A 56,367-nucleotide genomic window follows, 5' to 3' on the forward strand; every position below is an offset into this window, starting at 1 on the left:
GATTGTCTTTTATGACATCCCCTTCCAGGAGGCATTTGATCAATACTTTGTGCGTGCCCCTCAGGAGTTCCCGATGCAATTCGTCCAAGCCGATGCTTAACACCTGACAGCGTTCCCCGCCTACGATAGAATGCTGGATGGGAGGCTCATCAGGCGTTCCGTCATACACGACAACAATATTGACCTCAAAATCGTGAACTAGTGATCCTCGCTGCATTTTGTCCGAATTACGGTATGCTATCGCTCCTACAGCTTCCTCATCAACCGTATTTCCATAATAAAAAGAAAAGTTGGTTAATTCCACGTTTCCCTCCATACATTCCTTGGCGAATTTCAGCCATTTCAGTTATAATGTAATTCTACATGTCCATGTAAGTTCCTTCTTTTAGGAGATAAGATCTTATAAGATGACAAACGGAATTCAAGATTTCATTTCTTGTTTCGCCTTATTCCATAAACAACTATTTGAATGGACAGGAGTTTTCGAGCATGATCTTTAAGAATGCAAAAATCAACGCCTTCCGCACATGGGGATTGCTGCTGACAATGCTCGGCATGGGCCTTATGGTGCTTGGCACAGCCGGTATCGTATTCTTTGGACAAGCAGGCAAAATATTTGCCGGTATCGGATTGGTGTTTGGCCTGATTATGATGCTGGGAAGTCTCGGCATTTACTTTTGGGCAGGCATGCTGTCCACGAGCGCCGTCCAAATCCAGTGCCCGGAGTGCAATAAACTGACCAAAATGCTGGGCAAAACCGACCGCTGCATGTTCTGTCATACGATTTTGACGCTGGATCCAAGCCAAGCCAACATCACAGCAGAAGAGCTTGAAGCCCAGCAGATCAAATCCTAACAAGGATTTGCAGAACCTGCTTATTATGTAGGATTCGCAACGCTTAAGACGAATAAACACAAAGAACCCGGTTATCCTCGCGATAACCGGGTTCTTTGTGTTTAGGATGAGAATGATAAGTTCATGGATCCCTAATCGTGTATCGTCTTAAGAACATGCCAGGTTTCCGGGACGGCAAAGCTTCGATTCCAGGAAGCAATGCCGCCAAGCTCCAGCTTTTTGGCCATTTTGACCCGGGATTGCAATGAAGTGCCGTCTTCCATCCATATCTTCTTAATGGACTCTCCCTCCATGAATTGGACATAATTCTGTCCGGTCCCGGCATCCAGCGAGCCTTTCACCTTCTGCTCCTTCAGCAGGGCCTGCTGCTTCTCCATACCAATCGCTTTGGAGGACACCTTCGTCTCTCCCGCTTCGCTCGTTTCCGTCCAGACTCTTGTATATAACGGTACGCCCAACACCAGCTTGGATGGCGGTACTGCATCCTCTTCCAGGATTCGCCTTACCGACTGCTCAGCCCATGGCAGTGAGGAGACCGATCCCGCTTTCGGACTGGTGGCCCAGTGCTCGTCGTAGGCCATCACCATCATGTAATCAACGGTTTCGCCGAGTCGTTTCCGGTCGAGAAAGAGCGACCACATCTCGCTGTTCGATTTGGGCGTAACATCGATGGACACAACCAAACCTCTGGCTTTGGCCAGCGGCTTCATTTCCCGCACGAATTGTACGACATGATCTTTATCCTTGGTGTAGACATTTTCAAAGTCGATATTGATACCGTCGAGATTGTATTGCTTGGCATAAGCCAGCATCTGTTCAATGATATGGGATCTTCTATCGAACGTAGACAGCGCTTCAGTTGTCAGGTCAGGGTCAAAGCTGTTGTCCATAAGACCCCAAACTTCCTTGTTCCTGTTATGCGCCCAACTCACATAATGCTTAACCGCTTTGGACTTGACTGTTCCTTCTCCGTCCACGATGCTGAACCAGGTCGGACTGACCACGTTGACACCGGGCAGTTCGCCAATGCTATCCGTGCTTGGATTCTTGGTGTAAACGGCTTCCCATACCAGGTTGACCGACTTGTCCTTCCATTCCAGCTCAGCCCGCGAAGGGGTCTGCTTCAGAGCCGGAATTTCCTTCAGTTCCCCAAGCTCGATCTGCTCTTTAAGAACATATCCGGTATACCCGTTATCCGCCTGAACGAATAACCATCCCTCCTCTTCGCGCCATACCCGAATCCGCTCGCCGGCCGGCATGTCCAGTACAATCGGGGACTTCTTCTCCCCGCTCTCGCGCAGAGCCACGGTGTCCTCAGGTTTACCGGGAGCCGCCTTCGCAAGCTGAATCGCATCCCCGGCGCGCATCAAAATGATCGCGCCTGTTACCGAGTCTTCGTGAACGGCCACGCCATAATGCTGTTTGAGCGGCTTCAGCGGAACATAAGCAATGCCGTTAACCAGTTCAGGCGCATACGGCAGGGTCACCGTTTTGCCGTTCAGTTCCCCCTTCGTGCTATCCATCTTCATGCGAAAAACCGATTCGGAAGTCGTGATAATAATGGATTCCGTTTCCTGCTCGTAACGGATGTTGGCATCCACGCTCTCCTGAATCACCGTGATCGGCAGCAGCAGCTCTTCGCCAGACCCCAGAGCAGGATGCTCCTTCAATTCGCCCTGAACGAAAATCGGCTTGTCCATTCCGCGCCAGTCCAGTACGGTATAGGTCTGGTTCGGAAACAACGTGGTGACAACCCACCAAACCCCCGCCGCAATCAGCATCAGCCCCAGATAAAAAGAGCTTCTGTTTGTACGCCTCTTTTTTCCCCGATATCTTCTTCTTGCCAAACTGCTCCCCCATTTCACTTTCGCACCCAATGCCATCGCGAAAAAATAAGCCCTTAAAAATAAAAACGTGTGGAATGGTTCATTCCGCACGTTCATCATCTATAACAACCGGCGTCTATTGACAGGACTTGCAGAGCCCATACAGCTCCATTCTCAGTCCTTTTACTTCAAATCCGGTGCTTTTCTCAGCCTGCACTCCCACATCTTCGAGGGACGGATAGCTGAAATCTTCGATTTTGCCGCAACTTTGACAGATGACATGATGATGGTCGGAGACGTTGGCGTCAAAACGACTCGAATTGTCTCCGTACGTCAGCTCACGCACCATGCCGGCTTCAATAAACATTTTTAAATTGTTATATACTGTGGCTACGCTCATACTAGGAAAATTAGGTTCCAGAGCCCGATAAATTTCATCCGCTGTCGGATGGCCCATAGATTCCACCAGATACGTTAAAATCGCATGACGTTGCGGCGTGATACGGACACCGGTCGTTTTCAGTTGTTCCAGCGCATGCTGTACGGACGTTCCCATGGTTGCCCACCGCCTTCAAGGTTAACTGGTTTTTACAAAGCTTAGATCGCTCTTACGCTTTATTGTACGGCGTTTCTTGGATTGTTGTCAATCCGGCAGAGGCGTCCAGCCCCCGCTGTTCCGGCCTTCCTCCTGTTCCGGGTAGCTCCGGTAAATGTTCAGGTTACTGTTACCTTCAATCCGAATGGAATGCTCGCCGGTGCCGGATTCCCCGGAAATGGTTTTCTGCTCGATCTTAAGATTAGGCAGCGTGGTCAGAATTCTTCCATAACTAATCGTCCCTTCAAGCTTGTAATCGCCCTCGAGAGGAACGTGAAGATTCATCTCTCCAACCGCGCTATATACATTCCAATCGCCTCCGATCCGAGGGGAACGAATGGCTACTCCGCCATTAAGGGACTCGGCGCTTAATTGCGACTCCGCGCCGCTGATCAGAATATTGCCGTTCCTCGTCTGGACCCGGATATGATCCGTCGTTCGTTTGACCGTCATGTTTCCTACTTGCGTGGTCAAGTCGGTCTCGCCCGTGATGTCGACGGCCAGCATATTCCCGCGGTTGGTGGACATTTTAATATTACCGATAACACCGCGCGCGGTCATTTCGCCGTTCAGCGTTTTGCCTGTGACATTCCCGTTGACCCGATCCATCGTGATGGGCCCATTCCCGCTCTCCAGCAAAATATTCTCAATCGCCTCCACGCGGTTTAAGGTAATCGCTCCGTTCATCGTCCGTATCTCAAAATTGAACCGGCGATCATCCGGGACCGCGATATTCAAATTCATTCGGGGCTGCCGTTTACCCGATTCTCCATAGGCTTTTCCCTTGGACCGAATCGTGATCGTCTTGCCTTCCCCGACCTCGATCGTCGACTGCTCGGCGATCGCCTCCGCTACACCGGGCTGCTCTCGGTCGACCCACACTACCGCTTCGACCCGGATATCGTCGACATCCTGTCGCGTGATGGAGATATCTCCGTTCAAGTGATCGACGATGATCTTCTCGGTGTCGAGCTCCACCGGTATATCCAGTGCCGGCTTCTGGAACCGGTTATCTTCCGCTTCGCTGTAATCCACGCCCGCTGCCGTCAAATTCAGGCTCACCCGGTTCCAGAGATGAAGGAAATGCTCCTGCTGGGAAATCACGAATACGGACGCCGTAACGGCGACTGCCAGCAGAATTCCCCGAATATCCGGCCGAAACCGAAATTCCCTGCGCCGGCCCAGGGCGCGGGACAGCGTATACCTGACTATATATTCAACGCCGAGCAGGATAAACAGCAGCGGCCACCAACGCTGGAGCATGAATATATAATCCGTCCCTCTCCACTCGTCAAGCAGCAGCAAAGCGCCCGTACTGACAAGCAGCAAGGCGGCCGTATATCGCCCAACTCTGATTTTTTGTTTCATCCGTCTCCTCCCCTCGTCTGATTACGCGGCTTTCACCCATGTGCCGCTGTACGTGTACTATAGGGATTTTCTCTTGTCTTTATGATGCCTGAGAGCTTCCCGGATCCCGGCCCAAATCCCGATAACGATGAGCACGACGGCGGAGGCCTCCGCACCGTAGTCGCGAATCCCCTGCTGCAGCCAAGGCGGCTTCTGGTGAAACAAAATGAGCAGGGACCCGGTAACAACCAGCATCAAGCCAAAGGCGATTCCCCGTTCACCGCGGAACAGATGATTCGCCCCGTTCCCTCTTCCGTCACCTCCGGAAGCAGCGGCTGCCTCGCCGCGTCTTTTTCGGGAAATAATATATTCGGCTGCCTGCAGCACGTCATACACGTTATAGAAATAACCGACCGGAATCAGAAGCCCCAGCACGACAAGCAGCGGAACGTTGATCTGCATGCCGATGGAAGAGAAATATAGAAGCGCCGATATATCCAGCAGCAGCAGCATGATGAACGTGATTCCCTTACGGTACATGCCGAGGTACAGATGACCCAAACCTGGAATGAGAGCGGCTAATAAAAGCGCGTAGAGTTTCCGTCTTTTTCGCTGAAGTCCGGGATGCCGCTTCATCCGAATCGAGCGCCTTTTTTTCTTGCGGACTGCGGTTTGCGTTTCGGTGGTTGGATTCATAACCTTCTCGCCTCCTTCCAAACATCAAGGGACTGGCGTTGTTTACCGATGTTTTTCTTTGATAGTACCCCAATGCGAAGCCGAAGTAACTGGCAAAAAACTGGATAGGCCGTTCAGGAGAAGCTGATAAGCCTACAAAAAAACGGCCCTGCCGGTAATTCAGCAGATGCCGTTTGGTTATGATGATGGAAACCGGTTATTCAGCCGTTACCATCGTTACGTGGCCGATTCCCCGCAATTGCCGAGTGATCTCCATCGGTTCGAATTTACGGTCGGTCAAGACTTGCAGCGAAATTTCGAGTCCTAGGACCGCAGGCTGCAATTCCCCGTATGCCGCATTGCTCCGCTCGTTTACGACGAGCTTCTTGATCACGAATTCCTGCTCCTCCAGAACCGCCGATATGTCATCCAAAATATTCGGCGTATTCGCCGCATGCAGGGTGATCAAATGCAGTTTGCTGCCGCGGATGTACCGCTGCTCCAGCTTATTAAAGACCACCAGGTTCAGAAGGATCAGCACCGTGGATACAATCGACGCAAAATAAAACCCGGCCCCTACGGCAAGCCCCACGGCGCCCACAACCCAGATGGACGCGGCGGTCGTTAATCCGGTAATGGATTTGCCTGTAAACAAAATGGTGCCGGCGCCCAGGAATCCGATCCCGGTAATGACGGCCGTGGCCAAGCGCGCAGGGTCAATCCGAACATTAATCTCGGCAACGAAATCGGAAAAACCGTAAATGGATAACAGCATAATAAGCGCAGAGCCCAAACACACCAAGATATGGGTACGCAATCCTGCCGCATGGTTGGAACGCTCCCGTTCAAAACCGATTAAGCCGCCAAGCAGCATAGCCAGCAGCAATCGTAATAATATGGATACATTATCTATCACCCAAGGATTAGTCAAAAGAACGATACTCCCCTCACGTCACGTCTGTCGAATATGCGATATCATTCATTGTTTATGAAGATGGAACTCGGTCAATTCCACGCCCGGAGCAACCTCGAATGCATGATCCCTCACGAACCCGAATTTCTCGTACAAGGTCACCGCCGGCGTATTGCGCGTCCCTGTCGAGACCGTGAACATCGGCGCCTCCTTGTAGCCTTCCAATACATGGCGAATTAAACTCCCCGCGATACCCTTGCGAAAATGACCGGGATGGACCATCATCCGCGATATGGTAACCTGATCCTCTTCGGGCTCCACCGCTATGGCTCCGATGAGATCCCCTTCTTCATTTATATAACCAAAAAAGGTTTCCCCGCTCGCACGGATCGTCTCAAAGGTGTCCAGCAGCGGAGGAATTTCGGAGAATCCGATCAATTCGGCTTCCAAAGGGTACGCCATGTGCTGCAGGCTCCATATCTGCTGTACGGTATCCCGATCCTCCAAGGATAGTTCCTTAATCATCCGTTCATCCCCTAACCGAGTTATTGTAAGAAAAAAGTCATCGGCGTTCTCTCAAAGAAGACAGACCGCATTTAACGGTATCTTTTCTGGCGATATCAGGCAGCAGCCCCTCCGAAGTTCATACTTTCTGATATCTTAAAAAGGAACTTGTCCCTGATGCGGGACAAGCTCCCATTATCTAAAAACAATTCGGGAACATGACGGATACACGTTAATTATCCGTTCAGCACCTCAACCAGCAGTTTGTTGGCAAGGGCCGGGTTGGCCTTCCCTTTGCTCTCTTTCATCACTTGACCAACCAGGAAGCCGATCGCCTTCTGTTTGCCTGCCTTGTAATCCTCCACGGATTGCGGATTGTTCGCGACCACCTGCTCGACGATGCCTTTGATCGCACCTTCATCGCTGATTTGGACAAGTCCCTTTTCCTCAACGATTTGCGCAGGCAGCTTGCCGCTTTCCAGCATCTCCTTAAAGACGGTTTTCGCGATTTTGCTGCTGATGGTCCCCTTTTCGATCAAGCCGATCATCTCGCCCAAGCCTTGGCCCGTAATCTTCACTTCAGACAGCTCCAGATTGTTCGAGTTCAAATAACCCAGCAGATCGCCCATGATCCAGTTGGATACGGATTTGGCATCCTTCGTGTAGTTCAAGCTGTCCTCAAAAAAGTCGGCGAGCAGCTTGGATGACGTAATGACCGCAGCATCATAGTCCGGCAAGCCGTACTCGGAAGCATAGCGGGCCTTGCGAGCATCCGGAAGCTCGGGGATCGTCGCGCGAACCGCCTCTTTCCACTCTTCGCTGATATGCACCGATACCAGATCCGGGTCCGGGAAATAGCGGTAGTCGTGCGCCTGCTCCTTGCCTCGCATGGAGAAGGTCTTCGCCTGGGCTTCGTCCCAGCGCCGCGTTTCCTGTACGATCACGCCGCCTTCATCAAGGATTTCCGCTTGACGGAACTGCTCATATTCCAATCCGCGCTGCACGCCGCGGAAGGAGTTCATGTTCTTCAGCTCGGCTTTCGTTCCGAATTCCTTCTGTCCCCATGGACGAAGGCTGATGTTGGCGTCGCAGCGAAGCGAGCCCTCTTCCATCTTCACGTCGGATACGTCGCAATACTGCATAATCGCGCGCATTTTCTCCAAGTAAGCCTTGGCTTCCTCCGGCGTTGAGATCTCCGGTTCGGACACGATCTCAACGAGCGGCGTTCCGACCCGGTTAAAGTCGACCAGCGATGCATAACCTCCGTCGACATGCGTGAGCTTGCCGGCATCTTCCTCCAGGTGCAGGCGGGTAATGCCGATCCGCTTCGTCTTCCCGTCCACCTCAATATCGATCCAGCCGTTTTCGCCGATCGGCTGATCGTACTGGGAAATCTGGTATGCTTTCGGGGAATCCGGGTAGAAATAGTTCTTGCGGTCGAATTTGCTGACATCGCCGATGGTGCAGTTCAGCGCCATGGCAGCCTTTATGGCATATTCCACAGCCTGGCGGTTCAATACGGGCAGAACGCCGGGATGGCCAAGGCAGATGGGACATGTATGCGTGTTCGGCGGAGCTCCGAACGCAGTGGAGCAGCCGCAAAAAATTTTGGAATGGGTATGCAGCTCTACGTGAACTTCCAATCCGATAACCGTTTCATATTTAGATGTAGACATCGATTGTTTCCCTCCTTCTCTGCCGCCGGTTTACAGTTCAGGGCGCCGTTTATGATGATCTGTATTTTGCTCGTAGGCATGCGCGACGCGCAGCACGGTCGACTCATCAAAAGCTTTCCCGATAATTTGCATTCCTACGGGCAGTCCGTCCGCGAATCCGCAAGGGACGCTTACTGCCGGCACTCCCGCCAGGCTGACAGGAATCGTCAGGATATCGTTCAAATACATCGTCAGCGGATCATCGACTTGCGTCCCCAGCTTGAAAGCCGTAGTCGGAGCCGTAGGTCCGATGATGACATCATATTGCTCGAATACTTTATCGAAGTCCTGCTTGATGAGGGTGCGGGCTTTCTGCGCCTTCAAATAATAGGCATCGTAATAGCCCGAGCTGAGCGCGTAAGTCCCCAGCATGATGCGGCGTTTCACCTCATCCCCGAAGCCTTGGCTGCGGGATTCGTGATACAGGTCAATCAGGCTGCCTGCATTGTCGGAACGTACGCCGTAACGTACGCCGTCAAAGCGGGCCAGATTCGAGGAAGCCTCCGAAGAAGCAAGCAGATAATACGTAGCGACCGCATAATCGGTGTGCGGCAGGGAAACTTCGTCCCAGGTAGCGCCCAGCGATTCAAGCACCTTCAGCGCGTTCAGGACGGTTTCCTTCACTTCGGCGTCAACGCCCTCGCCCAGATATTCTTTAGGAACGGCGATGCGCAGACCGGCAACGTCTCCGGACAACGCGCTTAGATAGTCGGGCACGTCCACTTTGGCGGATGTCGAATCCATCGGGTCATAACCGGCGATGGCTTGCAGGACATAGGCAGAATCTTCTACGTTTTTCGTCAAAGGCCCGATCTGATCCAGCGATGAAGCGAAGGCGACAAGGCCAAACCGGGATACGAGTCCGTAGGTCGGCTTAAGTCCCACGACGCCGCAGTAAGAAGCCGGCTGCCGAATGGAGCCGCCGGTATCCGAGCCCAGCGCGAAGTAAGCTTCGCCGGCAGCTACGGCCGCAGCCGAGCCGCCGCTCGATCCGCCTGGTACACGGTCCAAGTCCCATGGGTTGCGTACGGGATAAAAGCTGGAGTTCTCATTGGAGCCTCCCATTGCAAATTCATCCATGTTCAGCTTGCCGATCGTTATGGTGTCCGCCGCGCGCAATTTACCGACAACCGTCGCATCGTAAACCGGCGTGAAATTAGACAGAAACTGACTTGCACATGTGGTGCGAAGCCCTTCCGTTACGATATTGTCCTTAATTCCGACAGGAAGTCCGAACAACAGTCCGCGCGTCTCCCCAGCAGCCAGCTTGTCGTCCAAAGCCTTGGCCGATGTACGCGCGCCTTCCTCGTCCAGCGTAATAAATGCCTTTACCCGATCCTCACGTTCGGAAATACGGGTAAACGCTTGGTCGACCAGATCGGTTACGGAAAGCTCCTTATTCTGCAGCTTATTATGTATCTCCGATAACTTGTAATCAAACAGACTCAAGTGTGTATCCTCCCTCCAGGCTATTCCAAAACAGCAGGTACTTTAATTTGATCGTCTTCTTCATCCGGTGCGTTGAGCAGCACTTTCTCGATCGGCAGGCTCTCGCGCACTTCGTCTTCCCGCATGACATTGCTGAGGTGCAGCACGTGCGTAGTCGGCTCAACGCCGTCTGTATCCAATTCGTTTAATTTCTCGGCATATTGTAAAATCGCATTCAGTTGGCCGGTAAACATCTGCTCTTCTTCAGGCGTCAAATTTAATCGGGCCAGCTTTGCTACATGCTGAACATCCTTATCGGTAATGCTCATGGCTTTGTGTCCTCCTTCATGCCCCTATCCAGTTAAAGGGGTAAAGTCTGTCTCGATAACTTTTCTCATTATATTGTAGAAGCATGGAAGATTCAATCCAATGGCTTGAAGCGTGGAGCTCTTAGGAACTGCTTGCCCGTCACTTCAAAAAAGAGTCGGCCTCAGCCGACTCTTCTAGATCCAAGCGCGAAGATTCACCTGTTTGATGAAGTCCGCCTGGGACATTGCTTCCTTGGTTTCCTCTTCCTCTTCAACACTTTCCAACTCGCCGTTCATCACTTGACGAAACAGCTTCTCATTATATGTCGACAGGGCGAAATCGATGAGCGCTTCCCGCTCGACCCGCTCGGCTTCCTGTTTCAACACGATTGATTCCAGCTCTACATCATCCGCCGGAACAAAAAAATTACGGTTGAGGCTCGGAATCCGAATGACGTAATCGAACGCATTGTCCGGATTTCGGTCATACGCGATGATATAACCGTATTGACCGATTGGAAGATTCTGCTCAAAGGCATCCGCAACGATTGTGATCTTTTCCCCTAAACGCAGCATCGTCTACCTCCTGAGTTGTCTATCCTTTTTCAAGCGATAAGAAAGTATAAACTTCTACAGCTAATCATCCTTATTTCCCAAGAAAACTTCCGCTATATGCGGTCTGTCTTCCGAAAAGTAAGTCGATTGCCATTTTCTTATCTTCATAGTCTACTAAAAAAAGATAGAGATGTCCATGTGATTCAGATAAAACCTGAATCTCCCATGGAAACTAGGATTGCGGGGACAATGGGCTCCGTCTGAGCAGCCTCGCGGCAACGATAATCGACACCACCATGAGCAGTATCGCCACGATGATCGGAGACCAGACGCTGCTCACTTCGCCGACAATCCGCTCCGCGGCCATGCTGCTTAATCGGCCCGGGTTCCATTGAAGGCGGGAGGGCAGCAAACCGGACAAGAGCGAAAGCGCGCCGGCCACCGCCAAGCTGATGAAAGCAGCAGCAGGGCCGCGGAGGACGGCGCCGAGCGGCAGGGCAAGCGTTACGATCCAAGCCAGCCATACGACATACAATCCCCCGCCGCTGGCCACCGCTCCCCATTCCAAGGGACCGATGAGCAGATGCGTATAATACGCTGCGCCGCCAAGCCCAAGCGCAAAGGATGCGGCTATCAAAGTCATCATGGCGGCCCATTTGGCAGCCATCATGGGAATCGTGGATACCGAGCGGGCAAGAACAAGCTCAGCCGTGCCGGTGGCCCTTTCCCCAGCTACCGTGTTCATCCCCGCAAGCACAAGCACCAGCAGGCCGATGACGCTGAACTGGCTTAAGGCTGACGCCATCACGCTCTCGGCGGACGGGACGGTAAATAACGCAGCCGCTTCCGGCGGCACTTCTCCGGCCATGGTCAGGATTTCCGGCAAATAATAGGTCGATACCGGCTGCATAATGCCAAGCAGCAGAAAAACGGCGGGGACCCAAATCCATTTATAGGTCCGGCCGGACTCAAGCATCTCTTTTTGATAATAGATCCAGAACGGCTTCATGAGCCCACCACCTTCATAAACATATCCTCGAGCGTAGACGTGCCGGCTTCAAAACGAAGCAGCTCGATTCCGCCGTCGGCAAGCTCTTGGATCAAAGCGGCGCGCGCCACCTCCATATCCGTCACCATCAGCTTGGCGCCGCGTTTGCCGAGCTCGATCTCTTGCACATAAGGACGGTTCGCGAGACTGTCGAGCCAAGCAACTTCCCGCTCCCCCGGTTCAACATCAATCGATAAGACCGGCTGGCGGTATTTCGTGCGTAGTTCGCTAAGCGCGCCCTTCTCCGCAATCTCCCCGTCTACCATCAGTATCATGTCATCGCAAATTTCTTCCGCATCATGAAGCACATGGGTCGAGAACAGAACGGTGACTTCCCCCCGCAGGCGGTCGAGCAGGTCCATAACCTCCCGGCGTCCGATCGGGTCCAGCGCCGATACCGGCTCGTCCAGCATGATCAGCTCCGGCTCGTGCACAAGCGCCTGTGCGATGCCAAGCCGCTGCTTCATTCCGCCGGAATAACCGGATATCCGGCGTTTGGCAGCCTGCTGCAGGCCCACCATCTCGATCACTTCCCGACTTCGCCGAAGGGCCTCTTTTCCGGATAATCCCGACAGCTTGGCGCTAAACGACAAATATTCCATACCTGACATCCAGCTATAAAACTTCGGATACTGCGGCAAGTAACCAATCCGGTGACGCCAACTGTCCGTATGGCCATCTCCCGATCCATATCGGATCTCGCCCCGGGTCGGAGGAATCAATCCTGCCAGCATTCGCAGCGTTGTCGTCTTCCCTGCGCCGTTCGGTCCCAGCAGTGCCGTACAGCCTCCGCGCTTCAATTCAAACGAGATGCCTTTTACCGGCATGATGCTTCCGATGCTTTTGGTCAGTTCATGAATGCTAAGAAGTTTCTCCGTCAAGCCTCTCGCCTCCCCGCAATAAAATAAGCAATGCTGCCAAGAATGTTACCCAGCAATATAATCAACAGCCACATCCATCTCGGCCCACGTATGTTTGCCGGCTCTGCCCGAAACAAAGATATAAGACCCGTGACCGCAAGAATCGCTTGCAGTGCAAGAATCGGCCAGATCAATCCCCAGTTAATATCCATAACAATCCCCCATGTTCCATATTTAATGAAGAAGCTTAAGACTCGCTGCCGTCTTTACGAATGACGAATATCCAGTAAAAGAGCAGCGGCAACGGCATCGTCGTAGACCCCCATATCCCCCAGAACCAAGCCATCTTGCCAAGCCCCCGCTTCCTTGCATCCAGGAAAAGCCATGTCCCTTGGATCAGCACCAGCACAACGGCAAGGACGATCACTACCAGCGGGCTCTCGTTCACTTCATTCATCGGATTCCCTTCTTTCCGGCAGATCTCAGACTCTTGGAAAATACAAGGACGGAAATCCCCGCGACCATGCCGAACCCGTGAATAAACAGCAGGATCATCGGCGCTGCCAAGGCAGCCATCAATCCCCCACCGACGATAAAGAGCGCAACCAGAAGAAAGAGAAGCAACTCGTATTTCATCCGCTTCCGTTTGCGTTCCAAGGTATGAACGGCCAACGCATGCAGTCCTTCCAGGGATGGGGATGGCGCATCTTCAAACAATTGATCCACCCGCTTCATTTCCTGGTTCAATTCTTCAATCCATTTTTTATCCTCATGTTCAGGTCCTCTGACCATCGTCACCCATCTCCTTTCGCAGCTGTTTAATGCCGTAGGCGGTCCGCGATTTCACCGTTCCTTCGGGAATGCCGAGCATCGTTCCGATTTCCTCGTAGCTGTAGCCGTAATAGTGCTTCAGCAGGATGGCAATCCGATGATCCTCGGATAATCGGGACAATCCATCCAGCATATCCGTCCAGTCTTCTCCCCGCCGCTCCATCTGCCAGCGCATCCGCCTTGCCGACTGAACCGCCTCCTGCTCCAGCCATTTCTTCTCCCGTTTCTTTCGCCGGGTATTATCGATGAACAAACGGGTAGCAATGGTAATCATCCAAGAGGAGAAGGACGAAGTCCCGTTGTAACGGTTCATATTCTCCATGCATCGAACGATGGTATCCTGCGCGGTATCTTCGGCAAGCATCGGGTCCATCGTCACTTTCAGCAAATATTTATAAAGGAAGGAGTAATGCTGCTTGAACAGCAGCGCCATGGCAGCAGCATCTCCTAACTGCGCTTGTCGTATCAAATCCTCTTCGCCAGGGATCATGATTGAAATCATCACCTTCTTTCGCCTTCGCCTGTAGTACGAATAACTGCAGCCAATCGTTCAAACGGTTATTATATTTATCGTGTACCAAATGATGTAATTTATATAGATGCCTCCGGATGCTTCAGAAATTTCTTATGGTATCCGTAAAAAAACAAAAAAAAGCAGCCGGTTGACCCGGCTGCAGTCTCCAATCGGAGGATCATTGTTTCTCACTTCATGATGAGGGTGTCATGTTAGCGGTCCACCTATTGATTCAATCTGATACCCTGCAGCCGATGATGCCATGGCTGCTGCGCGATCCCTTCATCCTTCACCAGCCTGTCCCAGACAACGGATGAAATATCCGTCTGGCCCCGCCGGCGGAACTCCGGTTGCCGATCAATCGCTTCGCTTCTTGTAACATTCCCGTTCAGCAGCGATAGATGATCTTTTCTCACTGGCGCTTCCCCCTAATCACGTCCATGCCAAAAAAACTCCCCATAAAATAAAAGAACGCAAACCGGGATGAATTCCACAGTCTGCGTGCTTCGCAATGGGTAACATTTAATTAACCCTATTGTATCAATCTTGTCTATATTTGTCCAGACAAAGTTTCCCGATTTATGTCGGATGTTATCCTACCTGCTCGCAGGGACATAAGGATTCCGCTGCTTTTCATAGCCAATGGTTGTCCGAGGCCCGTGGCCGGAGTACACAACGACCTCATCCGCAAACGTATACAGCGTGTTCTGAATGGAATCAACCAAATCGCGTTCACGGCCGCCCGGAAGATCCGTTCGCCCAACGCCTAGACGGAACAGCACATCACCGGAAAACAGATCATTTCCGCACTTGAAGCTCACGCTTCCCGGCGAATGGCCCGGTGTATGAAAGACCTTGAAGGTATGCCCGATCAGTTGCAGCTCCAGTCCATCGGCCAAATCGTACTCCGCCGGCTCGGTGGACAGCGGTCCGGTGACCTGAGGCCACATCAGCGAACCGTTAAGCTTTGGACTGGCCAGCCATTCGCTCTCCAAGGTGTGGAGATAAACAGGACAGTCCTTCAGCTTGCGGATCTCCTCGACGCCCCCCATGTGGTCAAAATGCGCATGGGTCAGCAGGATCGCTTCAATCTCCAAATCCGCTATTCGCTTCACGAGCGGCCCCGGGTTCATGCCAGGATCGATAATGATCGCTTTGCCTTCTACAGGCCCTGTCAGTAAATATGCATTCGTCTGAAGCGGTCCTAAATTAAAGGTCTCAATATGAAGTGTCATGATTAAAACCCTGACATCAGTTCACGCAATTCCTTAATGATGGCAGCGTGAAACTCATACCCTTCCCCGTAGGCTTGAATGATGCTTTGCCGCGTGACGGCAAGGTTGTCCTGATAGTCCGTTGCTTCACGATCCGGATTGTTCTGCTTGAACTCAATCATAAACTTCTGAACATGCGCCGGACGCGGTCCCCATGTGCCGAGGACATGTCCCCCGGTATCCGAAATGATCACAACCGGAATGGAACGGGCGCCCATGGTCAGGAACTGATCCATGACGTCCAGATTCTCTTCCATAATCAGCACTTCCGTCTCAATCCCCGCGGTCTCCATCGCACGGAATACGACAGGGATATTGCGCGCAACATCGCCGCACCAATCCGCTGCCAGAATGAGGACCCGTAGATCATCCCTGAAATTGAGGCTTTCAAAAAACGCTTTATCCTCTTCATTCTCCCATTTAAACTGCTCGTAGCCTGCCTTGAACGTATCCTGGTTCTTCTGCATGCCGTCCATGAATTGCTGCGGAGATATGCCCGTACCCAAATGATTTGCCATATTCATACTCATTCGTTATTTCGACCTCGCCTTCGCTGATTTTATCCATTTTATCAAAAAATAAAGAATCATGACGGCTAATGCGCCCAGCAGAATTTCCCGAACGTAAGGCCCTGCCTTCTCGTCGATATGCTCCCACTGGTCGCCCAGAAGCAATCCGAGGTATAAGAATAATGCCGTCCACGGAATAACCGCAAGTGTGGTCAACAGCGTAAACCTGCCCACATGCATTTTGGATATACCCGCCGGGATGGAAATCGCATGTCTTACCACCGGTACAAACCGAGCCGTAAATATAACGCCGGTACCATACTTGCCGAACCATTCCTCGGCATAGTCGATATGCTTCTTCTTAATCAGTATGTACTTCCCGTACTTCTCCAGAAAGGGTCTGCCCCCGTAACGGCCGATCCAATAAATGAATAATTGGGCGAGCACGCCGCCAACGGTACCAAAAATCATGGCACCGATAAAATGAACCTCACCCATGGAAACCAGATAACCGCCATAGGCGAGTACGATCTCGCTTGGGATGACCTCCACCATTAATCCGAGCATGATTCCGAAATAGCCCAGCTGCTGGATCCATTCAAACAGTCGGCCCACAGCCTCGTAAAAGAATTCCACGCTTGTCCCCCGCCTTCCTACTGCGTTGATTTCTAGTACTAGCCTATTCTAACACAGCCCGGGACATGCCTTCTACATGCCTTATAATGCGCCCAATTATGGGCGGTGCAGTGACTTTCGCCCGTTTCGGGACATATGGTGAAGCAAAGGAGTGAGTTAAAGCATGCATTCTCCCCATGCCAAACGACCGGGCAGCAAGCCCCCCTCCCCGCGCGGGATACGGCGGGCCTGCAGCAAAGAATTATACCGTACGACCAAGCGGCTCAAGCTGTACCTTCCTCCGGAAACCTTAAAGCAAGGAGAGGAATTGTATTATCGGAAGGTCATCGGAAACCTGATCTGGATTCACGAAAACTACAGCAACAAAAAACTGCTGTGCGACTGGTGGGAAAAAGACGTCTGCAGCGAGCTTGCCGAGCTCTGGCAGGTTCCGGAGCGCCAGCTGGCCTCCGCCTTTCGGGATGCCTTCGGGGGATGACATGGCCCCCCTCTTCCCCCTGTCACACCGTGAGAAATTACGACAAAAGGCTGCATTTGGATCGTCAACCGTAGATTGATAGGTCGGTCCATTCTACACCGTTCGTTCTAAGGCGAACCAGCAAAGCGTCGTCAACGCCATGCCGCCCTTCATGGTACCGCGTAATGTGGGGCAAGGTAAGTCGCCGCAATCGGTTGCGATTCGGCATGATTCGCCATAGGCTGTGCGGGGATAACGGATATCAGGGCTGCCTTGCGGCATGCTCCCGTTCTCCCCATGTCATCGTGTTATCGAAGCGGTTGGCCTGCCGAGCCGCAAGCACGGACAGATGAAAGCCACGGTCATTTCGAAAAGGATCAAGCTCATGAAGGGCAGTCGCAAGGAAGCGATAGCGCTTCAAGGTATCCCATCCGGCCCGGGCCGCCTCAACCGCTCCGGCGGAGTCTCCCGCCCTGCGGTGCCAGTCCGCAAGGGCGGCCAGCTTCAGCACGGCCCGGGTTTGCTTGACCGGATTGAAACGATCCAGTTCGATGCCCCTTTTGAACCATGCCGCCGCTTCCTCCGATTCGCCTCTTAGGGAATAACCTTCTGCCAGCTTCCAGCTTAAACCCGGGTGATTCGGCGCATGCACCATGCTTCGTTTCAGCAGCGGAATCTGCTCGCTTGGGGGAAGCCATGCCGAGAGCTTTATGGCCGCATCCGTATTGGCGGGGTTCCACTTTAACGAGGATCGGAGGAGCAGGATCTGCCGGCCTGGCGGCTCTGATACGGCCCATCGCTCTTGAAGCTCGCTGATGCCCAGCGCCGAGGCGAGAAAAGTCCAAGCCGCGAGCGGGAGAATGGCCATAACCCTGAGCCGTCGCAGCAGGGAAGGGGCCCGCCCCCCTTCATAGCCGTCTTGCAGTTGATTCCATCGTTTGAACGGCCGGGTTAGCCGAGTTGCCATAGATCCATGCTGCGGCGCCTCATCGGGGGAACCCCCGGCCAAGCCCATTACCGTAAGCCACAATAGGAGCAGCCATACCAACCCGAAGCCCCAATCGAAATCCACGGACGCATGTCCGATCAGCACGAGGGCGGGGGGCATGAATCGGGAGCTTGCCGCGATGAGCCTCGCAACCATAAAGATAACCAAAATAAGGACAATCAGCAGCCCAATGATTCCCGTATTCAACAGGATATCCATATATCCATTATGCACCTCGGCACCCACATAGGGCTGGGACTGAATGGCAAGGTAGGATTGCCGCCACGTCTCCCCTCCCCGTCCCAGCCACGGCGACGACCGGGCCAGCTGCCAGGCGTCGCTGTACATGAGGCGGCGCGCGCTGAGCGTTGCCGCGCCGCCCAGGGTCCGATCCTGCACCTGGAGCAGGATCACGACAACCGCTGCGGCTGCCAGCAAGGCCGCAGCTCCCAGGGCCCCGGGCGCGGCGTAACGCCGCCCGGGCCCCCCGCTGTGCCGCCAGCGGCACAGCAGCAGGCCGGCGAGGACGCCGCCGGCCCAAAGCCCGGCCAGCCACAGCAGGCCGGGCAGCACGGCTGGCGCCAGCCTGGCATCCGCCAGCTGGCGGTACAGCAGCGCCGCGCTCGCCACAGGCGCGGCGGCAGCCACAAGGAGCGGCGCCAAGGCACGCCGCTCCTTGGCGAAGCCGGCCGCGCACGCAAGAGCGGCCGCGAGCCAGGCGCCGCGCGACTCCGTCAGGAGCAGCGCGGCGGTATAGGGCGCAAGCGGCAGAAGCGCAGCCGCTGCGCGGAGCGTGCCCGTCCGGTTCCGCAGGACCGACGGCAGCGCGAACAGCCGCTCCAGCAAAAAGGCGGCCATCACCGCCCCGAACGTGTTCGGGTACTGAAGCAGGCCGCCGAGCCTCGCGCCGGTCGCGCTAATGTCCGCATCCGCCGTATGATAGATCCCATACGGCAGCTCCATAAGCCCGTATACGGCAAGCAAGGCGCTGCCGCACAGCACGGCGCCCAGCAGATGCCAGCCGGCATGCATGATGCGTAAGCCGGGGCCTGTACGGCACGCGCGCCAAGCAGCAATGGCAAAAGAACCATAGCTTCCCCACAGGATGATCTCCTTCATCGTGCCTTCCAAAGAGAGGGGGCGCCTTATCCCGTGAATGACGTAGATGAGAAGGATTGCGCAGATGCAGCCAAGAACCACCCGCAATTCTCTGTCCGAAGGAACCGCCTCCGGCAGTTTTCCCATGCCATGATTCTTCCGGCCTTGAACGGCACCGTGCCAAACGGCTCCCGTCATGAGCAGCAGAAGCACGCCGAAACCTGCTCCGATCCAATATATATCCTCGTCAAAAAACATTCCGCTCCGGATACTGGCCGTAAGCCCCAGCCCGATCAGCATCATCCCGCAAACACGATGCAGGGTATTCGATGCCATTACACCACGCCCCTTTCAAGAAAGAATGCGTAACCCTTCTCCGTTTCATGTTCAGCCGCTCCCGCTCCTCCGCGTGCTGAACATGAAACCCGCCTAATAGCCATTGTGGACAAGGACGGTCGGCGTTATTCTTGATTCAATGTTGGCGATCACATCTGGTGCTGTAAGGGCCACACGATTCCCTGGATTAAGGCTTTGATTGCCATCGCAAGAAAAACTTCTATCGACGACGCACGTTCTTAGAAGAATGACCGCGTTTAGATGTTGATTTTGTTGCGATAACCGGAAGGGCGGCTCCGAAGTTCCTATTTTCCATTAAAAAAGCGATGAACGTGCGCGCTCGCACGTTCATCGCCAATCCGGTTCAACGCGATTCCATTTCCGTATTCGGGAGCAGGTCCTTGCAAGCCCGTTCAAGGTACGGCGAGGCGCTTAAAAAATCGCGAAACGCAGTATACTCCTGCCATAGTTTATTCCGGTCTCCGGCAGAACCGCTGACCGCACGGATCAAAATATTCTTGGGCGTATGTTCCATATCGATAAACTCCAGCAGCTGCGTCTTGTATCCCATCAGGTCGAGAAGCTTGGCCCGAATGGCGTCCGTGGCCAGCGCCGAGAAGCGTTCCTTCAGTATGCCGTGGGACAGCAGCGGCTCCATGACTGGGCTCTGGACTTGGGCGAACAGCTCGTGCTGGCAGCAAGGCACCGACAGAATTACCGAAGCCCCCCAGCGGACCGCTTTTTCCAGCGCCGCATCGGTTGCGGTGTCGCATGCATGCAGCGTGACCACCATATCCACCTGCTCCAGTTCGTCATAATCCGCAATGTCGCCGACAAGAAACCGCAATTGGGTATAATTCAGTTTTTTCGCCAGCATACTGCAGTGTTCGATGACATCCGCCTTGAGATCCAATCCGACAATATTCAGCTTTCTGCGCGCGGTTACCGCCAAATAGTGATACAAAGCGAAGGTCAGATAAGATTTGCCGCAGCCGAAATCGACGATCGTAAGCGGACGGTCCTCCGGCAGATGAGGGAGGACATCCTCCACCATCTCCAAGAAGCGGTTGATCTGTTTAAATTTATCGTATCTGCGGGCAAATACTTTGCCATCCTCACTCATGATGCCCAGCTCCACCAGAAACGGAACCGGCTCTCCCTCTTCAAGAATGTAGGTCTTTTTCCGGTTATGCGACAAATCCGTTTTGGTCTTCGAAGCGGATTTGGTCAGAATCGAAACCTTGTATTTCTTCGAAATCAGAACCTGATAGTCCGCTTCCGGCGTATAGATCATCGCTTGCCGGAATACATTTTCGAACATATCCAACAGTACGGCCTCCGCCTCATCCGCCGGCACATTCTGATGGGTGACCTTGGTTGCGGAATAATAAGCGAACTGATAGTGCAGCTTGTTCTTGAGCTCTACGGGCTTAACCGTTACTTTGCTGTAGGTCATGCCTTCCCGCTTGCGAAGCTGGCTTAGCGTAGCCGTAATCAATGATGCTTCTTCCATGATGTTATGAATCAATTTTCTTAATGCATCCAAAAGAGTACATCTCGCTTTCTTTTATGTTATAGACAGGTTAATCGAGGCCGGGAAACGATTTGTCTCCGTCCGCAACCGCATGCGGAAAACGACGGTGGAGCTCGTCCATGCCTTCCTCGACTTCCTCCAGCGGAAGCCCGCCTTTTGCCAAATCCTCGGGCCGTTTCTGCTGCAATCTTTGATAGAACCTTACGCCTTCGTCATATTCGATCTTACGGCTATCCAGCAACTGGTACAGGGTATTCTCCGCTTCCGCGAACATCCCCTGCTGCTCCGTATACGCATAATAATCCAGCATCGCCGTTTCGGGCCACGCGTAAGCCCTTAAACGTTCTTTCAGCAGACCGATCCGTTCCGTCAACCCGATCAGTTTCGGATCCGCCCCTTGCAGGGCTGACTTCAAATATAACTGAAAGACCTTGGTATAGAGCATAACGGCTTCTTCTTCGCGCTCAAGCTCGAGCAGCAGCGATGCTTCCTCTTCCATCAGCCTTGCGGCACTCTGCAGCTTGTCCGCTTCCAGATAACCATGATTGCGAAAGAGCTGCTCGATATCGGCTGCGGACAAGGAGCGAAGCAGCCCTGAATTCAGCCGGAACTGCCGTTTAAAAAGCTCATCCAGCTCCCATAAAGCTTCGGTATGCTTGCGCTCCTGCTTGAGCGAAAACACTTTGGCTATCATCTGTGTCATATCCTCAATAAGCCGCACAAGATAATCCCTGCGAAACATGCACTCGCCCCCAATCTGCATCCGTGCCGGATGCAGCAAATTGTTGACCTCATCTTTAACCTTCCGGCAATTCCCACTGCCGAGGACTTAGGACCGGCATGCCAGGCAGCTTCGGTGAATCCCCTGCAGGTGCATTCATGCCGGGTCTATTCCAATCCGGATCACGATTAAATTGTAGGCTATCCGGGACCAGAATTCCAGTAGCCGCCCTCCTGCCCGTTCACGCTTTGTTCAGGGCGGGGTCCGGAAACGATGGAGGGTCCACTGCAACTGCAGCCCGCAATGCAATAAACGGATACCCCGCAATAGGAGTATCCGTTTATTATAAACGATATGGATTTATTCTTGCTCCAGCCGTCCCATGAAAGCGGAAATGACTTCGCCGAGCTTCTCGGGCGTCTCCATCATACTCATATGACCCGCGCCTTCGATCACGATCCGGGTTACGTTGTCATGGTCTGTGGTAAAGGTGCGCTCCGCCGGAATCAAGCCGTCCTTCTCTCCTGCTACAAGCAGGATCGGCAGCGTGGATGCCGATAGCACATCTCGCCGGTCCGGCCGCTCGCGCATGGCCAGCGCCGCACCTATCGCACCTTGCGGCGGCGTAAGGTAACCGATCTCCTTCGCCCGCTGAATGCATTCCGGCTTGGTTTCCTTCGTATCCGGAGCAAACAAGCCCGGCACCAATCCGTCAACAAAAGCCGTAATGCCCTCCCCTTGGATGGTGCTGACCGCTTTCACCCGTTTCTCCTTCGCTTCATCCGAATCCGGATAGCCCGTAGAATGGATCAGGCCAAAGCCGTTCAATCGAGAAGCGTGACGCTGGGCGAAGGAGAGCGTTATATATCCTCCGAGGGAATGACCGAGCAACGCCGCCTTCGGAATATCGAGCTCATCCATCAATAGCAGGACGTCATCCGCCATTTGTTCGATGGTATACGATCCCATCGGTGCATCGGACCGCCCGTGACCCCGGAGATCCGGTACAATGACTCTGAAACCTTGAAGATATGGCAGTACCTGTTCCCAGTAAGCGGAGCTTCCGCAGAAACCGTGAAGCAGAATGACCGGCTCACCTTGTCCCTGATCCACGTAGCAAATCGTGCTGCCGTTGCATTGTACTTTTTCCATAGCGATACCCTTCTTTCTATTCAGCGATGCCCTAGGATAGACACCCATTATTTTATAAAGAATGAACTATTATTAAACTAAAACAACCCCGGTTGAAACGCGTGTCTTACGGACTAAGGCCAAAGGCCGCAGCCGCTTGCTTCGCTATCTGCTCCGCCATTCCCATGACCTGGTAAAGGGACGTCACTTGGAGGGTCCAATACGGCTTCGGTCCATGAACGTTCACGACCGCTGCCACGCTGTAGTCTCCCACTGCCGGCAACTTCCCGCCGACGGATTGGGCCGGCGCCAGCGGACCTTCGCTTGCAAAGAAATAACCGACGGAAGAGGATTGTCCCAAGCAAGCATCAATGGCAATAACCACCTGATCCTCGGGTATGCCTTGAAGCTTTGCCTCAAGATTGAAAGCATCACAGGGTTCGGGCAGCGTGCCGATCACCTGCGGAAAACCGTATTCCACAAGCCGGCTTCCAGTCAACGGACCGAGCGCATCACCTGTGGAACGGTCGGTGCCAATACATAAAAATACGATGCTGCCCAGCGCATGGCGCCGCGAAATCCCCAGAAAAAAACCGGCCAGTTCATGGCCCGACATCTTGGCTTTGGCAGCATGCACGCTTGGCGTCTTGCCGGCTTGTTCGCTCATGACGGACCTCCTTGATTAAATGGTTCGATGATTAGCATCGCTGACGGTGAAGCGTTTTTTTCTGATTTTAACCTATCTTCCTCACCGATGGCAAAAACATTGGTCGAGCCGCACGCTAACATGTTACAATACAGGGATGAAAATCGTAAATCCGCCTAAGAGAGGATGGTGTTATTCCATGGATTTGAGTGAAAAATCCCAAGCCAATGTCGAGTATATGATCGAACAGATTAAAACGAAGCTACGGATGGCTACAGGCGCTGCCATGCAGGCCTCTGCCTTCTCGGTTAACCAATATGATGATATTTATGATCTGTACGATATGGTCATGAATAAACAGAATCTTAGTATTTCGGAAGTGGAAGCCGTTGTATCCGAGCTTGGACAGCTCCGCGGAAACCAGTAGGACTGTATCTTCACGTACTTTGAGTGTATTCTTTAGAAGCGCTTTTGTCATGACAAAAGCCCCGGGTACTTGCGAATCTCGCAAATCCCGGGGCTTTCTGTTTACGTTATGGCATATCGATAAGGACCATTTCCGAGCTCCCCTCACTGGAGTTCCCCCGGAAGGTCAACTCATGACGACGCTGTATCCTTGCCGCATCGCCCGCCTTAATATCGAATACGCCGTCTTCCGATGATATTTCGACATGACCGTTTATGACATATAGATGCATTCTACGATCCCCGGCCAGACTGTACGTCAGTTCTTGTCCGGTCTCCAGTATGCTGCTGTACATCACAACATCCAGCGACTGGGGCAGGCTCGACTTACCATTGCCTGAACCGATGATCGGAAGCATCTGGTTCAATTGCTGTTCTTTTGTAAAATTGCTTTGGTGGTGACTGGTCTCAAGGCCCGGCTCCGCGGGCAGAAACCACATTTCCAGATAGCGTACGTCCTCCGAAGAGGAGGCATTCCTCTCGGCATGGTACACGCCGGAGCCTGTATTCACGACATGAATCGTACCGGGCGTAAGCTCCATGAGCTTCCCTGTATCATCTTCATACGTCAACGTGCCTTCCAGCACCAAATGCACAATCACCAAATCATGATGAAACCTTCGATCAAACCCCTCCATCGGTTGGAGAACATATTCATTATGCGCCAGAAGGCTTCCAAAGTGCTCGTTATGCGGGTCTATATAATCACCAAAAGAAAAGCTGAATTCGCTGTGAATACCGTCTTCATGGGTAGTATGTCTTTCCGCTGCCGTCATGATTTTAATCATGGCCGGTCACCTCCGCCTTTTTTACTATTCAATACCCCGGCGGTTTCCGGTCTAATCAGTCGCCTTTAAGCGTGGAGCAGCTTAAATCCGGTTTCTACCCTGCCTACTCGAAGACCCTCATCATTATATAAATCCTTAGGATATGCAGCTTTCAGCCGTTCGATGGTCGCTTTGCTGCCATAGCCGATTTGTTCCAATATGGACTCCGCGATCCAGCCCCATTCTTCCTCGGAGCCGTCCGAAATTTTGAAAGAGATGCCGAGCCGCTCCTTCTTAAGACCGAAACAGTACACTCCCTTGAAGCCGCCCTTGGCCACAATATTAGGATCTTCCAGAAGAAGGGTATCCACTTTGTGTTTACCCGCCACCATATAAGGGGCTGCATGCATGGCCTTCGTGATTTGCATGACCGCTTTTCGCGTCGGCTCGTCCTCTATGAGGTCCGGGCATGCAAGCTTCATGTAGGCTGTTGCCAAAGCGCGGAGCGGCATGGCGAATACCGGCAGTCCGCATCCATCGGTTCCCAGTTTAACATCGCCGGGAGCCAATCCCGCCAAATAGGCGACCGTCCGAAGGATTTCCTGCTGCAGCGGATGTTCCGGCTGATCGTATCCCGTCAACGGATATCCCGCCATCTGGCAGTAGGCCAGCATGCCATAATGCTTGCCGGAGCAGTTATGGTACCATTTACTTTTATCGCCGCCGCCTCGCAAAAGTGTTTCTTTGCTTCCTTCGTCCAGCGGCCAGCTGGATGCGCACACCATGTGGGTTTCGCTGATGCCCGCCTTGCGTGCAAAACGCTCCAACACTTCCACATGAGCCTGCTCCGCACGATGCGAAGCCGTCATGATCGCAATTTCCTCATCGGACAGTCCGTAATGATCGGCCAGCCCGCCGCGAATAGAAGGAATCGCCTGCATCGGCTTGGCCGAAGAACGCGTAAATGCGACATAATCCGGATCTCCCGCATAAGCCTCGACCTTACCTTGTTCATTCACAATACATATATGTCCATTGTGGACGCACTCCAAGATGTCCGCCCGATATTCCTTCACCAATACACTGTCCATGTTGAATAACTCCTTCTATATACCGTCTGTTACGTATGATGCCTTGAGAAGCCTGTATGCTTGCATCTCTCCGAGATCACGCTTATTCGAGAATGATTGCAAATCTGTATTCAGTATAGTACAAAAAACTGCAATTGACAGCAGGATACGTTCCATAGAGGACGGACATTTCATTTATCTCCCGTTTTGCACGTCTCCTGTTTCATGGTGTGGCCTTGCGTTTAATTACGAGATAAGCAAGCCCACTCGAAACACATTGCTCTGAAAAAGGAGGCGATCGTATGTGGGGAATCATCATCAGCATCGTGATGGCAATCATCATCGGGATAATCGGGGATGCGCTGGTCGGTCATGAAATGCCGGGCGGAATTATCGGTTCCATGATCGCAGGTTTCATAGGCGCATGGCTCGGACCGTGGCTCTTCGGAGCATGGGGTCCTGTCATAGGCGGATTTGCCATTGTACCCGCAATCATCGGTACGGCCATCTTTGTATTCCTGCTCGGTCTTGTTGCCAAGTTGTTTAGACGCACAGCCTGATCCTCGTGTTTATATTCATTTTTATATTAACTAAAAGGAGTGAAAGTTATGAATAACGCAGAACAAGAATACCCAGTACAAAGCGGTTCCACATTCTTCAAAGGTGCTTTTATCGGTGCCTTGGTCGGAGCGGCGGCAGCTCTGTTGTTCGCTCCAAAGCCAGGCCGCGAGCTTCGCGGGGATTTATCCGAGAAGCTGAGCATGGTGTCGGATAAAACCAAAGAAGTCGCTTATACCGTAGGCGATAAAGCTTCTGAACTGGCAAAAACGGTAGGAAGCAAAGCCTCCGATGTCATGGCCACCGTGAACGAAGGCCGCCAAAGCATTATGTCCAGCGTCAAGGAAGCATCGGCAGACGTGTCGAGCGAGGTTTCAAGTGCTTCCAAAGATGTGAAGGATAAAGCGATGGACACCTCTTCCGAAGTCAGCCGTGAAATGAAAACGACAACGAATTATTAATTCGTAGGGTCACGAATAGCCAGCTGACGCAGCTGGCTATTTTTGTGCCAGATCCGGCACGTTGTCTTATCAACATCGTATGGATTCCGAAGTGAAATGAAACGGCGCATCTGCCTGGAAAGCGGGGATATTTCATGAGTAAAGCAAACCCATATCATGGCGGCTCCGGCTTCTCAACCCGAAGCGGCAGTCGTTCGACACGAAACGAGGAACAACGAGTGCAATCCGAATCATCCAGGGAAAGACACTCGAAAGAGGCCGATGAGGTGCAGGAGCATCCCTTTGAGCTTAGGCACGAAGTGAAGAAATTGAACACGCGACTGGACAAAATCGCCGCTACGCTGGAGAAGTCCGAAATGAAGGACATGATCGATAATTACATGAATCCCAAGAAACGCATCATTGCCAACCTCACTGCCGGCCTGGCCCGGGGGTTGGGCTTAACCCTTGGCACGGCTCTCGTGCTGGGTCTTCTGGGTTATATTCTCAGCTTCTTTGTCAATGTGCCGATGATAGGGGATTTCATCTCGAACCTGCAGGGATATATTGAACAATCCAAATCCTAATTCGTCTCTTTTACCTGAACAAGCCCGGTACCTTTAACGGTTACCGGGCGATTGTGATGAGTTATTGCTGCACTGCTTATGCAAGCGTGTACTTCGTACTCAAATATTCCTGTTTTTGGACTTTACTTGAAGCAGGTCCCCCGTCCATCCCTTCGCACGCATCCAAAGGTACATCCCTCCGGTCCAGAGCAGGGTGAAGCCAATGACTGCCGTGAAGCCCCAGAACGTCTTAATGCCGGGCAAGTTCTCGAAATTCATGCCCCATACGGCCCCGATCACGGTTGCCGGTGTGAATACGACCGTAAAGATGGTCAAGGTCTTCATGATTTCATTGCCGCGGAACGCCGAGATGGCATCATCTATGGATACCAGCGTATCGATTTCGCGCTCATAGTGATAAATCAGCCTTTCCATTCTTTCTACTCGATGCAGGAGCTGTTGAAACGAGCGGCTGGCATCCAGCTCGCCGTGATACCCTTCCTTCGCCGCAGCGATCAGCTCCTGAAAAGGAATAAACAGGTTGCTCCATTCCAGCAGCTCAAACCTTGACGAGAGAATGTTATCCATTAAAGATCTTCGGTTGCGTGTACGCATATCCTTTTCGACAAGACGCAGGTTATGTTCGAATTGATCCATTCCTGCATGGTAATAATGCAGAATGGCCCGGGCCAATACAAACAGGCCGTCTACGGGCCGCTCGCATTGATGAAGCATCGAGGCTCTATCGGCCTTGGCCATCACGCTGCGGGTATGCTCATCCAAATTAATGGTGATCAGCACTTGAGCATCCACATAGAAATAGAACTGTTCCGACTTATGATGCTCGTGTTCATTCGTAACCTTATAAAGCATGGACCCCATAATGACCGCCTCCACCCCATCCTTGAAACGAACGGATAAGTAATTCCGATCCTTTAACGACGGTGCCAGATTAAACCATTCGGCTGTATAAGGATAGCGTGACCGAAGCTCGCCGATCCAGGAGGATTGCCAGTTATCGGTTCGGACATCGTGCCATTGCCACCCCCCTGCAAAATCATAAATATCCTGACCTTCTGTCGTATCCGGCCCAAGCATGATTTCCTTGCCACTCCCTTCGATAAATACGGATATTAGGTTTCAAAAAAGGCACGCATTCCTGTGATGGAGGAAGCGTGCCTTATGTTGCTATACGTCTGTCTCTACGAAGCTTGTCCATATCAATACGAAGAATTGGACATGATTTGCTTCAGTTTTTCCGTTGCCCGCTTCTGGATACGCGAGACACTCATTTGCGACACGCCTAACCTTTGAGCGATCGCTCGTTGGGACTGCCCCTCCTGAAATGCCAGCAGCAGCACCTTCTGCTCCTGCTCCTTCAGCTGGCTCATCGCCTGTTGAAGATCCATGCGCTTCTCGACGGAATCAAAGTCATTTACGTCCGAACTGATCAGCTCTCCAAGCGTTGCCCCGGTTTCTTCCTGAGACAATGGGGAATCCAATGATACATAATGATAGCATTCCCTTCCCGCCAACACTTCAACGGTTTCCTCAACGGAAAGATCCAGGTAGGATGCAATCTCATTCACATCAGGAGATCGTTCAAGCTTCACCATTAATTCATCAATCGCTTGCTGGACCAAGGCCCCCTTCTCCTTGATTCGTCTTGGCACTTGAATGTACCATGATTTATCGCGGAGGAAGTTTTTCATATGCCCGATCATACTCTTCATGGCGTAGGGCTCAAACGGAATCCCCAGGCTAATGTCGTATTGCTGAAGCAAACGGATTAATGCCATTTGACCAACCTGATATAAATCCTCATACAGATCGGGCCGATTCCGGGCAATTTTGCCTGCTGCCATCTTGACCATCGGTTCATATTTTTTAATCAGCACCGTTGCGATATCGTTATCCTTCGTCTGCTGATACTGTTCTATTAAATGAACTGCTTCATCTCTGGACTCTTGGGGAGTCGCCTTATCACTCATACTGGCTCCTCGCTTCTTGCGAGCCGCTTCGTCAGCGTAACCTCGGTTCCCTTTCCAGCCTGGTTTGTCACGCTCACCTCGTCCATAAGCGCCTCCATCAGGTAGAAGCCAAGTCCTCCGATTTGGACCTCGCTGAGATCTTTATCATGAAGTGTACGATCGCCAACCGCCCCCACACTGTCGAAACTCTCCCCTTCGTCTCTGACCGTAATGGATAGCGACTCGCCGGTCACTTGAAATAAAACCTCTACCATTCCGCCTTCCTGGCTATAAGCATATAAAACCGAGTTGTTACAGGCCTCCGACACCGCAACCTTCATATCTTCGATCTCTTCATAGGAAAAGCCCATCTTGGAAGCTATCCCGTATAGATTCAATCTTACAATATCCACGTATTCAGCACTGGCAGGCAAATTAAGTGTTATTCTTTGTACATCTGAATTCATTCTTTTCGATCCTTTCCTATTGGGAATTCTTCTTACGACTGAAAGAACTTCGCAATACCCGTCATATCGAACAGCTTTTGAATTTGCGGCGGAACTTCCTCAACTGCAAAGCGTGCTTCCATGCCATGTCTGGCTTTCAGTATCGACAGAAGAATACCAATGCCCGTACTATCAATATATGTCATGTCCTTCATGTTGACGATCAAGTCTACTTCGGAATTGCCGACAAGAGGCTCCATTACCAATCGAAAATCCGGAGCGACGGACAAATCAAGTTCACCGCTCAAAAATACAGTGCATACGCCCTCGTTCATTTGGGTCTTGGCATTGAACTTATCATTCGTTTTTGTATTCATAGACACTCTCTCCCAATAATTTGTTTTCCCTTTACATAACCCGTTATCTCGCTTGTTGAAACAGGTTAACGAGGGATAAAGACGCGCTAATATATGGAAAACGATTCATTCACTAGCCGTTGATGATCCGGACTTGGCTTGGGCTGATGTCCCACCCGTCCGGCTCTACCGGCATATAACGGGATATCAGGTGCTTTACACAGCTGATTTTGACCGGTTTGCTGATATATTCATTCATGCCGGCATCAAAGCAGCGCTTCTGAATCCCGTCCATGACATTGGCTGTCATCGCAACGAGTACGGGAGCGTCCGCTTCCGGCTTCATCTGGCGGATGAGGCGAGCGGCCTCCAAACCGTCCATGACCGGCATTTGCAAATCCATAAAGATCATGTCGTAAGCTTTAGGCCCGGCAGCCATCTCAACGGCCTGCCTGCCGTCTTCGGCCATATCCGCAATCATTCCCATCTTTTCAAGCATGCTCTCCATCAGCTTTCGATTAATCGGATGGTCGTCCACGATCAGAATGTTCGGCTGTCTTCCCCCATGCACCCGATATTTGTCCGAACGTTCCTCTTCCCGTAGCCGAGGATGCTCCTCCTCATGCGTGTGAACGCAGATCGTGAATACGAAGGTGGCTCCCTCCCCTTCCTTGGAGTCAACCTCGATCTCTCCGCCCATCATCTGCACAAGCGATTTACAGATCGCTAGCCCCAGACCTGTTCCGCCGTAGCGTCTGGTCATCGAGGAATCCAGTTGAGAGAACGGCTTGAACAGCCGGTCAAGCTTCTTCGATGAGATACCGATTCCCGTATCTTTTACCGTGAATTCAAGCGTTAATCGATTCTCTTCAGCCTTGGCAAGCGAAACAACCAAATACACGCCGCCCTCATTCGTAAATTTTACGGCATTGGATACCAAATTCACCAATACTTGACGCAGGCGCCCCATATCGCCGAATACCATCGAAGGGATTTGATCCTCGATATAATACGTAAGCTCCAGGTTTTTCTTGGAGGCTTCTCCGGAGAACAAACCGAACACTTCCTGAACGCAGGACTTAAGATCAAACGGATATTCCTCCAGCTCCATTTTGCCGGATTCCATCTTGGAGAAATCCAGAATGTCATTAATGATGTTAACCAAGGCATCCGCACTGTTGCGGATAATCGTGGCATATTCACGCTGTTCATCCTGAAGCTCGCTGTCCATCAGCAAATCAATCATCCCGATGACGCCATTCATCGGCGTTCGGATCTCATGACTCATCATCGCCAGAAACTCGGTTTTGGCTTTGGCGGCAATCTCGGCTTCTTCCTTGGCCAGCACTAGCTCTTGATTAATCTTTTCCAGTTCCTGAGTCTTCTGGTGTAATTGCGCGGACTGGATCTTCAGCCTGTTATTGGTCCGATACATATCGACAAAACCCTCGATCTTGGATTTCAAGATTTGAGGGATGAAGGGTTTAACCATATAGTCGATTGCACCGGCGGAGTATCCCGCAAAAAGATGCTCCGCGTCCTTGCTGTTTGCGGAAATGAATATTATCGGAATATCCTTGGTTTTGTCTCTCGCCTTGATCAGCCTTGCCGTTTCAATGCCGTCCATGCCGGGCATTTGGACATCAAGAACAATCACGGCAAAATCATACTTCAAGAGATATCGCAAAGCCTCTTCGCCCGAAGTAGCTTTAATGAGCGTGTATTGTTCGCTGTCCAGAACAGCTTCGAGTGCAAGTAAGTTTTCAGGGCGGTCATCTACCAACAGAATATGAATCGGTTCGTGAAACCCCATGAGATCCTCCTACAAAACTTCTATTTAATCTTTCGATAAATTTTCTCGACGCGGTCCAGTGTCTCATAAGCTTCGCTATAATTCGTAAAGTGTATGGACTCTTTGGCGCCCAGGACGAGAATACCGAAATGGCTTAGACTCTCGTGAAACAATCCGTGCACGTGATCCCGCAGCTGGTCATTAAAATAAATCATGACATTCCGGCAAAAAATCACGTTAAACTCGTTAAAGGAACGGTCCGTTGCCAAATTGTGCTCGGCAAATATCATGTTTTTCTTCAAAAACGGCTGAAAAATAACCGAGTTGTACTTCGCGGTATAATATTCGGAGAACGAGCGGGTACCGCCCGCCTCCAAGTAATTCTTCGTATATTGCTTCATGCGTTTGATATCGAATACGCCTTCCTTGGCCTGCTGGAGCGAACGCGAATTCATGTCCGTCGCATAAATCCGGGATTTTTCATACAACCCCTCTTCATGAAGCAAAATGGCCATGGAATACACTTCTTCTCCGGTTGAGCAGCCTGCATGCCAAATCCGTATATACGGATACGTACGAAGCAATGGAACCACCGACTGCCTGAATGTCAGGAATAGTTTCGGATCCCTGAACATTTCCGTAACAGGAATCGACAAATTATATATGAGCCGCTCAAAACATGAACGGTCGTGCAGTACTTTGTCTTGGAGGGCAGAAATCGTGGAAACACCCTCTGCATGAACATGATGCCAGATTCTCCGCCTCAACGAAGGAATGGCGTAATTTCGAAAATCGTAACCATAGAATCGATGAATGCCATCCAAAAGAAGTTCAATCTCGATTTGTTCCAGTTCACGCTCGCTATTCTCTGTCAACAACAGTTGTTCTGATTCCATATGGTCACTAGATGACATTACGCTTGCACCGCTTTCCGAGTGTTTATTTGCTACTTGTACTTTACCCACAAAAGCGGCTTACGAATACAACCAAACCCTCATTAGGGAAAGAAGTTGCTCTGTCTGAATCGGCTTCTTCATATAATCGGAAGCACCCGCTTCAATGCATTTCGCGCGGTCCTCTTTCATGGCTTTGGCCGTCAGGGCAATAATCGGCAATTTGTCGAATTCCGGCATTTCGCGTAAGCGGCGCATCGCCTCATAACCGTCCATCTCCGGCATCATCATATCCATTAACACCAGATCGAAATCCGGATTCTGCTGAAGGAGCTCGATCGCTTCCCGGCCGTTCTCGGCAAAGGTTACTTCCATATTGTATCCCTCCAGCACGCTGGAGAGGGCAAACACGTTGCGGATATCGTCATCCACAAGCAGAATTTTCTTGCCCTCAAACAGTTCTTCCTTGTTGTGCAGCTTCTGCAGGATTTTACGTTTATCCTCCGGCAAATCGGCCTCAACCCGATGCAGGAACAGCGTCGTTTCATCCAAAAGCCGTTCTGGTGACTTCACGTCCTTAATGATGATCGACTCCGCATATTTGCGAAGCTGCATCTCTTCCTTCGAATCCAAATCCTTGCCGGTGTAAATAATAATCGGCAGATCCACCAGGTTCTCGTCATCGCGAATCTGATCAAGCAGTTCAAAGCCCGTCATATCCGTCAGCATCAGATCAAGCACCATGCAATCATAGCGCTGCTTACGCAGCTCGCTAAGCGCCTCGGCGCCCGTGGATGCCGCCGTAATCGACACATCGTCATGACCGATCAATTCGATAATGGAATTCCGCTGAATATCGTCATCCTCGACAATCAAGAGATGTTTCATCGACTTTTCCGCATAGGATTGGATATGCGTAAACGCGTCCTCCAGCGCTTCCCGGCTTGAAGGTTTCTTCAGGTAAGCGATCGCTCCCATCATTAAGCCTTGCTTCACTTCATCCACAACGGAGATGACATGCACCGGAATATGGCGGGTAACCGCAGAGCTCTTCAGCTCGCCCATGACGGACCAGCCGTCGATTACCGGGAGCTGGATATCCAGAATGATGGCATCCGGTCTGTACGACTTGGCCATCTCCAGTCCGATGTCACCCTGCAGTGCGACCAAAGCCTTGAAGCCGCGGCCTCTGGCCATATCGAGCAGGATTCTGGCAAACTTCACGTCATCCTCAATGATGAGCAGCACTTTATCCGTCGGCCCGAGCTGGTTACGATCATCGTCTACCTGTATGGCAGGCTGAACCTCTTTCGTAACCATCTTGGCTTTCGGTACGATCAGAGAGCTCTCAGGCGGTGCCTCCATCGCTGCGGCCGCTTCCTTCGCACCGTCAGCCACTTCTGGATGGCTTGCCGGCAGGAAGAGGGTGAAGCAGCTTCCTTTGCCTTCCTCCGATTCAACCGTAATGCCCCCGCCCAACAGGCGGGAAAGCTCGCGGCTGATGGAAAGGCCAAGCCCGGTCCCGCCGTATTTGCGGCTAGTGGTACCGTCCACCTGCTGGAAGGCTTCAAAGATCAGATCCGTTTTGTCTGCCGGAATGCCGATTCCGGTATCTTTGACAGCGAAGGCCACATAGTCCGATTCGGCATTTAGGTAAACCGGAAGCTTGTCCTTGTCGGCCTTTTCCACCTGCAGCTCGACAGAGCCGCTATTCGTAAACTTGAAAGCATTCGATAACAGGTTGCGCAGAATTTGCTTCACGCGATGACTGTCCGTCACGATGCTTTGCGGGATATCCTCTTCAATATGCACGCCCAAATTGATATGCTTGCGCGATGCCACCGCGGCGAAATTCTGCTCCACGAAGGCTTCGATATCCGGAAGCTGGACGTCTTCATAGTTGATTTCCATTTTCCCGGCGTCCACTTTCGATAAGTCGAGAATTTCATCAATCATTTTGAGAAGGTCGGAGCCCGACATGTAAATCGTCTGTGCATATTCAATCTGCTTGGAGCTTAGGTTCCCATCCTTGTTCTCAGACAGAAGCTGCGACAATATCAACAGGCTGTTAAGAGGGGTGCGCAGCTCGTGGGACATGTTCGCCATGAACTCCGACTTGTATTTGGTTGTAATCGAGAGCTGTTTCGCTTGCTGCTCGAGCTGCACTCGCGCCTTCTCGATTTCATCGTTCTTCTCTTCCACTTCCTGCACTTGCTCCTCAAGCGCACGCGTCTTGGCAACAAGCTCGGTATTGTAGTGCTCCAGCTCTTCCTGCTGGCGCTGCAGCAGGTCCTCGGAACGCTTGAGGGCATTGGTCTGCTCCTCCAGATTCTCGTTGGTACGGCGAAGCTCTTCCTGCTGCGTCTGAAGCTCTTCCGATTGAACCTGAAGCTCCTCGGTCATGGCCTGGGATTCGCGCAGCAGCTGCTCTACCCGCAGTCGGCCTGTGATGTTGTTCAGAATGATCCCGAGGGACTGGCTTAGCTGAGACATCAACTGCTCCTGCAAAGATGTCGTTTCCTCGAACGAAGCCAACTCGACGACGCCCAGCACTTCATTCTCGAACAGAATCGGGTAGATCATAATGGATACGGGCTTGGAAGCTCCCCAAGCGGATTCCACCTTCATGTAGTCATCCGGCGCGCTTTTCAGTACGACCGGTTTCTTGTCGAGCGCCGCCTGGCCTACAAGCCCTTCCCCGATCATGAACGCAACCTTCGGCTCTTCTCCGCCTTCATGGGCATAGGAGCCTTTCATCTCCAATTTGTTCGGATGTTTGTCTTCCTGACGGATATAGATGGCTCCGTAATGAGCTCCCAAGATCGGCGTGAATTCGCTGATGAACCGCTGGCCGACCTCTTCCAGGGAATTGATTCCTTCCAGCAGCTCGGTGACTCTGGCCATGTTAGAGTTCAGCCAGGATTGATCACGCTGCGCCTGGAGATAGGTCTCCTCGATGCGCTGCTTCTCGATGATGTCTTCGGACAAGTCTTTGAATACTCGAGCTACGTCCCCAAACTCGTCCTTGGACGTAACCTTGATACGGCGGATGGCCTTCAGCCTGCCTTCGCCGAAGCTCTTCAGCATCATGGAGACCACGTTGATGCCCCGGGTAATGCTTGGGAGAATCCATAGAATGACCAACATTCCGATAAGAAGCCCGCCGGCCATGATGTAGATGAATATTTGCACGGAGCGGTCGTAAGCGGCTTTCGCTGCGGCTATATCATCATTGATCTTCTGATTCTCGTAGCTGCTAAGCTCGTTCAGGCTGATCAGCATCTCCTCCTGGACTGATTGCCCGGTGGAATTACGGAGTGCGTTGGCCCCATCTGCGTCGCTGGTAGAGAGCAGTTCCAGCGTCTTGTTCTGATACACGATATATTCGTTAACCGCACGCTCGATCCGGACCAGCAATTGCTGTTCCTCTGCGGTATTTACGCTTTCCTTGATGGCCCTAAAATACTCCTCCGTCTGCGCCGTCATCGTCTCGATTTCCTGTTTGGACACCGTATACGTAGACGGATCGTTGCTCAGGATCATATTCGTAAGCTCTCGCGCCATATTGTTGACTTCTCCGCGCATGCCGCTGGAGTTTCGCACCTTCTGGTAACGCTCCTGATAGATTTGGTCCATCTGGTTGTTCATATAACTGATCCGGTCGTACCCGATCAGAGTCAATACCAGCATAAGCGCCAGTAATGTTGTAAACCCAATGACTAACTTGCTCTTCAGCTTCATTGATTGGTTTCCTCTCCTTTTTTAAGAGATATCCAAACTAGGCATTTATCGTCCTCTCGCTCCTGCGATGGATCATCCACAAAATACTGTTCCTTCATTTCGTCTTCTCTCCAATGGTGAGGGCCGCCCAAATGCGTCTTCAGGTAATCCAGTTTCTCGTCATGTCCGCCCTCTACCAGTTCGAGCAGGCCATCCGTATACATAACCAAATGACCTTCGCCTTCATAATGAAAGCTTCTTGGCTCCATGTCCTCGATCCGGTCGAACAAGCCAACCGGGCAGCAACCTTGATCCAGCGTCATGACCTCGCCGTCCTCTTTGAAGAACAGAGCCGGGGGATGTCCTGCGTTGACATAGTCCACCCGCTTCAAACGAGTGTCCACGACAAGATAGATGGCCGTAAAATAGTACTGAATCAGCTGTTCGCCCAGGTTCAACTGATTGAATCTGCGATTCAATTCTTGAACCACCTTCTCCGGTTCGACATAAGTCGTCACCGTATCCTTCAGCACCGAAGCGATGAACATGCAAAACAGGGACGAAGTAATCCCGTGTCCCATCATATCCAGCAGAATCACGCCATAACGTCCGTCACCTAGCGGAAACCATGCATACAAATCTCCCGCAAGCTCTGCCGAGGGCTGGTACAGGGCATGAATCTCCAGCTGTTCATCTTCGATGGGCGAGCTTAACACGGCATTCTGAACCATGGCCGCAAGCTTCAATTCCGCCTGGACCCGCTGTTCCCTTTCAATATGCCAGTCTTTCTCGTGCTTCAACCGAAGCGCGAGGCGTATCCGCGCCATCAGCTCCACCTTGTTGATCGGTTTCGTGACGTAATCGACGGCACCGGCATCCAGCGCTTCCGCCAGCTTCTTCGAATCTCCGACGGCGGTGACCATAATGATCGGTATATCTTTCAAATGCTCGTATTGCTGAACAATACGGCAAGCTTCTATTCCATCCATCTCAGGCATCATCATATCGAGCAGCACCAAATCGATATCCGCCCTACGGGGATTCGGATCATGGCTGCGATCGCCGATCCCCAGGTGTTCCAGCATTTCCAGGGCTGAAGATGCAGATAGTGTATTTTGATAATTTTCCTTCTTCAAGATTTCTCGAATAATAATGACGTTAGTCGGATTGTCATCTACGATTAATATTCTCATTGCCCTCTCCTTTAACGTTACGGCTTATGCGACAGAAATCCTTTTCCTACTATTATACTATAATAACCCAATGATCATTTGCCATAGAAAAAGGTTCTCAAGCTTGAATCTTCCACTTTTAATAGATATATGGAACATTCTTTTAAAACATAGATAAGGAATGAGACGTCAATAGTCTCATTCCTTATCTATGTTTTAAGTCCTATAACTCCTATGTCGAATCAGCGCCAGGCTGAACGTTCAATGCTTCCTCAATCCTTCTTAGCAATCACGAGCACTTTGCCAAGGTCCAATTGTTTCTCGTAAAATCCCGCCTCGGCCTCGGTAAAGCCAAGCGATACGATTTTGGCACGCAGCTCATCCCCGCGGGACCGGAACAGATTCGCCAGGGCATCAAACACGCCTTCTTCCTTAATGCCTACATTATTGGCATCGGCTGCTTCCACAATCCGGCTCGTCTTGTCCGAATCATGGGCCAATACATAAATGTGATCCAGATCGTAACCGGACTGCCGTAGATTCTGAACCTCCTGAACCGCTTGCGTCCCGTTTTCCACAACTTTGGCATATGACTTCGTATTGGTGAATTCCATTGTGAAAACCTCCCCTAATAGTGTTAAACCTCAATTTAGGTTATAGTCCATTGGTTATTAACCGTAATTCTCAAGGTTGAAACAAATTTATTCACTATAATCGAAAAATAAATCGACGCCTTCGATTTCACCGGTATCCCGGTCAATGTATACCTTAAGCGCATGATGGTTCTCAAGGTATACATCTCCGTCCTCCGCCTTAAAATACGGCTTACCCAGGGATGCCCGGACATGATCGGTTGACATGCCTATATGCTGGCCTTCAACCTGAAAGGACTCGGCAGAGGGCTTGACATGAACATATTCCGTGTAGCCGTTGCGGACTCCAACTTCCATATCTTTATAAAGAAGCTTAGTGGTTCCGCTCAGCCCGTCCTGCTCGATTCGTGCAGGCGTTCCCAGCTTGCGGACGATATCACGCTTGGTATCCGCAAGCGATATCCCGTTTAACTTCCCATAGCCCTCTGAAGAGTTGTCGCCGGTGTGTGCTTGTCCAACATCCGCAGCGGCATGAACTACAGGCGCTTGCCATATCTCGGCAGCAGGCTGCTGCGCTGCCGCAGCACCTCCACCTCCGGAGTAAACCATGAGCCCGACCATCAACAGTGCGACATTCCACATGCGACCTCCTCCTTTCATCATCTTGCCGTGTTATACCCTGGCTTGGCCTTAAACCTGTTATCTGGCTTTTTGACGACGGAAACTGTTCCACAGGCCAACTGCCGTGTCCACGTAGGACAGCCAGTTCCGGCTGCGGGATTTTTCTTCCGCTTCCGTCTTCTGATAGACGGCGTCATACGACTGGAACGTGCGATCTTGTGCCGTCAAAGGCACTTCCATGCGGGCGGGCTGCTCTTTCTTCTGCTCTATCCGAGATTGCTTAAAGCGGCTAACCATGCCGGCGGATATTTGCTTCACCGCATAAGTGACTTCGCTTAAAGCTTCTCCCAGGTTTTTGACGGTATCCATAACCGGATCAATTTGTTTCATCTTATGCTGAACATCCACCGTAATATCGTTCGTATTTCGAATGGTCTGCTTCACTTCATAACTCAATTCGTCGACCGTCTTTTGTACTTTCTGAAGCGTTTGTGTTACCTTTTCGAGCGATTGCGTGGCCGCCTTCAATGTCTTGATCAAGAAGAATACGAGAACCGCAAATGCCACGGCAATAATGGCAACACTGATTTGAGTTAGCATACGTTGTCCCTCGCTTTCAAGTTATGTTTGGTTTCGGATACGCAATAGTTACCCTATCCCCCACCTCACGAAACAAAGGGTTCCTTGCCATCCATGCCACTGTTCCCCAGCTTGTTTCATCCCCTGCCGCCCCGGTTAAAGAACACTACGAAGGGCGCTGCGGCAACGCCGATGGCCCCTACCGATCTTCAAATTGGATAAGAGCTCCTTACTTGGAGCAGCATGCGATGACATGCCATATATCCAATAAAATCGATGAAGAAAGCAGGGTGAATATGATGTTAAAATGGTCCGTAATTTTTCTGGTGGTTGCACTGATTGCAGGGATCTTCGGCTTCTTCGGCATCGTTGAGGCTGCAGCCAGTATCGCGAAGGTTCTGTTCTTCGTCTTCGTTGTCCTGTTTGTGATCTCTCTCTTTACCGGACGCAGACGAAGTATGTGACGGCGTCACATGTTGTTAAAGCCCGTGCATTGAATATACACATAGGAACATGAAAAAGGGTGTCCCATCCGTTGTTAAACGGATGGGACACCCTTTTTATGGCGTGCTTGAATTCGAGGCGGCTTAAGCGTTCGTTGCTGCGGCCTCCCGGCTTCCGGCTGCCTTCGGCTCTTCCGCCGGCTTCGTCTTCTTGATGAAGAAAGCCAGAATCAAGGAAACCACGCTGATCCAGGTGGCAATAACAAAGGCATAGTTAATGCCATAAATCGTTGCTTCGTTGCCCAGCTTAAGCAGGTCGGCCTGATTCTTCGGATCGAACAGCCCCGACTGCATCAAGGCTTCTCCTCGACTCTCCGCCTGGGTGGACATGACGGTAACGAGAATCGCGGTTCCGATCGAGCCGGAAACCATGCGGAGTGTATTCGACATGGCCGTACCATGGGCGTTCAAGCTCCGCGGCAGCTGATTCAATCCCGCGGTCTGAATCGGCATCATGAGCATCGACATACCGAACATGCGGGCCGTATAGATAATCATGATCTGGCCGTAAGACATCGTTTCGGTCAGATTACTGAACTCCCACGTCGTAATGACCGTAATCGCCAGACCGATAACAGCCAGCCATCTTGCGCCAACCTTATCGAATATCGCGCCCGTGATGGGTGACATAATTCCCATCAGAATAGCGCCGGGAAGCATGAGCAGACCAGATTCCACCGGCGTGAACCCGCGAATTTGCTGCAGATAAATCGGCAGTAGGATCATCCCGGCATACATCGCCATCGTGACGATGACATTGATCAAGGTCGTTAACGTAAACATGTTGTACTTAAATATACGGAATTCCAGCATTGGATTGTCGGCCTTCATTTCCCGCCATACAAACAGGATGAGGGCAACCGTGCCGACAGCAAGGGTCGTCACAACCGGCGTGCTGGACCAGCCGTCGTTCCCGGCGTCACTGAAACCGTAGAGCAAGCCGCCGAAGCCGAGCGTCGACAAAATGATAGCGATCATGTCCAGCTTGGGCCGGCTGACCTCGGTCACGTTTTTAAGGAAGAAGACCCCGATTAACGTAGCGATAACGGAGAAAGGCAGGATCATGTAGAACAGCACCCGCCAATCGTAATGCTCCACGATATATCCGGAAAGCGTAGGACCGATCGCAGGAGCAAAGATCATGGCGATCCCCATCATCCCCATGGCTTTACCGCGGTTCTCGATAGGGAAAATGTTCAGAAATACGACGGTCATAAGCGGCATGAGAATTCCTGCACCCGCTGCCTGAACGAGGCGTCCGGTTAGAAGGAATGCGAAGTTAGGGCTGATGGCACACAGCAAGGTGCCTATCGTAAACAGCGTCATGGCGCTGATGAACAGCTGCCTGGTCGAGAATCGTGCGATCAGGTAGGCGGTAACCGGAATCAGCACCCCGTTCACCAGCATAAAGCCTGTGGTCAGCCACTGGGCTACCGTCGGTTTGATGCTTAAATTTTCCATGATGCTCGGCAGAGCAACATTCATCAAAGTCTGGTTAAGAATGGCGACAAAAGCGCCAATCATTAATGCGGCAATGATGGGGCCTTTCTTGACAGGCTCGCCGGGGCGAGCAGCAGTATGGGTATTCATCGGAAGCTTTCACTCTCTTTCTAAGTAAGATCGTTCATATCAATGGCATGTTTGTTCTATGTGGACAGCTGACCTTGGATATACTCAACATTCGTCAAAATTTTGCGGTACAGGAAACTCAACTGCTTAACCTCTTCATCTGTTAGAAAACCATATAACAAATCGCTCAGTTCGGCGCGTTTATTGGCCAACTGCTCAATCAGCTCCCGCCCGAGCGGCGTAATCTCCAGATGAATGACCCTGCGGTCGGTTGTATCCCTTACGCGGCGCGCGAATCCGCCTTCGATCAATTTATCGGATATGCCCGTGACCGCACCGCACGTCACATGAATGGAATCCGCCAAGTCAGACAATCTCAAAGCACCCTGTTCGTGGAGCTTCTCCAAGGCGGTGTACTGAGTTCTCCCCAGCTTAGGGAACCCCTCCTTCTGCCATTCATTCTGCACAGTCCGAAGCATCTTCTTAAATAGCATCTCCAACTCCAGAATTTCATTCCGCATGGACATGTATTTTTTACACTCCTTTAATGGTCCAGCACTCCTTCAATAGAGACACCCTCTCCTTCGCCTCTAAATACTTTAGTACTAAAACATTTATTTCTAAACATTTACTGATTATAGTAGGGTATCATTTCAGTGTCAATGTTTACATATATATTTTTTTCATAATTATTTTCTGAAAATAATGCTGTCTCATGAAAGAAAATGCAAAAAGACCCAGACATCATTTCCTTGTCTGAGTCTTTAGCCGATTCTCTTGCTTTACTTAAACAACGAAGGAATCGACATCCAATCCATCGTAAAGTTCAATTCCAGGCCATCGGACAGAAACTTAACATTCTTCACGGTTACCAAATCCGGCAAATAGTCCTTCAGCGAAATTTGAATGGGGTCAAGCCGGAACACATTCAGCGGAATCTCAACGCCACGAATCGTTGTCGATTCATGCGTCAGGTGAAGATAGCTTCCCTCGGCTGACATCTGGAAGCGCAGGACGGCTCCAAACGGCAATACGCCCCATTTTCCGTTCATGCGGGCTGTCATGGTGGTACCGTTCATTACGAAATCGGCACCGGTTATATCGACGCCAAGGTTATGCGTGCTCATATATTTCACCATGTTCTTCTTGCTGAGTTCCCCGACTTCCTCCGTGCTTAGTTTCATGCGGGTATCCCGGTTCGACACCATGGTCATCAATTTATCCTTGAAATCAACGGATCGATAGCGCATGTCCAGGGATTGCGTAGGATAAACAAACCAGACTGCCGCACCGATGATCACAAGCAACAAGACAAGTATTCCCAATAGGAATCGCCCGGTTCGTTTCTTTCGGCGTACCATCCAAAGATCCCTCCTCCCTAAGGATTTCCCTGCTGGAGCAGGGCTTTTCCCATCCCCAAAGTATATAGGAATCCTGGAAACTTGTCACGATTTGAGAATTGTACCCAACTTTCTTGGTTCAAAACATCCAAATGGTGGTTATTACGATATTGTCAAATACTACTTCGGTCCCAAGGAGGAATCATTCCATGAAAAAAACGCTAAGCATTACTGCAGCCCTAGCACTCACCCTGTCCCTAACCGCCGTAGCAAGCGCGGATCCGATTAACGGTACGGTATCCAACACTTCAGGACCGGCTCCGATCTCGGTGGAAGACCCGATCATCAAACCTGAAGAAGTCGTGATCGTACCGACGCCGATGATTGAGCTTACAAGCAAAACTTACTTCTACAACGCTCCAAACGGCGAAAAGCTTGGTGCCTTGGCTCCGCAAAAGCTCGACACCACCGGCAATCGTTACGATGTCATGCTTGGCGGGGAATGGGTTGAAGTATATACATGGCTCGGTAAAGCTTGGATTTATGTAGAGTAATCGTGTATGGCTATCGGGCTTCATGATCCTTCATGTACCCCGGCATGTTAAATGGCAGGTCAAGAGAATCTTGGCCTGCCATTTGTATACCTGCACATTCGGTATCCCTTAGGAGGATCCCTTAGGCTCCACATGAATATGGACGCTCATAATATTATGAATCTTCTCCATCTGCTCTTCGATTCGGTCACTGATCTGATGCCCCTCCAAAACGCTGATATCCGGGTCTACCTCGATGACGACATCCACCAATACATGATTGCCGTGGATTCGGGCTTTCATATCCTTGATTCCCTCGACACCGGGCGTACGGGCAATCGTGCTGCGCAAATCCGACAAACGGTTTTCATCAAAGCCGTCCGTGAGGCTATAGGTACAATCCCTGAATATTTCCCAAGCCGTTTTGCAAATAATGACGCCAACCGCTACGGCCGCCACGGTATCCAGCCAGGGCAGGCCGAATTGTGCGCCGATGATGCCGACAGCGGCCCCAACGCTGACGAGCGCATCGGACAAGTTGTCCTTGGCCGCTGCCATCAGCGCCTGGTTATCGATGCGCCGCGCAAGGTTCCGATTGTAACGATATACGCCCAGCATCGCAACGGCACAGATGCCGGCTACGCCGGCAGACCATAAATTCGGTACTTCCTTGGAGCCTTCAAAAAAAGAACGGACGGCTTCAACCAGCACTTGGATGCCCACGACCGCCATGATGAAGGAGGCCACCAGCGCCGCGATCGTCTCCGCCCTCAAGTGTCCGTACGCATGATCGGAATCCGGCGGCTTCTGGGAAATCCGCAGCCCGATCAATACGGCGAGCGATGCCACGATATCCGTCAGGTTGTTGAAACCGTCGGCGAGCAAAGCACTGGATGCAAACAAATATCCGCAGAATATTTTAAACGATGACAATACGAGGTAGGCCGCAATGCTGATCCAGGCCCCTCGCTCCCCTTGTTTGATGTTATCATAGGCATTCACTATACGCGTCTCTCCTTTGCTTGCTCCGTGCAGACTTCAAGCGATATCCATCATTATCCATATTTAATCCTAGCAAAGGTCTTTCGTGTGGGTCTAGAGAAACATAATTGCTTCGATCAAAGAACCATGGACGTAGAAAATGGTATTAATCATTGTTACCCTTGCCGGACGATTTAAAAACGAATAAAATGAGGACAAGCGAACACGAAGAGGAGGGTGATTTCTATGCCCGAGAATAATGAGCCACGCAAAGTGAATTTGGCTGATGCGATCAAGCAAAAGCTGGAACAAAAGAAACAGCAAAATACATCCGCGAACAAGCCGGGACAATTCCAAGCCGGTTCAGCGCAAAAAATGAAAAGCCAAAACAACAAAAAACCAAACAACCAGCGTCGTCGTACCGGCGGTTCGTAAAGAGCCGATCCGTAACGCACGCCAAAAAATGCTGCACCTCCCATACCTGGGAGGTGCAGCATTTTTAATGAACAAAAGGCGGGATGACAGCTTGTTGCCATCATCCCGCCGCTTAATTTCTTTAAACTTCAACCGGGTACATGCTTTCGCGAAGCCCCTTGATCTCTTCACTCTCCAGATACTCGTCATAACTCATGCTGCGGTCGATGATGCCGTTAGGCGTAATCTCGATAATCCGGTTGGCAATCGTCTGAATGAACTGATGGTCATGCGAGGTGAACAGAATCGTTCCGTCGAAATCGATCAAGCCGTTGTTGAGCGCCGTGATGGACTCCAGATCCAAGTGGTTCGTCGGCTCATCGAAGATCAGCACGTTCGCGCCGTTCAGCATCATTTTGGCCAGCATGCAGCGAACCTTCTCGCCTCCGGACAATACGCTCGCTTTCTTCAGCGCTTCCTCGCCCGAGAACAGCATGCGGCCAAGGAATCCGCGCAGGAACGTTTCGTCCTGATCCTTGGAATATTGGCGCAGCCATTCCACGAGGTTGATATCAACACCGTCAAAATAGGCAGAGTTGTCTTTTGGGAAATACGCCTGGGTTGTTGTTACCCCCCAGCTGTATTCACCGGCATCCGCCTCGGTTTCACCGGTTATGATCTGGAACAGCGTCGTTTTCGGCATCCCGTTCGGTCCAACAAATGCGATTTTGTCGCCTTTGTTTACAACAAAGCTGACATTATCCAGCACTTTTTCCCCATCCATCGACTTGGTGATGCCATCAATCGTAAGCAGCTGCTTGCCCGCCTCGCGTTCAGGTTTGAAATGAAGAAAAGGATATTTACGGTTCGAAGGACGAAGATCCTCCAACGTGATTTTGTCGAGCTGTTTCTTACGGGATGTCGCCTGCTTCGATTTGGAAGCATTCGCCGAAAAGCGTTGAATAAATGCCTGCAATTCCTTGATCTTCTCTTCCTTCTTCTTGTTGGCATCCCGCTGAAGTTCAAGCGCCAGCTTGCTGGATTCATACCAGAAGTCGTAGTTGCCGACATACAGCTGAATTTTACCGAAATCGATATCCGCAATATGCGTACACACCTTGTTCAGGAAGTGACGGTCATGGGATACCACGATAACGGTGCCTTCATAATCCATAAGGAAGTTCTCGAGCCACTGAATCGATTCCAGGTCCAAGTGGTTGGTAGGCTCATCGAGCAGAAGGTTATGCGGACGGCCAAACAACGCCTGCGCCAAGAGAACGCGCACCTTCTCGTTACCGCTCAGGTCAGACATCTTCTTATCGTGCAGCTCACGTGGAATGCCGAGACCGATCAGGAGCGCCGCCGCATCCGGCTCTGCATCCCATCCGTTCAGCTCTGCAAATTCGCCTTCCAGCTCACCCGCACGCATGCCGTCTTCTTCGGAGAAATCGGATTTCGCATACAGCGCATCCTTCTCTTTCATGATGTTGTACAGCCGGGCATGACCCATGATGACCGTCTCCAGGACGGGATACTGATCGTATTCATAGTGGTTCTGCTTCAGAACCGCCATCCGCTCATTCGGTGTCATATGAACTTCGCCTTGGTTCGGTTCAATCTCACCGGAGAGGATTTTCAGAAATGTAGACTTACCCGCCCCGTTGGCGCCGATGAGGCCGTAGCAGTTGCCCGGGGTGAATTTTATATTGACATCTTCAAATAGTGCTCGTTTGCCATAGCGGAGCGTTACGCCGCTTGTACTGATCATTAAGCATTACCATCCTTTATCACTATTGGTTTCAGCACATTATAGCATAAGTACGGCGGTTATCGAAGCTTCTGGACGATATAAAACCGTTTTAAACAAATATAACCTCCTGCATGGGCCATTTCATGCTGACCAGCCACAGGAGGCCGACGATCAAAGATTACCTTTTTCCAAATTTCATAGAACCGAGGCGTTTCTATTAATTAGAAGAACCAGTCGGACCGGATCCGCTGTCTTACCATAGACTTCACCGGGAATCGATTGACGATCTCGTGCAGTTGGCTAAAAAAAACGTTGCTGCCGCAAGAGCGGTCGGCATTTGGCCCAAAACGATGACGATTAGAAGGAACTAATAAATGGGCCCGAAAGGTTATACGACCTTTCGGGCCTTTTTAGGCAGTCTGTCGTGTGTATGCCGATCGGAATCGCTTCTTGGGTTTCCGTTACGAAGTCACGCTTCTTCGTTCCGGCTGAACCTTGAAGGTTTCCCCGTACTTCAAGACGCGGATCCGCTCCTTGGCAATCCCGAGCCGCTTTCGTTCCGCTTCCATCCGGTCCAGCGCTTCCCTGGCCGTATCATCGGCCAGCTTGAAGGTCCCGTAATGCATCGGAATCATCGTCTCCGCCTTCACGTCCTGAAACGCCTGCAGCGCTTCTTCCGGATTGACGTGCTGAGACGTCATGAACCACTCCGGCTCGTATGCCCCGATCGGCATTAAAGCCAGGTGAATGTTGAACCGTTCGCCGATCAGCTTAAAACCCTCGAAATAACCGCTGTCTCCGGCAAAATACAAATTCGGCGGAAGCAGTCGGGTGCCGTCCTCTGCAACAGGTTCGTTATTGCATGGCGATTCATCGGAAGAACTCGAATCCCTCTTTGCATCCTGCAGCACGGGCTCCATCACGAATCCTCCCCAATGGGACGTATTCGTATCAAACGGCGTGCGCCGCGTCCAATGCTGTGTCGGCACGAAGGAGAATTTCACGCCTTTTATGGCGACCGATTCCCACCACTGCAGTTCGATCACGCGGCGAAAGCCTTTATTGATCATTTTCCGACGCAGACCAACCGGTACAATGATGGTGGTGTCCGCACGGTACAGCTTACGGATCGAGGAAACATGCATATGGTCATAGTGGGAATGCGATATCAAAATGACATCGATCGGGGGGATCTCATGAATGGGAAGTCCAGGTTCCCCAAGGCGCTTATTAAACCCCATTCTCCGCGCCCATACGGGATCAGTCACAATATTCATGCCTTCGTATTGAATGAAGAACGTGGCGTGCCCGATCCAGGTAACGGAGGTTTCGTGCCGGTTGCTATGCAAATACTGAAGATCCGGCGTCAGGTTCGGAATGCAGTAGGAATAATCCTTCTTCTTCTGACGACGTTCGTCGCGCCACTGCTTGAACTGTTTAAGCGTTTTGTCCGTGCTGACGTTATCGATATTGTTATAGCGAATTCTTGGCATGCAGCCTCCTCCTTCCATTACCCTGTATTTTACCCGTATTGAGCTATCCGCTCAACTTTGCGCTTTGTTGTTCTTTTTACACCGAATGATTCTTGGCGAAACAGCCCGGATTTATTTTGTCCATCCCTCAATCCGAAGGGTCTTTATACTTGACGGCGTAAATCGCCATAAAGGCTACGGCAGCCAGTACCGTGAGCAGCGGTGCTATGAAAATGCCGAAATCCTCCACTTGCCTCACCCCTTCTTCGCGGATTTGCCGCGAATGTAGTTCGCATCGAACAGAAACAATCGCATCAGCAGGATCAAGGAAGGCACCAGCACGCAGAAGCCGAGAATAAACGCGGTAATCAAAGCGATGGCCATCGTATCGTTGGTGATGCTCTCATGAATGTGGATGTAATCATAGAGAATGTACGGCAGATGCGAGCGACCATATCCGTACCAGGCAAAAGCGAATTGAAGCATGACCATGATAAATGCGATGCCAAGGCGGGTGCGTTTCCACACGAGGTATACCGCGATCACAAAGCAGACGAACGACGCGATAAACATCCAGGCGATATCCAGCATTTGCCCAAAATGGACCGGATTCTGATGGTTGATCTGGAAAAACGCGAAAACCGAAGCCAGGATCGTCGGCCCGCTCCACCCCAGTGCATAACCCCGGACCACGCCGAACGCCGCCTCATCCCCGGCACGCTGCGCGTAATAGGACAGGAACATCGCCGAGATGTACAGAACGCTGACAAGGGCAAGCAGAATGACCGACCACGTGTACGGATTCGTGAAGAACGTGTACCAGTGAAGCTCCACCTTCCCGCCGTCCATATAGATGATGCCGCCTTCGGAGATGGCCAATATCGTCGACAAGGCGGCAGGAATGAGCAGCCCCGTCGCCCCGTATAGTCCCATGTATACAATATTGTTGCCCGTCTGGCTGCCGTACGTATGATAGGCGTAGTAAGCGCCTCGGATGGCGAGCAGCACTAGCGCCAAGCTGCCCGGGACAAGCAGCGCGGTACCATAATAATACGCGGCATCGGGAAAGAATCCGACGAGCCCGACCACAAAAAAGATCAGGAACACATTTGTCACTTCCCAAACGGGGGACAGGTATCGCTGGATGATATTGTGTATCTTGTTCTCATGTCCGGTAAGCACGCTATAGAAGCTGAAGAATCCGGCACCGAAATCAATCGAGGCCACCAGCAAATAGCCGAACAGGAACGTCCATAGAACGGTTATGGCTACCATCGCATAGCTCACTTGCGGTCTCCTCCTTCGATTTCGAGTCCCAGCAGCCGGATTTCCTCTTCCGCGCTTTTATTCCGGAACAATTGGCTCAGCACGCGGATTGCGGATACGGACAAGACCAAATACAGTAGAATAAACAGCACCAGCATCCAGCCGACGCTCGATGAAGTGGTCGCCGCATCCGATACCTTCATATATCCCCGCACAATCCACGGCTGCCTTCCGATCTCGGCAAGGAACCAGCCCAGCCATATGGCTGACATCGATAAAGGCCCTAAAGCCAATATACTGAGCAGCAGCCACTTTGGGTAAGGCTTTTTGCCAGGAAGTTTCCTTCGGAACATATACAGGAGAGGAATCAGAACGATCACGGCACCGCTGGTCACCTTCAAATCAAAAAAATAATGCACGGACATCGGCGGTCTCTCGTTCTCCGGAAATTCATTCAGGCCGATGACCTCCGTACTGGGGCTGTTCCCTGCCAGTATGCTAAGCGCGTACGGAATCTTTAACGCATACTTGATTTCGTTATTCTCATCCAGAAAGCCGCCGTAAATGAGCGGGGCTTGTCTCATCGTTTCAAAATGCCACTCGGCCGCCGCCAGTTTCTCGGGCTGGAATTTGGCCAGGAATTTGCCGGAAAAGTCACCGATCATCACGGTGGCCACGGCAAAAACAAAGGTGGAAACGACGGTAAGCTTCAGCGCTTTCTTAAAATAGACGTGCCTGCTTCCCCGAAGTAAGCTGAAAGCCGCGATGCTGGCCAGCGCCGCTGCGCTTGTCGTAAACGCCGACGCCAGCACATGGCTCACCTTGGTCGGCGTCGCCGGATTGAACATGGCCACGAACGGATTCACGTTCGTAAACACCCCGTCCACCAGCTCAAAGCCCTGCGGCTGGTTCATAAATGCATTCATGCTCGTGATAAAGAATGCAGAAGCGGAGGAGCCGATCGCCACGGGAATTAGCAGCAGCAAGTGGGTCCATTTGTTTTTGAACCGATCCCACGTATAGAGATAAATGCCAAGAAAGATCGCTTCTACAAAAAAAGCGAAGGTTTCCATGAACAGCGGCAGCGCAATGGCCTTACCGGCTACGCGCATAAAGGTGGGCCACAGCAGGCTGAGCTGCAAGCCGATGGCGGTTCCTGTCACGACGCCAACAGCTACGGTAATCACATATCCCCGCGCCCAGCGCCTGGCGAGCAAGGTATAATGGTCGTCCCCCGTCCGGATCCCCCTCCATTCCGCCAGAGCCAGCATAATGGGAATCCCGACGCCGATGGTTGCCAGAACAATATGTACAAACAGGGTCAGTCCGGTCAGTATCCGGCTCATCAGTACTGGATCCAGTGATGACATCAGGTTCACTCCTCGGGTGTGTTATCCAAAATGATGCATGTAGCGCAAATATCCTTTCACGGCCCCGTACAGCATAATGGCCGCCACGATAAAACATAGAATCGCAAGCTTTTTCTCCTGCTTCCTGTACATCGACAGCCTAGCCTCCCTTATGTATTTCGGACTTCCTGCAAGGGGTGCCGCCCTTCGCCGTAATTCTTTGAAAAACATGAATGAATTCCATCCAACATTATCAGTTTTACAAACCCTTCCTCTTTTTATCCAAAGTCCGGTCAATTTGTTGGAATCCTGTGTATGATGTTTTTTCCGGCATGGAAAAGAGGTACAATAAGAGGATAAGGAGGCGATAAAAACCCATGAAAATTACATTCATTGAACCAACCCCGAGCCCGAACTCCATGATGCTTCATCTTGACGAAACCCTGGAGTCCGGAATTCGCAGAACATATACACTAGACAACGAACGGTCGGCTCCTCCCTGGATCAGGCAGCTGCTCCATATCCCTGGCGTAAAGAGCGTGTTCCACACCCTCGATTTCATCGCGCTCGACCGTAAAGGCAACGCCGATTGGCCTTCCATTCTGGGAGCCGTTCAAGAAATATTCGGCCAGGAGGGACTCGCCGCCGGACTCAAGGAAGGCGCGGATGATATCGCATTTGGGGAAGCCCAGGTGTTCGTGCAATATTTCCGCAATATTCCGATGCAAATTCGTGTCAAAAGCGGGAATCAGGAAGAACGTATCGGTCTGTCGGAGCGCTTCTCCCAAGCCGTAGCCGCCGTAGGGACTTCGACGCTTATCAAGGAACGCAAACTCAAGGAGTACGGCGTACGCTACGGCCAGCTGGAAGACATCGCCCGTGACGTGGAGCAGGAGCTGGAAGCCGCATTCCCGCAGGAGCGCCTCGATAAGGTCATTGCCCAGGCGATTGCCCACGGTGCCAGCGATGAGGATTTCGTCGAGCAGCGCCGGAAGCTGACGGACGAGGAAACCGAGGCCGCGATGCAGGATGAGGACTGGCGCGTACGTTATGCCGCGCTGGATGCGCTGGAGCCGACGGAGAAACACATTCCGCTGCTTCGCAAAGCGCTTCGGGATCCGAAGATGCAGATCCGACGGCTCGTCGTTGTGTACTTGGGCGACCTTCGGACGCCTGAAGCGATGGAGCTCCTGTATGAAGCCATGCGCGACGAAACGCCGGCCGTTCGCCGTACCGCTGGAGATACCTTGTCCGATATCGGCGATGCCGCCGCTACCCCGGTCATGGTCGAATCGCTCAAAGACAGCAGCAAGATCGTTCGCTGGCGTGCAGCCCGCTTTCTATACGAAGTCGGTACGGAGGAAGCGCGTTCCGCCCTTGAAGAAGCCGCCAACGATCCGGAATTCGAAGTAAGCCTGCAGGCGCGAATGGCGCTGGAGCGCATCGAATCCGGCGAAGAAGCTGCCGGAACCGTCTGGCAGCAAATGGCTAAACGGAATCAATCGTAATCGCGCGGCGGGAACCGCCTTGAACCGTAAAAATTAACCATTGCTTCTGACATGGAATGTGATTTATACTTAGGACTCTCTTGTTAGAATTGAATATACAGATAGCCTCATCATTCCAAGATGAGGTAGAGGTTGCAGACATGATCAGTAGTTGTGCCGAGGCAAAGAGAAGCCGGTGAAGCACAGTGAAAGGCATGAATGCCGAAGTGCAGGGTATCCTCTTGTATCCTGTGCTGGGGCCGTTGTCGAAAGAGACGGAACTGTCACGGGGATTTCCCCGTGTTGTGCTATCTTCATGGAGGGTATGATGCGGATACGATCAAGACCGCAGGTATAGGACCTGCGGTCTTTTTGTTCTAACAGGGTATATTTTAAATATCATTTCTTAATGTATAGAAGGAGTGTTCGACCTTGAATCGCAAAAAAGCACCGGCTGCTTCGCTCAAGCAGAGCTTTAAAGCCCGTCATATGACGATGATCGCCCTTGGCGGATCGATCGGTACGGGCCTGTTCCTGGCAAGCGGAACGGCCATCGCCTCTGCCGGTCCGGGCGGAGCGCTTATCGCGTATGCCGCCGTAGGCCTCATGGTTTACTTTCTGATGACCAGCCTGGGCGAACTCGCTACGTATCTTCCGGATTCCGGCTCATTCAGCACCTACGCCTCCCGGTTTGTCAGTCCCGCCTTCGGATTTGCCGTCGGCTGGAACTTCTGGTACAACTGGGCCGTTACCATTGCCGCCGAACTCGCGGCGGCCACGGTTATAATCAAGTTCTGGTTCCCGGACAGCCCGTCATTTCTGTGGAGCCTTCTGTTCCTGGCGATTATGTTCGGCTTAAACATTCTATCCGCCAAAGGATACGGCGAATCGGAATATTGGTTTGCTATCATTAAAGTAGCGACTGTCATTGTTTTCCTTATCATCGGCGTCATGATGATTTTCGGCATTCTTGGCGGCGAAGCGGTCGGATTCAGCAACTTTAGCCTAGGCGACGGGCCGGTACACGGCGGATTCTTCGCGCTGGTCGGCGTGTTTATGGCTGCAGGCTTCTCCTTTCAGGGAACCGAGCTGATCGGGGTAGCGGCAGGCGAAAGCGAGAATCCGAGAAAACATGTGCCCAAAGCCATTCGTCAGGTTTTCTGGCGCATCCTGATCTTCTATATTTTCGCCATTTTTGTTATCGGCATGCTGATCCCATACACCCATCCGAGCTTGCTTCAATCCGGGGTCGACAATATCGGTGTCAGCCCATTCACCCTGGTGTTTGAGAAAGCCGGCCTTGCGTTTGCGGCTTCCGTAATGAATGCGGTCATTCTCAGCTCCGTGCTGTCTGCCGGCAACTCCGGGATGTATGCCTCGACCCGCGTCCTGTATGCCATGGCGAAGCAGGGCATGGCTCCGAAATGGCTGAGCCGCCTGAACAGCCGCGGCGTGCCGGTTGCAGCCCTGATCGTAACCTCCGCCGTGGGCATGCTGGCGTTCCTGGCCTCCTTCTTCGGCGATGGCGTCGTTTACGTGTGGCTTCTTAACGCCTCCGGGATGTGCGGATTCATTAACTGGCTGGCGATTGCGGTGAGTCATTACCGCTTCCGCAAAGCCTACGTTGCCCAAGGCAAGGACCTGAAGGATCTTCCCTTCCGTGCGCGCTGGTTCCCCTTCGGCCCCATCTTCGCTTTCCTGCTCTGTCTCGTGGCCATTATCGGTCAAGGCAATTTCAGCGGGGAGATCGACTGGTTAACGATCATTGCCACGTATGTCAGCATTCCGTTGTTCCTCTCCATCTGGTTCGGCTACCGCTTGATTAAGAAGAGCCGCATCGTGCCATTGGATGAGTGCGATTTGAGCACGGATGCCAAATCATAATAAAGACGAACATGCAAAAAAACAGCTTCCTCCCGTTGTTGGGAGGAAGCTGTTTTTCATTTGGCACGGACGTCTACCATATGATCTGCACTCTAAGATCACCCGTGTTTTCAAAAGCATTGTGATAATACTTGATGGACCCCAGATTGTTCTTTAACTGCAGCTGCTGGAGCACGCTCACAAGCTCTCGCTCGCTCCCGTCAAACCGGAATACCAGCTTACGGCTGCCTTCCGCCTTCGCTGCCTTCACCAGCGGCTGAAGCTGAAGGTGGGAGCTGACGATGGCGCGGGCATCGTATAACTGATACTCCAGATCCTTCTTAATCGCTTCATATGATCCCGCTTTCGAACGATCCTTCGCGGCCAGCCCGGCCAGCGTGTTGCGGTAAAGCGTATTCGCCTTCGGATAGGATTTCACCCAGGTATGATCCCGGCCCATCTGCTCATCCGTTCGGAGGTAATACGTGTAGGATACCTCGTTGTCACGATCCGGCACGGGATCGTTCCACGTCGTGTCCAGGTGGTACCATTTGCCATCCAGAAGGACCAGATTCCAGGCATGGAGCTGGCCCTCTGGATTGTCGGAGGCGTAAGCCGTACCCTCCACGATTTTGTTCTGAATCCCGGCTTCCTTCAGCAGCTTATGCGTTAATAGAGAATAACCCTGGCATACCGTGCTCCCCGTGTAAAGCCCGTCATAGGCCGTATATTTCGTAAGCGTCGTATCGTATTTCAAGTTGCGGACAACCCAATCATGGATGGCTTTCACCTTCTCATGATCATTCATGCCCGGCTTGATGATCTGCTTCAAAATGCGGTCGGTATGCTGGTTCACGTAGTTCGTCTGCTCCGCGGTCTCGCGATAGCTCAACCGGACGGTAACATTGGCGGAACTGGATGTTCCACGATAGTCGTAGCTATAGCTGGCGATGGTGTAATGGATATAAGGATCACTGGCCATCGCCTGATCAAGTGCGTCTTTTAGCTGCGATTTCAGCGATTTGGTCTCGCCCTGGTAAACAAAACGCACCGTCGATTGCCTGTCGCTCATCGCTGTCAGCAGTTTCTGCTGTATCGCATGGACCGACTTCACGACCGCTTTGTTGGAAGTGGCATAGACATCACTGAGATTAGCTGGTTCTGGTACTGCTGCAACGGTTACCGCCAAAGTCCCTATGAACAGTAATTTAACGATCGTTCCTCGGCTTCGTTTCATCGGTACACCCGCCCTTCATCTTCCTCATCCGTATGCACCATCATTGTAACACATAACATCAGGGCTTAAGGGTTCTAGTTTTGTCGACCGGGCACGAATATTAAATACTACCAATAGAATGAGGACAAGAAGGAATCGCTTCGTCCCGCCAGCTTCGACATACGGACCAGAACCTCAGCCGCTTCCGCGCGCGTCACTTCGCGATTAGGCAGGAACTTGCCATCCACCGCAGGAAGAAGTCCCAGCTTGAGCGCGATCAGGGCTGCGCCTTTGTTCGTCACGGCGTCGGCATCGGATATCCCCTGCACATCGGTTGGAAGAATAAAGGCTTTGGACAGCTTCTCGTAATTCAAAATTCGGGTCAGCGAGCTTGCCAGTTCATCCCTGGTCAGCTTACGGTCCAGCTGCAGCGGGCTGTCCGGGTCATACGGAATCCAGTTCTGCCCGATCAGCACTTGGATGGCCTGGTAATACGGATGGTCCGGCTGCAGGCCCGCGTACGGATCCATGGTGGATCTTCCGTACACCTGCTCGTAGGACGGGCTAACCGAAGCCGCTACCAGCTGATACCATTCTCCAAGGGTGATCTGACGATCCGGGTACACCTTGCCGTCCTTGTCCGGAACCAATACCCGATATTTCACCAGCTCCTTGAGAGCCGCTTCGGCTGAATGCCCCGCCGCGTCAGTCACTGGCGGAATATCCTTCCGGTTCATTTCCGGCATGATATCGCGCCATTTTCCGCTCTTGGCATCGAGCGGTACCTGCATGCCGCCTAAAGCCTGCTGTTTATGTGTCGGATAATAAATCAGCTTGATGAAAGGCTTGGTGATTTCATTATTGGCAGACAGGTAACCGCCGTAATAGCCGTATTTCAGCTTCAGGTCAATCTCCTTCAAATACTGCGCTCTTGCCTGCTCCTCGGTAATGGCCGGCTTTACGTCCGTTGGCAGCTTGGAGAGGACGCCTTCCGAATTCACGCTAAAGCCCTGGATTTGCCCGTTGGCCTCAATCGTGAGGTTCAGGGAATCGCCCATGACGCGAATATCGCCGACATAGCGCTGGAATGAAAATTGATAGTTGAGGGTTTTCGTGTCCTTACCCATTTTATCAACCGATGTCAGCTTCCATTCCTCGGAAGCATTGGGCACCAGCTTGCTTACCGTCTTGAAAGCAAGATCCTGCGCAGCCTGCTGCGAAATCGGGTTCTTCACTTCCGCAGTTTCGGTCCGGTCATAACGATATCGGTTGTACGAGTAGATCTGTCCGGTCTTGGCGTCCACCTCGGCGG

61 protein-coding genes and 1 riboswitch (2 of these 62 only partly in view) are annotated in these 56,367 nt (G+C 51.8%); of the genes, 11 read left to right on the forward strand and 50 right to left on the reverse strand.

What is annotated here, in order from left to right:
• A protein-coding gene (locus MHH82_RS28195) for a nucleotidyltransferase-like protein (protein ID WP_340968904.1) crosses the window boundary here: on the reverse strand, positions 1-304 show its 5' end (the start). The gene continues 578 nt to the left of window position 1, outside the view; 304 of the gene's 882 nt are visible here — the first part of the coding sequence; its start codon is at positions 302-304; its stop codon lies beyond the left edge, outside the window.
• A 185-nt stretch (positions 305-489) separates the two neighbouring features.
• Here MHH82_RS28195 and MHH82_RS28200 point away from each other — a divergent pair, with 185 nt between their 5' ends.
• Positions 490-855: a YgzB family protein gene (locus tag MHH82_RS28200; RefSeq protein ID WP_009594056.1), complete on the forward strand. Its 366-nt coding sequence runs from the start codon at positions 490-492 to the stop codon at positions 853-855.
• A 131-nt stretch (positions 856-986) separates the two neighbouring features.
• Here MHH82_RS28200 and MHH82_RS28205 read toward each other — a convergent pair whose 3' ends face one another.
• The 20 genes from MHH82_RS28205 to MHH82_RS28300 all read right to left on the reverse strand — a co-directional run bounded on the left by MHH82_RS28205 (position 987) and on the right by MHH82_RS28300 (position 16,393).
• Positions 987-2,801 carry a glycosyl hydrolase family 18 protein gene (locus MHH82_RS28205; RefSeq protein ID WP_445661982.1) on the reverse strand — a complete coding sequence of 605 codons (1,815 nt, stop codon included), beginning with the start codon at positions 2,799-2,801 and terminating at the stop codon, positions 987-989.
• A 16-nt stretch (positions 2,802-2,817) separates the two neighbouring features.
• Positions 2,818-3,237 (reverse strand): Fur family transcriptional regulator, encoded by a 420-nt coding sequence (locus MHH82_RS28210; protein WP_015737452.1) that lies wholly within the window; start codon positions 3,235-3,237, stop codon positions 2,818-2,820.
• Between the two features lie 87 nt (positions 3,238-3,324).
• Entirely contained in the window at positions 3,325-4,644 is a 1,320-nt protein-coding gene (locus MHH82_RS28215; RefSeq protein WP_340968909.1) for a DUF4097 family beta strand repeat-containing protein, read from the reverse strand.
• Positions 4,645-4,701: 57 nt separating this feature from the next.
• Positions 4,702-5,319, reverse strand: coding sequence for a hypothetical protein (locus MHH82_RS28220; RefSeq protein WP_145040931.1), 618 nt, complete (start codon positions 5,317-5,319; stop codon positions 4,702-4,704).
• Positions 5,320-5,515: 196 nt separating this feature from the next.
• A complete protein-coding gene (locus tag MHH82_RS28225) occupies positions 5,516-6,229 on the reverse strand; it encodes an MgtC/SapB family protein (RefSeq protein WP_119846411.1) in 714 nt (237 codons plus the stop codon).
• 48 nt (positions 6,230-6,277) lie between these two features.
• Positions 6,278-6,736: a GNAT family N-acetyltransferase gene (locus MHH82_RS28230; protein ID WP_145040933.1), complete on the reverse strand. Its 459-nt coding sequence runs from the start codon at positions 6,734-6,736 to the stop codon at positions 6,278-6,280.
• A 215-nt stretch (positions 6,737-6,951) separates the two neighbouring features.
• Positions 6,952-8,391, reverse strand: coding sequence for an Asp-tRNA(Asn)/Glu-tRNA(Gln) amidotransferase subunit GatB (gene gatB / locus MHH82_RS28235; protein WP_192570574.1), 1,440 nt, complete (start codon positions 8,389-8,391; stop codon positions 6,952-6,954).
• A gap of 30 nt (positions 8,392-8,421) precedes the next feature.
• Positions 8,422-9,879: an Asp-tRNA(Asn)/Glu-tRNA(Gln) amidotransferase subunit GatA gene (gatA, locus tag MHH82_RS28240; RefSeq protein ID WP_340968915.1), complete on the reverse strand. Its 1,458-nt coding sequence runs from the start codon at positions 9,877-9,879 to the stop codon at positions 8,422-8,424.
• Positions 9,880-9,899: 20 nt separating this feature from the next.
• Positions 9,900-10,187, reverse strand: a complete 288-nt coding sequence (gene gatC, locus MHH82_RS28245) for an Asp-tRNA(Asn)/Glu-tRNA(Gln) amidotransferase subunit GatC (RefSeq protein ID WP_009594109.1) — start codon at positions 10,185-10,187, stop codon at positions 9,900-9,902.
• A gap of 174 nt (positions 10,188-10,361) precedes the next feature.
• Positions 10,362-10,742, reverse strand: a complete 381-nt coding sequence (locus MHH82_RS28250) for a hypothetical protein (protein ID WP_009594088.1) — start codon at positions 10,740-10,742, stop codon at positions 10,362-10,364.
• A gap of 211 nt (positions 10,743-10,953) precedes the next feature.
• Positions 10,954-11,730: a hypothetical protein gene (locus tag MHH82_RS28255; RefSeq protein WP_340968918.1), complete on the reverse strand. Its 777-nt coding sequence runs from the start codon at positions 11,728-11,730 to the stop codon at positions 10,954-10,956.
• Positions 11,727-12,650 carry an ABC transporter ATP-binding protein gene (locus tag MHH82_RS28260; protein WP_015737459.1) on the reverse strand — a complete coding sequence of 308 codons (924 nt, stop codon included), beginning with the start codon at positions 12,648-12,650 and terminating at the stop codon, positions 11,727-11,729. Before MHH82_RS28260 ends, MHH82_RS28255 begins: the two co-directional genes overlap by 4 nt.
• A complete protein-coding gene (locus MHH82_RS28265; protein ID WP_340968920.1) occupies positions 12,647-12,841 on the reverse strand; it encodes a PLDc N-terminal domain-containing protein in 195 nt (64 codons plus the stop codon). The genes MHH82_RS28260 and MHH82_RS28265 overlap by 4 nt, the downstream gene beginning before the upstream one ends.
• A gap of 35 nt (positions 12,842-12,876) precedes the next feature.
• Positions 12,877-13,086: a hypothetical protein gene (locus MHH82_RS28270; RefSeq protein ID WP_009594077.1), complete on the reverse strand. Its 210-nt coding sequence runs from the start codon at positions 13,084-13,086 to the stop codon at positions 12,877-12,879.
• The gene (locus tag MHH82_RS28275) at positions 13,083-13,421 is read right to left on the reverse strand and encodes a YxlC family protein (protein ID WP_340968922.1); all 339 of its coding nucleotides are present in this window, start codon (positions 13,419-13,421) and stop codon (positions 13,083-13,085) included. Before MHH82_RS28275 ends, MHH82_RS28270 begins: the two co-directional genes overlap by 4 nt.
• Positions 13,405-13,962 carry an RNA polymerase sigma factor SigY gene (sigY, locus tag MHH82_RS28280; protein ID WP_015737462.1) on the reverse strand — a complete coding sequence of 186 codons (558 nt, stop codon included), beginning with the start codon at positions 13,960-13,962 and terminating at the stop codon, positions 13,405-13,407. Before sigY ends, MHH82_RS28275 begins: the two co-directional genes overlap by 17 nt.
• A 236-nt stretch (positions 13,963-14,198) precedes the next feature.
• Positions 14,199-14,390 carry a hypothetical protein gene (locus MHH82_RS28285; protein WP_015737463.1) on the reverse strand — a complete coding sequence of 64 codons (192 nt, stop codon included), beginning with the start codon at positions 14,388-14,390 and terminating at the stop codon, positions 14,199-14,201.
• Positions 14,391-14,570: 180 nt separating this feature from the next.
• Positions 14,571-15,209 carry an MBL fold metallo-hydrolase gene (locus MHH82_RS28290; protein ID WP_015737464.1) on the reverse strand — a complete coding sequence of 213 codons (639 nt, stop codon included), beginning with the start codon at positions 15,207-15,209 and terminating at the stop codon, positions 14,571-14,573.
• A 2-nt stretch (positions 15,210-15,211) separates the two neighbouring features.
• Positions 15,212-15,778: a thioredoxin family protein gene (locus MHH82_RS28295; protein WP_015737465.1), complete on the reverse strand. Its 567-nt coding sequence runs from the start codon at positions 15,776-15,778 to the stop codon at positions 15,212-15,214.
• A gap of 3 nt (positions 15,779-15,781) precedes the next feature.
• A complete protein-coding gene (locus tag MHH82_RS28300; protein WP_009594089.1) occupies positions 15,782-16,393 on the reverse strand; it encodes a DedA family protein in 612 nt (203 codons plus the stop codon).
• Between the two features lie 163 nt (positions 16,394-16,556).
• Here MHH82_RS28300 and MHH82_RS28305 point away from each other — a divergent pair, with 163 nt between their 5' ends.
• A complete protein-coding gene (locus MHH82_RS28305; protein WP_015737466.1) occupies positions 16,557-16,871 on the forward strand; it encodes a hypothetical protein in 315 nt (104 codons plus the stop codon).
• A gap of 241 nt (positions 16,872-17,112) precedes the next feature.
• Here the strand turns inward: MHH82_RS28305 and MHH82_RS28310 are convergent, their stop codons facing one another.
• From MHH82_RS28310 to yyaC, 5 genes are all read right to left on the reverse strand, one after another.
• Positions 17,113-19,272 carry an O-antigen ligase family protein gene (locus tag MHH82_RS28310; protein ID WP_340968925.1) on the reverse strand — a complete coding sequence of 720 codons (2,160 nt, stop codon included), beginning with the start codon at positions 19,270-19,272 and terminating at the stop codon, positions 17,113-17,115.
• A 364-nt stretch (positions 19,273-19,636) separates the two neighbouring features.
• Entirely contained in the window at positions 19,637-20,818 is a 1,182-nt protein-coding gene (locus tag MHH82_RS28315) for a class I SAM-dependent methyltransferase (protein WP_251501848.1), read from the reverse strand.
• Positions 20,819-20,855: 37 nt separating this feature from the next.
• On the reverse strand, positions 20,856-21,587 hold the full coding sequence (locus tag MHH82_RS28320) for a DUF6483 family protein (RefSeq protein ID WP_340968927.1): 732 nt from the start codon (positions 21,585-21,587) through the stop codon (positions 20,856-20,858).
• A 300-nt stretch (positions 21,588-21,887) separates the two neighbouring features.
• Positions 21,888-22,679 carry an alpha/beta fold hydrolase gene (locus MHH82_RS28325; RefSeq protein WP_340968929.1) on the reverse strand — a complete coding sequence of 264 codons (792 nt, stop codon included), beginning with the start codon at positions 22,677-22,679 and terminating at the stop codon, positions 21,888-21,890.
• 106 nt (positions 22,680-22,785) lie between these two features.
• Complete coding sequence (yyaC, locus tag MHH82_RS28330; RefSeq protein ID WP_251501851.1) at positions 22,786-23,325, reverse strand: spore protease YyaC; 540 nt, start codon at positions 23,323-23,325, stop codon at positions 22,786-22,788.
• 178 nt (positions 23,326-23,503) lie between these two features.
• Between yyaC and MHH82_RS28335 the strand changes: the two genes are divergently transcribed.
• The gene (locus MHH82_RS28335) at positions 23,504-23,731 is read left to right on the forward strand and encodes a DUF1128 domain-containing protein (protein ID WP_015737472.1); all 228 of its coding nucleotides are present in this window, start codon (positions 23,504-23,506) and stop codon (positions 23,729-23,731) included.
• Between the two features lie 106 nt (positions 23,732-23,837).
• Here the strand turns inward: MHH82_RS28335 and MHH82_RS28340 are convergent, their stop codons facing one another.
• Both MHH82_RS28340 and MHH82_RS28345 read right to left on the reverse strand, forming a co-directional pair.
• Positions 23,838-24,557, reverse strand: coding sequence for a pirin family protein (locus MHH82_RS28340; protein WP_015737473.1), 720 nt, complete (start codon positions 24,555-24,557; stop codon positions 23,838-23,840).
• A 65-nt stretch (positions 24,558-24,622) separates the two neighbouring features.
• Positions 24,623-25,627 carry an asparaginase gene (locus tag MHH82_RS28345; protein WP_015737474.1) on the reverse strand — a complete coding sequence of 335 codons (1,005 nt, stop codon included), beginning with the start codon at positions 25,625-25,627 and terminating at the stop codon, positions 24,623-24,625.
• Positions 25,628-25,908: 281 nt separating this feature from the next.
• Here MHH82_RS28345 and MHH82_RS28350 point away from each other — a divergent pair, with 281 nt between their 5' ends.
• The 3 genes from MHH82_RS28350 to MHH82_RS28360 all read left to right on the forward strand — a co-directional run bounded on the left by MHH82_RS28350 (position 25,909) and on the right by MHH82_RS28360 (position 27,191).
• On the forward strand, positions 25,909-26,166 hold the full coding sequence (locus MHH82_RS28350) for a GlsB/YeaQ/YmgE family stress response membrane protein (RefSeq protein ID WP_015737475.1): 258 nt from the start codon (positions 25,909-25,911) through the stop codon (positions 26,164-26,166).
• Between the two features lie 48 nt (positions 26,167-26,214).
• A complete protein-coding gene (locus MHH82_RS28355) occupies positions 26,215-26,625 on the forward strand; it encodes a YtxH domain-containing protein (protein ID WP_009594054.1) in 411 nt (136 codons plus the stop codon).
• Between the two features lie 134 nt (positions 26,626-26,759).
• On the forward strand, positions 26,760-27,191 hold the full coding sequence (locus tag MHH82_RS28360; protein WP_036663874.1) for a DUF5665 domain-containing protein: 432 nt from the start codon (positions 26,760-26,762) through the stop codon (positions 27,189-27,191).
• A gap of 99 nt (positions 27,192-27,290) precedes the next feature.
• On the opposite strand, the gene MHH82_RS28365 is transcribed toward MHH82_RS28360, so the two are convergent.
• The 11 genes from MHH82_RS28365 to MHH82_RS28415 all read right to left on the reverse strand — a co-directional run bounded on the left by MHH82_RS28365 (position 27,291) and on the right by MHH82_RS28415 (position 39,333).
• Positions 27,291-28,268, reverse strand: coding sequence for a magnesium transporter CorA family protein (locus MHH82_RS28365; RefSeq protein ID WP_036663872.1), 978 nt, complete (start codon positions 28,266-28,268; stop codon positions 27,291-27,293).
• A gap of 122 nt (positions 28,269-28,390) precedes the next feature.
• Complete coding sequence (locus tag MHH82_RS28370) at positions 28,391-29,161, reverse strand: sigma-70 family RNA polymerase sigma factor (RefSeq protein ID WP_009594120.1); 771 nt, start codon at positions 29,159-29,161, stop codon at positions 28,391-28,393.
• Positions 29,158-29,607, reverse strand: a complete 450-nt coding sequence (rsbW, locus tag MHH82_RS28375) for an anti-sigma B factor RsbW (RefSeq protein ID WP_015737478.1) — start codon at positions 29,605-29,607, stop codon at positions 29,158-29,160. Before rsbW ends, MHH82_RS28370 begins: the two co-directional genes overlap by 4 nt.
• A gap of 32 nt (positions 29,608-29,639) precedes the next feature.
• Positions 29,640-29,963, reverse strand: a complete 324-nt coding sequence (locus tag MHH82_RS28380) for an STAS domain-containing protein (RefSeq protein ID WP_009594079.1) — start codon at positions 29,961-29,963, stop codon at positions 29,640-29,642.
• Between the two features lie 112 nt (positions 29,964-30,075).
• A complete protein-coding gene (locus MHH82_RS28385) occupies positions 30,076-31,755 on the reverse strand; it encodes a response regulator (RefSeq protein ID WP_251501854.1) in 1,680 nt (559 codons plus the stop codon).
• Positions 31,756-31,775: 20 nt separating this feature from the next.
• The gene (locus MHH82_RS28390) at positions 31,776-32,648 is read right to left on the reverse strand and encodes a CheR family methyltransferase (protein WP_036663867.1); all 873 of its coding nucleotides are present in this window, start codon (positions 32,646-32,648) and stop codon (positions 31,776-31,778) included.
• A 60-nt stretch (positions 32,649-32,708) separates the two neighbouring features.
• Positions 32,709-36,368: a response regulator gene (locus tag MHH82_RS28395; protein ID WP_036663865.1), complete on the reverse strand. Its 3,660-nt coding sequence runs from the start codon at positions 36,366-36,368 to the stop codon at positions 32,709-32,711.
• Positions 36,365-37,540, reverse strand: a complete 1,176-nt coding sequence (locus MHH82_RS28400; RefSeq protein WP_015737482.1) for a PP2C family protein-serine/threonine phosphatase — start codon at positions 37,538-37,540, stop codon at positions 36,365-36,367. Before MHH82_RS28400 ends, MHH82_RS28395 begins: the two co-directional genes overlap by 4 nt.
• Positions 37,541-37,791: 251 nt before the next feature.
• Positions 37,792-38,133 (reverse strand): general stress protein, encoded by a 342-nt coding sequence (locus tag MHH82_RS28405; RefSeq protein WP_009594092.1) that lies wholly within the window; start codon positions 38,131-38,133, stop codon positions 37,792-37,794.
• A gap of 87 nt (positions 38,134-38,220) precedes the next feature.
• Complete coding sequence (locus tag MHH82_RS28410; RefSeq protein ID WP_340968937.1) at positions 38,221-38,754, reverse strand: hypothetical protein; 534 nt, start codon at positions 38,752-38,754, stop codon at positions 38,221-38,223.
• Between the two features lie 57 nt (positions 38,755-38,811).
• Complete coding sequence (locus MHH82_RS28415) at positions 38,812-39,333, reverse strand: DUF948 domain-containing protein (protein ID WP_340968940.1); 522 nt, start codon at positions 39,331-39,333, stop codon at positions 38,812-38,814.
• 278 nt (positions 39,334-39,611) lie between these two features.
• Here MHH82_RS28415 and MHH82_RS28420 point away from each other — a divergent pair, with 278 nt between their 5' ends.
• Positions 39,612-39,776, forward strand: a complete 165-nt coding sequence (locus MHH82_RS28420) for a DUF1328 domain-containing protein (RefSeq protein ID WP_036663891.1) — start codon at positions 39,612-39,614, stop codon at positions 39,774-39,776.
• A gap of 123 nt (positions 39,777-39,899) precedes the next feature.
• On the opposite strand, the gene MHH82_RS28425 is transcribed toward MHH82_RS28420, so the two are convergent.
• The 3 genes from MHH82_RS28425 to MHH82_RS28435 all read right to left on the reverse strand — a co-directional run bounded on the left by MHH82_RS28425 (position 39,900) and on the right by MHH82_RS28435 (position 42,745).
• Positions 39,900-41,405 carry a DHA2 family efflux MFS transporter permease subunit gene (locus MHH82_RS28425; RefSeq protein ID WP_015737485.1) on the reverse strand — a complete coding sequence of 502 codons (1,506 nt, stop codon included), beginning with the start codon at positions 41,403-41,405 and terminating at the stop codon, positions 39,900-39,902.
• A 56-nt stretch (positions 41,406-41,461) separates the two neighbouring features.
• Complete coding sequence (locus MHH82_RS28430) at positions 41,462-41,911, reverse strand: MarR family transcriptional regulator (RefSeq protein WP_145040959.1); 450 nt, start codon at positions 41,909-41,911, stop codon at positions 41,462-41,464.
• A 255-nt stretch (positions 41,912-42,166) separates the two neighbouring features.
• Positions 42,167-42,745, reverse strand: coding sequence for a hypothetical protein (locus MHH82_RS28435; RefSeq protein ID WP_015737487.1), 579 nt, complete (start codon positions 42,743-42,745; stop codon positions 42,167-42,169).
• 188 nt (positions 42,746-42,933) lie between these two features.
• Here MHH82_RS28435 and MHH82_RS28440 point away from each other — a divergent pair, with 188 nt between their 5' ends.
• A complete protein-coding gene (locus MHH82_RS28440; RefSeq protein WP_009594133.1) occupies positions 42,934-43,278 on the forward strand; it encodes a hypothetical protein in 345 nt (114 codons plus the stop codon).
• Positions 43,279-43,386: 108 nt separating this feature from the next.
• Here the strand turns inward: MHH82_RS28440 and MHH82_RS28445 are convergent, their stop codons facing one another.
• The gene (locus tag MHH82_RS28445; RefSeq protein ID WP_036663860.1) at positions 43,387-44,262 is read right to left on the reverse strand and encodes a cation diffusion facilitator family transporter; all 876 of its coding nucleotides are present in this window, start codon (positions 44,260-44,262) and stop codon (positions 43,387-43,389) included.
• A 222-nt stretch (positions 44,263-44,484) separates the two neighbouring features.
• Between MHH82_RS28445 and MHH82_RS28450 the strand changes: the two genes are divergently transcribed.
• Positions 44,485-44,673 (forward strand): hypothetical protein, encoded by a 189-nt coding sequence (locus tag MHH82_RS28450; RefSeq protein WP_009594046.1) that lies wholly within the window; start codon positions 44,485-44,487, stop codon positions 44,671-44,673.
• A gap of 121 nt (positions 44,674-44,794) precedes the next feature.
• Here MHH82_RS28450 and MHH82_RS28455 read toward each other — a convergent pair whose 3' ends face one another.
• From MHH82_RS28455 to MHH82_RS28470, 5 genes are all read right to left on the reverse strand, one after another.
• Positions 44,795-46,420, reverse strand: a complete 1,626-nt coding sequence (locus MHH82_RS28455) for an ABC-F family ATP-binding cassette domain-containing protein (protein WP_340968946.1) — start codon at positions 46,418-46,420, stop codon at positions 44,795-44,797.
• Positions 46,421-46,863: 443 nt separating this feature from the next.
• Complete coding sequence (locus tag MHH82_RS28460; protein ID WP_340968952.1) at positions 46,864-47,895, reverse strand: MBL fold metallo-hydrolase; 1,032 nt, start codon at positions 47,893-47,895, stop codon at positions 46,864-46,866.
• A 127-nt stretch (positions 47,896-48,022) separates the two neighbouring features.
• Positions 48,023-48,124 (reverse strand): cytochrome bd oxidase small subunit CydS, encoded by a 102-nt coding sequence (cydS, locus tag MHH82_RS41715; RefSeq protein WP_435367978.1) that lies wholly within the window; start codon positions 48,122-48,124, stop codon positions 48,023-48,025.
• A 5-nt stretch (positions 48,125-48,129) separates the two neighbouring features.
• The gene (locus MHH82_RS28465) at positions 48,130-49,161 is read right to left on the reverse strand and encodes a cytochrome d ubiquinol oxidase subunit II (RefSeq protein ID WP_145040963.1); all 1,032 of its coding nucleotides are present in this window, start codon (positions 49,159-49,161) and stop codon (positions 48,130-48,132) included.
• A complete protein-coding gene (locus MHH82_RS28470; protein ID WP_015737493.1) occupies positions 49,158-50,510 on the reverse strand; it encodes a cytochrome ubiquinol oxidase subunit I in 1,353 nt (450 codons plus the stop codon). The genes MHH82_RS28465 and MHH82_RS28470 overlap by 4 nt, the downstream gene beginning before the upstream one ends.
• 356 nt (positions 50,511-50,866) lie before the next feature.
• Between MHH82_RS28470 and MHH82_RS28475 the strand changes: the two genes are divergently transcribed.
• Positions 50,867-51,997, forward strand: coding sequence for a virulence factor (locus MHH82_RS28475; RefSeq protein ID WP_015737495.1), 1,131 nt, complete (start codon positions 50,867-50,869; stop codon positions 51,995-51,997).
• Positions 51,998-52,115: 118 nt separating this feature from the next.
• Positions 52,116-52,295, forward strand: a riboswitch (Lysine riboswitch).
• Between the two features lie 113 nt (positions 52,296-52,408).
• On the forward strand, positions 52,409-53,860 hold the full coding sequence (locus MHH82_RS28480; RefSeq protein WP_015737496.1) for an amino acid permease: 1,452 nt from the start codon (positions 52,409-52,411) through the stop codon (positions 53,858-53,860).
• A 73-nt stretch (positions 53,861-53,933) separates the two neighbouring features.
• Here MHH82_RS28480 and MHH82_RS28485 read toward each other — a convergent pair whose 3' ends face one another.
• Positions 53,934-55,076, reverse strand: coding sequence for a transglutaminase domain-containing protein (locus MHH82_RS28485; protein WP_015737497.1), 1,143 nt, complete (start codon positions 55,074-55,076; stop codon positions 53,934-53,936).
• A gap of 107 nt (positions 55,077-55,183) precedes the next feature.
• Positions 55,184-56,367: the 3' portion of a YcdB/YcdC domain-containing protein gene (locus MHH82_RS28490; RefSeq protein ID WP_145041092.1), read on the reverse strand. 1,168 nt of this gene lie beyond the right edge of the window; only the last 1,184 of its 2,352 coding nucleotides appear in the window; its start codon lies beyond the right edge, outside the window; the stop codon is at positions 55,184-55,186.

The organism is Bacillus sp. FSL K6-6540 (genome assembly GCF_038007545.1).

What these genes read in the sequence shown, in the direction of transcription:
- MHH82_RS28200 (WP_009594056.1), top strand. Translation starts at nt 490, where the DNA reads ATGATCTTTAAGAATGCAAAAATCAACGCCTTCCGCACATGGGGATTG.
- MHH82_RS28205 (WP_445661982.1), bottom strand. Translation starts at nt 2,801, where the DNA reads ATGATGAACGTGCGGAATGAACCATTCCACACGTTTTTATTTTTAAGG.
- MHH82_RS28210 (WP_015737452.1), bottom strand. Translation starts at nt 3,237, where the DNA reads ATGGGAACGTCCGTACAGCATGCGCTGGAACAACTGAAAACGACCGGT.
- MHH82_RS28215 (WP_340968909.1), bottom strand. Translation starts at nt 4,644, where the DNA reads ATGAAACAAAAAATCAGAGTTGGGCGATATACGGCCGCCTTGCTGCTT.
- MHH82_RS28220 (WP_145040931.1), bottom strand. Translation starts at nt 5,319, where the DNA reads ATGAATCCAACCACCGAAACGCAAACCGCAGTCCGCAAGAAAAAAAGG.
- MHH82_RS28230 (WP_145040933.1), bottom strand. Translation starts at nt 6,736, where the DNA reads ATGATTAAGGAACTATCCTTGGAGGATCGGGATACCGTACAGCAGATA.
- gatB (WP_192570574.1), bottom strand. Translation starts at nt 8,391, where the DNA reads ATGTCTACATCTAAATATGAAACGGTTATCGGATTGGAAGTTCACGTA.
- gatC (WP_009594109.1), bottom strand. Translation starts at nt 10,187, where the DNA reads ATGAGCATTACCGATAAGGATGTTCAGCATGTAGCAAAGCTGGCCCGA.
- MHH82_RS28250 (WP_009594088.1), bottom strand. Translation starts at nt 10,742, where the DNA reads ATGCTGCGTTTAGGGGAAAAGATCACAATCGTTGCGGATGCCTTTGAG.
- MHH82_RS28255 (WP_340968918.1), bottom strand. Translation starts at nt 11,730, where the DNA reads ATGAAGCCGTTCTGGATCTATTATCAAAAAGAGATGCTTGAGTCCGGC.
- MHH82_RS28265 (WP_340968920.1), bottom strand. Translation starts at nt 12,841, where the DNA reads ATGGATATTAACTGGGGATTGATCTGGCCGATTCTTGCACTGCAAGCG.
- MHH82_RS28270 (WP_009594077.1), bottom strand. Translation starts at nt 13,086, where the DNA reads ATGAATGAAGTGAACGAGAGCCCGCTGGTAGTGATCGTCCTTGCCGTT.
- MHH82_RS28275 (WP_340968922.1), bottom strand. Translation starts at nt 13,421, where the DNA reads ATGGTCAGAGGACCTGAACATGAGGATAAAAAATGGATTGAAGAATTG.
- sigY (WP_015737462.1), bottom strand. Translation starts at nt 13,962, where the DNA reads ATGATTTCAATCATGATCCCTGGCGAAGAGGATTTGATACGACAAGCG.
- MHH82_RS28290 (WP_015737464.1), bottom strand. Translation starts at nt 15,209, where the DNA reads ATGACACTTCATATTGAGACCTTTAATTTAGGACCGCTTCAGACGAAT.
- MHH82_RS28295 (WP_015737465.1), bottom strand. Translation starts at nt 15,778, where the DNA reads ATGAGTATGAATATGGCAAATCATTTGGGTACGGGCATATCTCCGCAG.
- MHH82_RS28305 (WP_015737466.1), top strand. Translation starts at nt 16,557, where the DNA reads ATGCATTCTCCCCATGCCAAACGACCGGGCAGCAAGCCCCCCTCCCCG.
- MHH82_RS28310 (WP_340968925.1), bottom strand. Translation starts at nt 19,272, where the DNA reads ATGGCATCGAATACCCTGCATCGTGTTTGCGGGATGATGCTGATCGGG.
- MHH82_RS28325 (WP_340968929.1), bottom strand. Translation starts at nt 22,679, where the DNA reads ATGGAAAAAGTACAATGCAACGGCAGCACGATTTGCTACGTGGATCAG.
- yyaC (WP_251501851.1), bottom strand. Translation starts at nt 23,325, where the DNA reads ATGAGCGAACAAGCCGGCAAGACGCCAAGCGTGCATGCTGCCAAAGCC.
- MHH82_RS28335 (WP_015737472.1), top strand. Translation starts at nt 23,504, where the DNA reads ATGGATTTGAGTGAAAAATCCCAAGCCAATGTCGAGTATATGATCGAA.
- MHH82_RS28340 (WP_015737473.1), bottom strand. Translation starts at nt 24,557, where the DNA reads ATGATTAAAATCATGACGGCAGCGGAAAGACATACTACCCATGAAGAC.
- MHH82_RS28345 (WP_015737474.1), bottom strand. Translation starts at nt 25,627, where the DNA reads ATGGACAGTGTATTGGTGAAGGAATATCGGGCGGACATCTTGGAGTGC.
- MHH82_RS28350 (WP_015737475.1), top strand. Translation starts at nt 25,909, where the DNA reads ATGTGGGGAATCATCATCAGCATCGTGATGGCAATCATCATCGGGATA.
- MHH82_RS28355 (WP_009594054.1), top strand. Translation starts at nt 26,215, where the DNA reads ATGAATAACGCAGAACAAGAATACCCAGTACAAAGCGGTTCCACATTC.
- MHH82_RS28360 (WP_036663874.1), top strand. Translation starts at nt 26,760, where the DNA reads ATGAGTAAAGCAAACCCATATCATGGCGGCTCCGGCTTCTCAACCCGA.
- MHH82_RS28365 (WP_036663872.1), bottom strand. Translation starts at nt 28,268, where the DNA reads ATGCTTGGGCCGGATACGACAGAAGGTCAGGATATTTATGATTTTGCA.
- MHH82_RS28370 (WP_009594120.1), bottom strand. Translation starts at nt 29,161, where the DNA reads ATGAGTGATAAGGCGACTCCCCAAGAGTCCAGAGATGAAGCAGTTCAT.
- rsbW (WP_015737478.1), bottom strand. Translation starts at nt 29,607, where the DNA reads ATGAATTCAGATGTACAAAGAATAACACTTAATTTGCCTGCCAGTGCT.
- MHH82_RS28380 (WP_009594079.1), bottom strand. Translation starts at nt 29,963, where the DNA reads ATGAATACAAAAACGAATGATAAGTTCAATGCCAAGACCCAAATGAAC.
- MHH82_RS28385 (WP_251501854.1), bottom strand. Translation starts at nt 31,755, where the DNA reads ATGGGGTTTCACGAACCGATTCATATTCTGTTGGTAGATGACCGCCCT.
- MHH82_RS28390 (WP_036663867.1), bottom strand. Translation starts at nt 32,648, where the DNA reads ATGTCATCTAGTGACCATATGGAATCAGAACAACTGTTGTTGACAGAG.
- MHH82_RS28395 (WP_036663865.1), bottom strand. Translation starts at nt 36,368, where the DNA reads ATGAAGCTGAAGAGCAAGTTAGTCATTGGGTTTACAACATTACTGGCG.
- MHH82_RS28400 (WP_015737482.1), bottom strand. Translation starts at nt 37,540, where the DNA reads ATGAGAATATTAATCGTAGATGACAATCCGACTAACGTCATTATTATT.
- MHH82_RS28405 (WP_009594092.1), bottom strand. Translation starts at nt 38,133, where the DNA reads ATGGAATTCACCAATACGAAGTCATATGCCAAAGTTGTGGAAAACGGG.
- MHH82_RS28410 (WP_340968937.1), bottom strand. Translation starts at nt 38,754, where the DNA reads ATGTGGAATGTCGCACTGTTGATGGTCGGGCTCATGGTTTACTCCGGA.
- MHH82_RS28415 (WP_340968940.1), bottom strand. Translation starts at nt 39,333, where the DNA reads ATGCTAACTCAAATCAGTGTTGCCATTATTGCCGTGGCATTTGCGGTT.
- MHH82_RS28420 (WP_036663891.1), top strand. Translation starts at nt 39,612, where the DNA reads ATGTTAAAATGGTCCGTAATTTTTCTGGTGGTTGCACTGATTGCAGGG.
- MHH82_RS28425 (WP_015737485.1), bottom strand. Translation starts at nt 41,405, where the DNA reads ATGAATACCCATACTGCTGCTCGCCCCGGCGAGCCTGTCAAGAAAGGC.
- MHH82_RS28430 (WP_145040959.1), bottom strand. Translation starts at nt 41,911, where the DNA reads ATGTCCATGCGGAATGAAATTCTGGAGTTGGAGATGCTATTTAAGAAG.
- MHH82_RS28435 (WP_015737487.1), bottom strand. Translation starts at nt 42,745, where the DNA reads ATGGTACGCCGAAAGAAACGAACCGGGCGATTCCTATTGGGAATACTT.
- MHH82_RS28440 (WP_009594133.1), top strand. Translation starts at nt 42,934, where the DNA reads ATGAAAAAAACGCTAAGCATTACTGCAGCCCTAGCACTCACCCTGTCC.
- MHH82_RS28450 (WP_009594046.1), top strand. Translation starts at nt 44,485, where the DNA reads ATGCCCGAGAATAATGAGCCACGCAAAGTGAATTTGGCTGATGCGATC.
- MHH82_RS28455 (WP_340968946.1), bottom strand. Translation starts at nt 46,420, where the DNA reads ATGATCAGTACAAGCGGCGTAACGCTCCGCTATGGCAAACGAGCACTA.
- MHH82_RS28460 (WP_340968952.1), bottom strand. Translation starts at nt 47,895, where the DNA reads ATGCCAAGAATTCGCTATAACAATATCGATAACGTCAGCACGGACAAA.
- MHH82_RS28470 (WP_015737493.1), bottom strand. Translation starts at nt 50,510, where the DNA reads ATGTCATCACTGGATCCAGTACTGATGAGCCGGATACTGACCGGACTG.
- MHH82_RS28475 (WP_015737495.1), top strand. Translation starts at nt 50,867, where the DNA reads ATGAAAATTACATTCATTGAACCAACCCCGAGCCCGAACTCCATGATG.
- MHH82_RS28485 (WP_015737497.1), bottom strand. Translation starts at nt 55,076, where the DNA reads ATGAAACGAAGCCGAGGAACGATCGTTAAATTACTGTTCATAGGGACT.